Source organism: Pseudomonas sp. NFIX49, from assembly GCF_900115915.1.
In the GTDB taxonomy this organism is placed as follows: Bacteria; Pseudomonadota; Gammaproteobacteria; order Pseudomonadales; family Pseudomonadaceae; genus Aquipseudomonas; species Aquipseudomonas pharyngis.
The window spans coordinates 284,990-341,920 of record NZ_FOYE01000008.1 but is presented as its reverse complement, the minus strand read 5'-3'; the positions used below and the strand labels follow the sequence as shown (position 1 = coordinate 341,920).

Below are 56,931 nucleotides of genomic sequence, written 5' to 3'. Positions count from 1 at the left end.
TCGGTCAACTGACCTTCGGCGGCCCACATGCCGAACAGCGCATCACAGGCGGCGGGCTGGGATTTGCCGGTCAGCCAGAGTTTCTCGGCGTTGGCGTAGCCCTCGGCCTTCTTGTTGTGGCTGATCTGGTACTGCGCGTTGAGGCAGTCCAGTTCGGTGAAATTCAGTTTGGGGTCGTAATACTTGACGAACGTCGCCCAGTCGCCGCGATCGGCCAGCCAGCGCAGCCAGCGCAGTTTCATCCAGTTGGCCTGGGGCAGGTCACCGTGTTCGGCGAGGAATTTTTCGATCTCCGCGTTGCTGGCGGTTTTCAGCCGGGCGGTCAGCTCGTCGTAGGCGAGGTACGGCTCCAGCGGATAATCGGCGAGTGCCTGGCTGTAACGGAAATACGGGCCGCTGTCGCCTTTGGCCAGGGCGCGCTTGGCTTCATCGTAATACTGGCGTTGGGTGGACAGGTCCACCGCCTGGGCGGATTGAACGGCAGCGGCGGAAAGCAGCAAACATGACAAAACACTGAAGAGGCGACTGCGCATGAGACATCCGGGCAGAGAAATCATGACAAGTGCCGGCTCAAACCGGCACTGAATTGCCTGTAGCTTAGCCTTTTGCCAGCAAGGGGCGAAAGCTTTGCCGACCTTGCAGCACAAGTTCGCAACAATTGTTGTGCAGAGTGCGTCAGCGGCGAAATTGCCGGCCTGTTCGGGTCTTGATTCAGGTAGAATGCGCGCCCGGTTTTTGGAGAAGCTCATGACCCTGCTCAAATTCAGCGATGTGTCCCTTGCATTCGGCGCGATGCCGTTGTTGGACAAGGTGTCCTGGCAGATCGCCCGTGGTGAGCGGGTGTGCATCATCGGCCGCAACGGCACTGGCAAATCCAGCATGATGAAACTGGTCAAGGGCGACCAGAAGCCTGATGACGGCTCGGTGTGGCGTGCCCCCGGTCTGAAAATCGGTGAATTGCCGCAGGAATTGCCGGTGGCCGACGAGCGGACTGTGTTCGACGTGGTTGCCGAAGGCCTCGATGGTGTAGGTGCGTTGCTTGCCGAATACCATCACCTGAGCCAGAACATCGTCACCGACGCCGATCTGGACAAGCTGATGCACGTCCAGCACGACCTCGAAGCCCGCGATGGCTGGCGCTTGCAGACCCTGGTCGACAGCACCCTGAGCCGCCTGCAACTGCCGGCCGACAAGACCCTCGCCGAACTGTCCGGCGGCTGGCGTCGTCGTGTGCTGCTGGCGCAGGCGCTGGTGTCCGAGCCGGATCTGCTACTGCTCGACGAGCCGACCAACCACCTGGACATCGGTGCGATTGCCTGGCTTGAAGAAGCGCTGAAGGATTTTCAGGGCGCCGTGCTGTTCATCACGCACGACCGTTCCTTCCTGCAAAACCTTGCCACCCGCATCCTCGAACTGGATCGCGGTGGCCTGATCGACTGGAACGGCGACTACGCCAGTTTCCTCGTTCACAAAGAAGCCGCACTGGCCGCCGAAGAAACCGCCAACGCGCTGTTCGACAAGCGTCTGGCCCAGGAAGAAGTTTGGATTCGCCAGGGCATCAAGGCCCGCCGCACCCGTAACGAAGGCCGCGTACGTGCCCTGAAAGCATTGCGCGTGGAACGCAGCGAGCGTCGCGAGCGCACCGGCAAGGCCAACATCCAGCTGGAAACAGCGGAGAAGTCCGGCAAGCAGGTGATGGTGCTGGATAACGTGAGCTTCGCGCATCCGGGCGGTCCGTTCCTGATCCGCGATTTCTCCATGGTGCTGCAGCGCGGCGACCGGATCGGCCTGCTCGGCGCCAACGGTACTGGCAAGACCACCCTGCTGAAGCTGATGCTCAGCGGTCTGCAACCGACCAGCGGCAAAGTGGAAGAGGGCACCAGGATCGATGTGGCCTATTTCGATCAGTTGCGCCATCAGCTGGATCTGGAAAAGACCGTGATCGACAACGTCGCCGAAGGTCGCGACTTCATCGATATCGACGGCCAGAGCCGCCACGTGCTGAGCTATCTCGGCGACTTCCTGTTCAGCCCGCAGCGTGCCCGCACGCCGGTGAAGGCGTTGTCCGGCGGCGAGCGTGCGCGTCTGCTGCTGGCCAAACTGTTCAGCAAGCCGGCGAACTTGCTGGTACTCGACGAGCCGACCAACGACCTCGACGTGGAAACCCTTGAGCTGCTCGAGGAAGTGCTGCTGACCTTCAACGGCACTGTGCTGATGGTCAGCCACGACCGGGCATTCCTCGACAACGTGGTCACCAGCACCCTGGTCTTCGAAGGTGAAGGCAAGGTTCGCGAATACGTCGGCGGCTATCAGGACTGGATCCGCCAGGGCGGCTCGCCGCGTCTGCTGGGCGTGACGGAAAGCAAATCCGGCAAGGCTGACCTGAACTCGGCGGTGGTCACTGCTGAGCCGGCTCCGGTCGCCGCGCCTGTTGCTGCGGCCCCGGCTGCGAAGAAGAAACTGAGCTACAAGCTTCAACGCGAGCTGGAAGCCCTGCCGGGCGATATCGACGCCAAAGAGCAGCAGATTGCTGCTGTCGAGGCTGAAATGGCCGAGACCGGTTTCTATCAGCGTCCACCAGCCGAGATGGCCAAGGTGATTGCTTCTCTGGAGCAATTGCAGGCGGAGCTGGATGCCTTGGTTGAGCGTTGGGCCGAGCTGGACGCCTGATTGATTCCAGGCATGAAAAAGCCCGGTGTCCAGTTATGGGCGCCGGGCTTTTCAGCTTTTCATAAGTGACTGGTATCAGCGTTTGACCAGGTGCACCGCCAGCACATCGCACGGTGCGCCGTGCAGCACGTCATTGGCGGTCGAGCCCAGCAACAACGCCAGACCATGCCGGCCATGGCTGCCGACCACGATCAGGTCGCACTGCTGTTCCTTGGCAAAATGGTGGATTTCCTGACGTGGCTGGCCGTAGGTCAAGTGGCAGTTGGCGCCTTCGAGCTCGGTGTACTTGTGCTTCAGGCGTTCGAGACGTTCCTTGGCCTGATCGAACTGCTGTTGTTGCAGTTGTGACAGATCCATCGGCACGTCACCGCCGAAGGCCATGGCCATCGGTTCGACGATATGCACCAGCGACAGCTTCGCGCCATTGCTTACCGACAGCTCTCGGGCGCGGTGGATCACAGGGTCGCACTCTTCGGTCAGATCTACGGCGACCAGGATATGGTGGTAGGGCATGAGGTGCTCCTCGTGAGGGATCAATATTGGTAAGTATGGCTGGTTTCAAGCGCATTGGTTCCAAAGTGACGCAATGGGCTCATCAGGATTCGGGAGTAGAGATATGACGGTCTGGCTGGTGGTGTCAATCCTGCTGGTGGTGTTGAGTCCGCTGGCATGGTTGCGTCCGTCCCGTGCCCAGACTGGCCGGATAGCCCTGCGCGCGGAGGCCCGGCGCATCGGGCTGGCCATGCAGCTTGCGCCTCAGGAGTGGCCGCACTGGATGTCTCAGGAGCCGCCTAGCCCGTGTGCGCAATACCATCGGCCACGCCGTGGCAAACAGCCGGCGTGCTGGACGTACTGGCAGAAATCCCCGGGGATCTGGGTCAACCAGTGGCAGGAAGTCTGCGAAGATCCGCTGTTGCTGAATCATTTCGAAAAATTGCCGGGCAACGTTTTCAAGGTCGAGGCGGACAAGCAGATGATCGCCCTCTATTGGGGCGAGAAGGGTGAATCATCGGTTTTGCTGGACATTGATGCCACGCTGAAGGCGCTGGCATGACTCGCGGAATTTTCGCGCTGCAACGGCGCGAAATGTCCGGCAGACGAGCAATAAAAAGCCCGACATGATTCATCGGGCGGGGTTGGCCAGGCAGGCCGGAAAGTCTTTTTGGCGTTGAATCGGGTGATCCGGTCAACAAACGTGCGCCTGTTTTCCTTCGTAGTCCAGCCAGCGTAGCCTGTTAAACAAGGCGTGCCGTGAATTAGGGCGACTTTTCTAACTATTAATCTTATGAATGCCCTCACATGCAAGCGTGTGTGGCCGGGCTGCGTCCTACAGAAATGACCGCAAAGTCGCATTTCAACCCGTATTTTGGGCGATTGACAATTGTCGGAAATTCCGTGAAGGTGGCGTACCCAAATCAAACGGGCGTATGAATTGAGCGTTTGTATTGCAGACTGCTCCTACAGAATCCCGACTATCGCGTTGGCGGGTGTGCCGGGTGGATGGGTGTCAGCATCGACGAAAAAACGTCCTGCCGAGCCATTTGCCTGCGTCCGACGTGTACTGTTCAGCTTCCATATCGTGGAGATCAGTTGATGATTTACGAAGGTAAAGCCATCACGGTTAAAGCTCTTGAAAGTGGCATCGTCGAATTGAAATTCGACCTCAAGGGTGAGTCCGTCAACAAGTTCAACCGTCTTACCCTGAACGAACTGCGTCAGGCCGTAGACACCATCAAGGCAGATGCTTCGATCAAGGGCGTGATCGTCAGCAGTGGCAAGGACGTGTTCATCGTCGGCGCCGACATCACCGAATTTGTCGACAACTTCAAGCTGCCGGATGCCGAGCTGGTTGCTGGCAATCTCGAAGCCAACAAGATCTTCAGCGATTTCGAAGACCTCAACGTTCCGACCGTCGCCGCAATCAATGGCATTGCTCTGGGTGGCGGTCTGGAAATGTGCCTGGCAGCGGACTACCGCGTCATGTCGACCAAGGCCAAGATCGGTCTGCCGGAAGTCAAGCTGGGCATCTACCCGGGCTTCGGTGGTACCGTGCGTCTGCCGCGTCTGATCGGTGCCGACAACGCCATCGAGTGGATTGCCGCCGGCAAGGAAAACCGTCCTGAAGACGCGCTGAAAGTCGGCGCCGTCGATGCCGTGGTTGCCCCGGAAAAACTGCAGGATGCTGCCCTTGAACTGATCAAGCGCGCCATTTCCGGCGAGTTCGACTACAAGGCCAAGCGCCAGCCGAAGCTGGAAAAGCTCAAGCTGAACGCCATTGAACAAATGATGGCTTTCGAAACCGCCAAAGGTTTCGTGGCTGGCCAGGCCGGTCCGAACTACCCGGCCCCGGTCGAAGCGATCAAGACCATCCAGAAAGCCGCGAACTTCGGTCGCGACAAGGCGCTGGAAGTCGAAGCTGCAGGTTTCGTGAAACTGGCCAAGACCTCTGCCGCGCAGAGCTTGATCGGTCTGTTCCTGAACGATCAGGAACTGAAGAAAAAGGCCAAGGCCTACGACGAAATAGCCAAGGACGTGAAGCAGGCTGCCGTACTGGGCGCCGGCATCATGGGTGGCGGTATCGCCTATCAGTCGGCTTCCAAAGGTACGCCGATCCTGATGAAGGACATCAACGAGCACGGCATCGAGCAAGGTCTGGCGGAAGCCGCCAAGCTGCTGGTCGGTCGCGTTGATAAAGGCCGCATGACTGCCGCGAAGATGGCTGAAGTGCTCAACGGCATTCGTCCTACGCTGTCCTACGGCGATTTCGGTCACGTCGACCTGGTCGTTGAGGCCGTGGTCGAGAACCCGAAGGTCAAGCAAGCCGTTCTGGCGGAAGTCGAAGACAAGGTCAAAGAGGACACCATCCTCGCGTCCAACACCTCGACCATTTCCATCAGCCTGCTGGCCAAGGCCCTCAAGCGTCCGGAAAACTTCGTCGGCATGCACTTCTTCAACCCGGTGCACATGATGCCGCTGGTGGAAGTAATCCGTGGCGAGAAATCCAGCGAGCAGGCCATCGCCACCACCGTTGCCTACGCCAAGAAAATGGGCAAGAACCCGATCGTCGTCAATGACTGCCCGGGCTTCCTGGTCAACCGCGTCCTGTTCCCGTACTTCGGCGGTTTCGCCAAGCTGGTCAGCGCCGGCGTGGACTTCGTCCGTATCGACAAGATCATGGAAAAATTCGGCTGGCCGATGGGCCCGGCGTACCTGATGGACGTGGTCGGTATCGACACCGGTCACCACGGTCGTGACGTAATGGCTGAAGGCTTCCCTGACCGCATGAAGGACGATCGTCGTTCGGCCATCGACGTGCTTTACGAAGCCAAGCGTCTCGGTCAAAAGAACGGTAAGGGCTTCTATGCCTACGAAGCCGACAAGAAAGGCAAGCAGAAGAAAGTCGCCGATCCGTCGGTACTGGAAGTGCTCAAGCCGATCGTCTACGAGCAGCGCGAAGTCACTGACGAAGACATCATCAATTGGATGATGATCCCGCTGTGCCTGGAAACCGTGCGTTGCCTGGAAGACGGCATCGTCGAAACCGCCGCCGAAGCCGACATGGGTCTGGTCTACGGTATTGGTTTCCCTCCATTCCGTGGCGGTGCGCTGCGCTACATCGATTCGATCGGTGTTGCCGAGTTCGTTGCCCTGGCCGACCAGTACGCTGATTTGGGCGCGCTGTACCACCCGACCGCGAAGCTGCGCGAAATGGCCAAGAACGGCCAGAGCTTCTTCGGTTAAGCGCCCCCAACTAGAGTGAGAGTGAACTTATGAGCTTGAATCCTAGAGACGTCGTGATTGTCGACTTCGGTCGTACTCCGATGGGCCGCTCCAAGGGCGGCATGCACCGCAACACCCGCGCCGAAGACATGTCGGCGCACCTGATCAGCAAACTGCTGGAACGCAACACCAGGGTCGATCCTGCCGAAGTCGAGGACGTGATCTGGGGCTGTGTGAACCAGACCCTGGAACAAGGCTGGAACATCGCGCGTATGGCGTCGCTGATGACCCAGATCCCGCACACTTCGGCCGGCCAGACTGTCAGCCGTCTGTGCGGCTCGTCGATGAGCGCGCTGCACACCGCTGCGCAAGCGATCATGACCGGCAACGGTGACGTGTTCGTGGTTGGTGGCGTCGAGCATATGGGTCACGTAAGCATGATGCACGGTGTCGATCCGAACCCGCACATGTCCCTGTACGCGGCGAAAGCCTCGGGCATGATGGGCCTGACCGCTGAAATGCTGGGCAAAATGCACGGCATCACTCGCGAACAGCAGGACGCCTTTGGCGTGCGTTCCCACCAGTTGGCCCACAAGGCGACTGTGGAAGGCAAGTTCAAGGACGAAATCATCCCGATGCAGGGTTACGACGAGAACGGTTTCCTGAAAACCTTCGACTACGACGAAACCATTCGTCCGGAAACCACCCTGGAAAGTCTGGCGGCTTTGAAGCCGGCGTTCAATCCAAAGGGCGGCACCGTGACGGCCGGTACTTCGTCGCAGATCACCGATGGTGCTTCGTGCATGATCGTGATGTCGGCGCAGCGTGCACAGGACCTGGGCATCCAGCCTCTGGCCGTGATTCGCTCGATGGCGGTAGCGGGTGTGGACCCGGCCATCATGGGCTATGGTCCGGTACCGGCTACTCAGAAAGCACTGAAGCGTGCCGGCCTGGGTATCAACGATATCGACTTCTTCGAGCTCAACGAAGCGTTCGCCGCACAGGCCCTGCCAGTGCTGAAAGACCTGAAAGTGCTCGACAAGATGAATGAGAAGGTTAACCTGCACGGCGGCGCGATCGCCCTGGGTCACCCGTTCGGTTGCTCCGGTGCCCGTATTTCCGGCACTTTGCTGAACGTGATGAAGCAGAATGGCGGCACCTTCGGGGTGGCCACCATGTGCATTGGCCTCGGCCAAGGCATCTCCACCGTCTTCGAACGCGTTTAAGCGTCTCGTCGATGGAAGCCGGGGCCAAGTGCCCCGGTTTTTGTTTTTGCGGATTTATTTTGTTTTTATTTTGAAAAAATTTGAGTGAGGGCCGAAGCATGCCGATACAACCTGGGCTCTACCAACATTACAAAGGTCCCCAGTACCGCGTATTCAGTGTCGCGCGGCATTCCGAGACCGAAGAAGAAGTGGTCTTTTACCAAGCCCTGTATGGCGATTACGGCTTTTGGGTACGTCCCTTGAGCATGTTCCTGGAGTCCGTCGAGGTTGACGGCGAGCAGGTCCCACGCTTTGCTTTGGTGCAAGCCGAACCGAGCCTTTTTTCGAAGCCGTAAGGCGAGTGCGCGCAAAACCCTGCGCTTGACCTCACCTTGTAGCCACTATATATAGCGGTGCCGCGTCAGGCGCCAACCGCCTTTCACTTCTAGAATTCAGGAATTTTCTGATCCATGGGCAAATCGCTGGTCATTGTGGAATCCCCGGCTAAGGCCAAGACCATCAACAAGTATCTGGGCAACCAATACGTGGTGAAGTCGAGTATCGGCCATATCCGAGACCTGCCCACCAGCGGTTCGGCTAGCGCCAGCAAGGAGCCAGCCGCCAAGCGCGGGAAAGCTGCTGCGGGCGAAGCGCCAGCGCTGTCGCCGAAAGAGAAGGCGCGCAAGCAGCTGGTCTCGCGGATGGGAGTCGATCCTGAACACGGCTGGAAAGCCAAGTACGAGATCCTCCCGGGCAAGGAAAAGGTCATCGAAGAGCTGCGCCGGCTCGCCAAGGATGCTGACACCATCTATCTCGCAACCGACTTGGACCGCGAGGGGGAAGCCATTGCCTGGCACCTGCGCGAAGCCATCGGTGGTGACGACAGCCGCTACAAGCGCGTGGTGTTCAACGAAATCACCAAGAAGGCGATTCAGGAAGCCTTCTCGGAGCCGGGCGAGCTCGACATCGATCGAGTGAACGCGCAGCAGGCCCGTCGCTTCCTCGACCGCGTCGTCGGCTATATGGTCTCGCCGCTGTTGTGGGCGAAGATCGCCCGTGGCTTGTCCGCCGGTCGCGTGCAATCGGTTGCCGTGAAACTGGTGGTAGAGCGTGAGCGTGAGATTCGTGCGTTCAACCCGGAAGAGTACTGGGAAGTGCACGCCGATCTCGGCACCGCCAAAGGCTCGACCGTGCGTTTCGAAGTCGCTCGCGAAAAAGGCGAGGCCTTCAAGCCGCTGAACGAAGCGCAGGCGAAGGCCGCGCTGGAGAAACTCAAATCCTCCAGCTACAGCATCGTCAAACGTGAAGACAAGCCGACCAGTAGCAAGCCGTCGGCACCGTTCATCACCTCCACACTGCAACAGGCCGCGAGCAACCGCCTGGGCTTCGGTGTGAAGAAAACCATGATGATGGCCCAGCGTCTGTACGAAGCCGGCTACATCACTTATATGCGTACCGACTCGACCAACCTCTCGGCGGATGCCGTGGCGATGGCGCGCGATTACATCGAAACCGAATTCGGCAAGAAGTACCTGCCGGAGTCGCCAAACGTCTACAGCAGCAAGGAAGGCGCACAAGAGGCTCACGAAGCGATTCGTCCTTCCGACGCCAACACCACGCCAAGCAAGCTGGCCGGCATGGAGCGTGACGCTGAGCGCCTCTACGAGCTGATCTGGCGCCAGTTCCTGGCTTGCCAGATGCTGCCGGCGCAATACCTGTCGACCACCGTCAGCGTCGCTGCCGGTGACTTCGAGCTGCGCGCCAAGGGCCGCATCCTGAAGTTCGACGGTTACACCCGCGTGCTGCCGCAAATCACCAAGCCTGGCGATGACGACGTTCTGCCGGACATGGCGCAGGGCGACGCGATGAAGCTGATCAAGCTTGATCCGTCCCAGCACTTCACCAAGCCACCGGCCCGTTATTCGGAAGCCAGCCTGGTGAAGGAAATGGAAAAGCGCGGCATCGGCCGTCCTTCGACCTATGCGGCGATCATCTCGACCATTCAGGATCGCGGCTACGTGACCCTGCACAACCGTCGTTTCTATTCGGAAAAGATGGGCGACATCGTTACCGAACGTCTGTCGGAAAGCTTCTCGAACCTCATGGACTACGGCTTCACCGCCGGCATGGAAGAGAACCTCGATGACGTGGCCCAGGGCGAACGCGACTGGAAAAACGTGCTGGACGAGTTCTACGGCGACTTCAAGAAAAAACTCGAAGTGGCGGAGAATCCGGAAGCCGGCATGCGTGCCAACCAGCCGGTAATGACCGATATTCCTTGCACCACCTGCGGCCGTCCAATGCAGATTCGTACTGCCTCGACTGGCGTGTTCCTCGGCTGCTCGGGCTACAGCCTGCCGCCGAAAGAACGCTGCAAGGCCACCGTCAACCTGGTGCCGGGCGATGAAATCGCGGCGGACGACGAGGGCGAGTCGGAATCCCTGGTACTGCGCGGCAAGCATCGCTGCCCGATCTGCAGCACGGCGATGGACGCCTACCTGCTCGACGAGAAGCGCAAGCTGCACATCTGCGGTAACAATCCGGATTGCGCCGGCTACGAAATCGAAGAAGGCAGCTATCGCATCAAGGGCTACGAAGGTCCGAGCCTGGAATGCGACAAGTGCGGCAGCGAGATGCAGCTCAAGACCGGCCGTTTCGGCAAATTCTTCGGTTGCACCAACCCGACGTGCAAGAACACCCGCAAGCTGCTGAAGAGCGGCGATGCGGCGCCGCCGAAGATGGATCCGGTGAAGATGCCGGAGCTGAAATGCGAAAAGGTCAACGACACCTACATCCTGCGTGACGGTGCGTCCGGCCTGTTTCTGGCGGCCAGTCAGTTCCCGAAAAACCGCGAGACCCGTGCTCCGCTGGTGATCGAGATTCTGCCGCACAAGGACGAAATCGATCCGAAGTATCATTTCCTGTGCGAAGCGCCGCAGAAGGATCCGGATGGCTTGCCAGCCGTGATCCGCTACAGCCGCAAGACCAAGGAGCAATACGTTCAGACCGAAGTCGACGGCAAACCGACTGGCTGGAAAGCGTTCTTCGACGGTGGCAAGTGGACGGTCGAGGACAAGCGTCCGGCGAAAGCCAAGGCTTGAGCTGACTCCGACCTTGCGATGGGCTGATGTTATCGGCCCAACACGACAAAAGGCCGCATGACAACCTTCGGGTTTTCATGTGGCCTTTTTGTTTAAAGCTTGCGATCGCATCGGCTGATCCATGACACTGTCCGGCCTGTGTGAAGCAATTATTTCGTTGTGGAGAGTGCCGACATGGCCCACGAACTCTATACCCGTACCAATCAGAAGATCTATTTCGCGGGTTTGTCGCTGGAAGCGCTGGCCAGGGCCGAAGAGGGGCGGGCGATGAACTCGCTGGCGCTGATTCAGGCCGGGCGCGAATCCGCACTGTTTCATCTCTACGGTGCGTTGTTGGGGCTGTGTCATGAAATCGCCGGCTTCTATCGTCTGCCGCAAGCCAATGCGTCGCAAGCGGAAACCTTGCTGACCCGCGAAGTGCTGGAATCGATTGCCATTCCTGAGCTGGCGGAGATGATTGAGCTGGCGGGCAATCCGGAGACCTGGCTGGCTAAATTGCTGGCCGCGCACTCGGCGCTGTTTCAGCCGCCACGCGTTCCACATAAGCCGAAGGGCGATGTGACGCAGCCATTGATTCAGGCAGTGAATCTGGATGAAGAAGAGGTGGTTGAAGAGTTGAGCCGTGAAGAGCTCGAGAGCTGGCGGCAGAACCTCAAGGGGCTGGCTATCCGTTTCCGTGAAGGCTTGAACGAGTGCTGAGGAGCTGTGTACTGGCGGCGACGAGAGGCGTGCTGCTGGTCAAGATCCCGAGCGAAGCCTGAATGATGTCTATATAATCCCTGCCTTTCGTGGAGATCAGACCTATATGCCAACGTCCTTTCTAGAAATTGTCGAGCTACCAGACGGCCGAATCGAACTGCGCAGGGCCGAGGACGAGGGTTCTCTGGTGACTCTGGATTTCTCCGAGGATGCCAAGGCGTTTCTGCAGGGCCAGCACGTTGAAATTGCCAAAGCGATGTTGAGTGTCGGCGTGCAAATGGCGGGGCGTATGGTTGAGGGAGAATTCGATAAGGATGAGGGGCCGCGGGTTCTTCATTGATCCGCTGTCTCCCAGTTACTGCTCCAGATCGGCTTCTCTATCCCTGGAGAAGCCCTGCGCTTTACGTGGCGCGCATTGTTGCTGAATCATCCCAAACGAATGTTCAGGCTTTGAGCGTCCCCGGTGCGGGCGGCGCTGATCAACTGTTGCCGTGACCCTGCGCTCAGTGGATTCAGCCACGTGACGACCGTGTGGCTGCGCCCCAGGCGTAATGCTTCGCAGGCCAATTGCTGAGCGCTTTGGGCGCCGCGCGGTTGTAACAGCAGGATCCGTTCGCGATTCAATCCAGCGTCCCGCAACCAGGTCTGGGTCAGGCTGGCAGGCGGTGCAATCAGGGTCAGCCAGCGTGCGTCCTGATCCTCGCTCAATTCGCGAAGAATCGGTGCCAGCAGGTTCAGACAGTTCCCGGCCGCACCGCGCAGTGACAGCTCACTGAACGCTTCGGGTTCGTTATTCCACGGACGCTCGACGACATCCTTGAGGATGGGGGCGAGCGGTTGCGCCAGAAACGCTTCGAACAACGGCAGTTGTGTTTGCTGAGGTGCGTGTGGGAACTGCATAAAGCCTCCTTTAGCGGCGGATGACGCCGACACTCAAGCCTTCGATAACCAGCTCCTGGTCTTTCAGGTTGACTTCGATAGGGGCGAACTCGGGGTTTTCGGCAATCAGCCAGACTTTACTGCCGTCACGCTTGAAGCGTTTGACGGTGACTTCATCGCCGATCCGCGCAACCACGATCTGACCGTTGCGTGCCTCGCGGGTGGTGTGAACCGCCAGCAGGTCACCATCGAAAATGCCGATGTCCTTCATGCTCATGCCATGAACGCGCAACAGATAATCGGCGCGCGGATGAAAGAAGGCCGGGTTGATGTTGCAGGACTCTTCGATGTGTTGCTGAGCGAGAATCGGCGCGCCGGCAGCCACTCGACCGATGATCGGCAGCGTGGACTCGTCGACCTTGGCTTCGAAACCTGGAATTCGAATGCCGCGAGAGGCGCCCGGAGTCATTTCGATTGCGCCTTTGCGAGCGAGCGCCTTGAGGTGCTCTTCGGCCGCGTTGGGCGACTTGAAACCCAGTTCCTGAGCGATTTCCGCACGGGTCGGCGGGTAGCCGTTGTCTTCGAGGCAGCGTTTGATAAAGGCCAGAATCTCGGCTTGGCGTGGCGTCAGCTTAAGCATATTGATCGCTCTGTCTTTTTATACAGTGACTGGGATTATATACAGTGAAGCGGTCTTGGCAATGATCGTTTTTGCCATGCCGCCGGACGGTCAGTGACGACCCTGATTAATGTGGCGTCCTTGTTGTGGTTAAATATCTGACTGACCATTCCCAAAACGAACCGGCAGGCTTGACAAGGCACAGACTGAAACGTATGTTTCAAACAAGTGTTTGTCAGGCGGAGTAGCCATGGCCCAGTCGGAAACCGTTGAACGCATTCTTGATGCTGCAGAACAGCTGTTCGCGGAAAAAGGTTTTGCTGAAACCTCATTGCGTCTGATCACCAGCAAGGCAGGGGTCAACCTCGCTGCGGTGAACTATCACTTCGGCTCGAAGAAGGCGCTGATCCAGGCGGTTTTCTCGCGCTTTCTCGGTCCGTTCTGCATCAGCCTCGACAAAGAGCTGGAGCGCCGTCAGGCCAAACCAGAGAACAAGCCTTCGCTCGAAGAGTTGCTGGAAATCCTCGTCGAGCAAGCGCTGGTGGTACAGCCACGCAGCGGCAACGATCTGTCGATCTTCATGCGTTTGCTCGGTCTGGCCTTCAGTCAGAGCCAGGGCCACTTGCGCCGTTATCTGGAAGACATGTACGGCAAGGTATTCCGCCGCTACATGCTCTTGGTTAACGAAGCTGCCCCGCGTATTCCTCCGATCGAACTGTTCTGGCGCGTGCACTTCATGCTCGGCGCTGCGGCGTTCAGCATGTCCGGGATCAAGGCCTTGCGTGCGATTGCCGAGACCGATTTCGGCGTCAACACCTCCATCGAGCAGGTGATGCGTCTGATGGTGCCGTTCCTGGCAGCCGGCATGCGTGCCGAAACCGGCGTCACCGACACGGCAATGGCCACCGCGCAGTTGCGGCCACGGAGCAAATCCGCGCCGGCACCTGCCAAGGTTTAACCCTCCATGGGTGGGCGCGGCAGCTGACATCCGCTAAGCTAGCCGCCCATGTCGACTCTCGTCCTGAACCCGTTTCTCATTGAAATCACCGACCCGCCGGGCAATGTCCCTGGTGGTGATTTCGTGGGCGACGGGTTTTTCGTTTTCAAGGAATTTCTATGACTGCTGGCCTGCAAGGCTCGTTGATGGTGGACGTCGCCGGTACCTGGCTGACGGCCGAAGATCGCCAATTGTTGCGCCAGCCCGAAGTGGGCGGCCTGATCATCTTCGCCCGCAACATCGAGCATCCGCGCCAGGTGCGCGAGCTGAGCGCGGCGATCCGTGCCATTCGTCCGGACTTGCTGCTGGCGGTGGACCAGGAGGGCGGTCGCGTCCAGCGTCTGCGTCAGGGCTTCGTCCGTTTGCCAGCCATGCGCGCCATCGCTGATAACCCGAACGCCGAGTATCTGGCCGAGCAGTGCGGCTGGATTATGGCCACCGAAGTGCTGGCGGTCGGACTCGACCTGAGCTTCGCGCCGGTGCTGGATCTGGATTACCAGCGCAGCGCCGTGGTCGGCACCCGTTCTTTCGAAGGCAATCCGGAGCGCGCCGCACTGCTCGCAGGCGCTTTCATCAAAGGCATGAGCAGCGCGGGCATGGCCGCCACCGGCAAGCATTTCCCCGGCCATGGCTGGGCGGAAGCCGACTCCCACGTCGCGATCCCCAACGACGAGCGCAGCCTCGAAGAGATCCGCGCCAACGACCTGGTGCCGTTCGCCAGACTCAGCAAGCAACTGGCCGCGGTCATGCCGGCTCACGTGATTTATCCGCAAGTCGACACACAACCTGCCGGTTTCTCCCGGCGCTGGCTGCAGGACATTCTGCGTGGCGAGTTGCAGTTCGACGGCGTGATCTTCAGCGATGACCTGTCGATGGCCGGCGCCCACGTGGTCGGCGACGCCGCCAGCCGTATCGAAGCGGCACTGAGTGCCGGTTGCGACATGGGCCTGGTGTGCAACGACCGCGCAGCTGCCGAGCTGGCCCTGAGTGCCGCGCAGCGCATGAAGGTCAAGCCGTCGCCGCGCATCGCACGCATGCGCGGTCAGGCATTCGCCAATACCGAATACCGTCAGGATCCGCGCTGGCTGACCGCTGTCGGCGCGCTCAAAGACGCTCAACTGATCGATTAAGGATTTTTTCGCTATGACGGTTTACGCAATCATCGGCGGCACCGGTCTGACCCAGCTGGAGGGCCTGAGCATTCGCCAGTCGCTGGCGGTGGATACGCCTTACGGGGCGCCATCGGCCGAAGTCCAGATTGGCGAATACGCCGGCAAGGAAGTGCTGTTCCTCGCTCGTCACGGTCACCCGCATCGCTTCCCGCCGCACAAGGTCAACTATCGCGCCAACCTGTGGGCGTTGAAGCAGGCCGGGGCCGAAGCGATCATCGCGGTCAACGCCGTGGGCGGGATTCATCCTGCAATGGGCACCGGACATTTCTGCGTGCCGCATCAGATCGTGGACTACACCAGCGGTCGCGAGCACACCTATTTCGCCGATGATCTGGAACATGTCACACACATCGACTTCAGCTTTCCCTACAGCGAACCGCTGCGTCAGCAATTGATTGCTGCGTTGGCTGCGGAAGGGTGCGAGTACAGCGATCAAGGCGTTTATGCCTGCACCCAGGGCCCGCGTCTGGAAACCGTGGCCGAGATCGTGCGACTGGAGCGTGACGGCTGCGACATCGTCGGCATGACCGGCATGCCGGAAGCGGCGCTGGCTCGCGAGCTGGATCTGGATTACGCGTGTCTGTCGCTGGTGGTGAACCCGGCTGCGGGCAAGACCACTGAAGTGATCACCATGGCCGAGATCGAGCAGGCGTTGCACGATGGCATGGGCAAGGTGAAGTCGACGTTGGCGCGCGTACTCAAGGGCTGAGTCTGGCTCGAAACCGAGTCGAGCCTTTTCGCGGGCAAGCCCGCTCCCACAGAGGTCACGCTAAACCTGTGGGAGCGGGCTTGCCCGCGAATCGATCTGATAGCCGACGAAGATCTCAGCGCTTTTCAAACTTGTCCGGCAACGGCGCAAACAGCGCCTCGATATCATCACTCTGCAGCTTCCAGTCCCCGGCCTTGCGCCCATCCAGCACGCCGGCCGCCAGGTCGGATTTTTCCCGCTGCAAGTGCTGAATCTTCTCCTCGACCGTGCCCCGGGCAATCATCTTGTAGACGAATACCGGCTTCTCCTGGCCAATGCGATACGCGCGGTCGGTTGCCTGATTCTCGGTCGCCGGGTTCCACCACGGATCGTAGTGAATCACCGTGTCCGCTTCCGTCAGGTTCAGGCCCACACCGCCGGCCTTCAGGCTGATGAGAAAGATCTGACGCTTGCCGCTCTGGAATTCCTTCACCGGTGTGCGCCGATCACGGGTCTGTCCCGTCAACAGCGCATAGGCGACGTTGCGTTTTTTCAGTTCATCCTCGATCAGTGACAGCATCGAAGTGAACTGCGAGAACAGCAGAATCCGCCGGCCTTCCTCAAACAACTCCTCGAGCATTTCCATCAGGCTGTCGAGCTTGCCTGATGTGCTGCCGCGAGCGGGCAGGGTGGCGTCATTGACCAGGCGCAAATCGCAACAGACCTGACGCAGCTTGAGCAGCGCCTCGAGAATGATGATCTGACTGCGCGCCACGCCTTTACGGGTGATTTCGTCGCGAACCTTTTTATCCATGGCCAGGCGCATGGTTTCGTACACGTCGCGCTGCGCTTCGTTGAGCTCGACCCAATGAATGATTTCGGTTTTCGGCGGCAGCTCGGTCGCAACCTGCTCCTTGGTGCGGCGCAGCAGGAACGGTTTGATCCGACCGTTGAGGTGCTGAAGTCTGACATCGCTGGCGCGTTTTTCAATCGGCACGCGGTAATCGGCGTTGAAGCTTTTGACGTCGCCGAGCCAGCCGGGCAGCAAGAAGTGAAACAGTGACCACAGTTCACCCAGATGGTTTTCCAGCGGCGTCCCGCTCAGACATAGGCGCTGACGCGCATTGAGTTCACGGGCAGCCTGGGCGGCTTTGCTGTTCGGGTTCTTGATGTACTGCGCCTCATCCAGCACCAGCACGTGCAGCGGCTGCTGGGCCAGACGTTCGACATCCTTGGGCAGCAGCGCATAAGTGGTGAGGATCAGATCGTAATCGGCCAGATGCTCGAAGTGCTTTTTACGACTGGCGCCGTACAGCGCGACAACCTTGAGCTGTGGCGTGAAGTGCGCCGCTTCGTCGAGCCAGTTGGGAATCAGGCTGGTAGGCATTACCACCATGCTCGGGCGATCCAGGCGTCCGGCGTTCTTCTCGCTGAGAATGTGCGCCAATGTCTGTAGGGTTTTGCCCAAGCCCATGTCGTCCGCGAGAATCCCGCCGACCTCAAGTTGCCGCAGCGACTGCATCCAGCTCAAGCCTTCGAGCTGATAAGGACGCAGCGTCGCATTCAGCCCCTTCGGTGCTTTGGCGCTGTAATCGCGGATGTCGCGCAAGCGCTGGGCGAAGCTGCGAATCTGCTCGCCACCCTCCCAGAGCAGGGGAATGCCTTCCAGCGAATTCAGGCGCGTGGCGTCGGCCTTGCTCAGGCGCAGGGTGGTTTCGCCCGGCTCCTGCATATAAAACTCGCCAAGGGTCGCCAGCACCGGCTTCAGCCGGCCGAGGGGCAGGGCGACTTGCAATGGCCCGTGCTCGCTGTTGCGTTGCGGGATGTTCACCAGAATCAGTTCATCATCGCGACGGCGGGCGAGACGTTCCGGGTTGAGGATTTCCGTGTGCGAACGCATCAGGTTGAGCAGGATCGGCAGCAGGCTCAGGCGCTCACCGTTGACGATGATCCCCAGCTCCAGATCGAACCAGTCGCGTTCCGGCGTCTGCTCGACGGTGGCGTACCAGTCGTCCACGGCAGTCAGGTCGAAACCGAACTCATCATCGACCAGCAGCTCCCAGCCCTGAGTGCGCAGCTTCGGCAGATCGTTGAGGGTGAACGTCAGCCAGGCGCTGTCGTTGACCATCTCGTAGAGTTCTCCGGCGCTTTCCGGCAGGGCTTTGCTCTGCCGGGTGGCGATGCGGAAACCGAGAATTCGCAACTGCTCGCGGTAGCTTTGCTCGACGTCCGGATGGCGCTTGACCCGCAGGGTCTGCGCTTCCTGGCGAATCAGAATGTCGCTGTTCTTCTGGCCGCTGACGTATTCGTCGAGGTAACTGAAGGACAGCGCCGCGCGATGCTGGATATAACGCTGCATTTTGCCGTTACGCGGTTCGAATGCGCTGAACTCGACGCTGGCCAGCCACAGACGCGGCACCGGTTGCACGTTGTCCACCAGCACTTGCGGCGGCGCTTTCGGGCTGCGGTTTTCCAGTACGGCCTGGAGTTTTTCCAGCAGTTCGGCGTCTTTGGCGGCGGCGGGGTATTCGAGGGTTTCCTGCACTTGCAGCAACACCGCCGCGCAATGTTTGCAGTTGCTGTGTACCGGGCAGGTGCAGGTGGCGTCGACCATCAGCAGCGTGCCTTTGACCGACTCGCGCAGATGAATCGTCTGACGGTACACATTACCGCCAGAACCTTCGCAGCTGGCGGTAATGGTCGCGTCGCCGACCTGCACGAATCGCACCCGGTTTTCCAGGGCATAGCGGCGGCCACGCTCCAGGCTTTGTTCCTTGAACCGACTGACCCAGGAGGAGGCCAGCGGTTTACTCAGAGGCGGGGACATAAGGACTTCAGTCAGTCCGGAATGGCTTCAGGCGCTTCCCGAGGCGCGGGCGCCGTCAGTGAAGTGATCTTGATCAGCAGGGCCAGGTGGCCGTTATCGAGGTAGTTGAGTTGGCCATTTTTGGTATGGCTGTCCTGTTTCAGACGCTCGCTGGCGGTGACCATGCCGTTGGCGTCGATCTGGTTGACCCAGAAATCGGCGTTCACATCGGTGAAGCGCCCGAGCTTCATTTCAATCGTGCCTTCGATCGGGAACTGGCCGAACTGCTCCTGACCTTCGCTGACCGCCACTTTGGCAGGCGTTTCGCCCAGCGTCTGCTGCCAGGCTTTGTGCATCAGCACGCTGTACTCGCCGCTGGCGGTGAGTTTGGTCACAACGTCGTTCAGCGCCGGCGTGCGTTTACTGTCATCGCCCAGCCGCTGGGCGCCCGCCGCCCAGTCTTCCGGTGCCGCGCGGCTGACAATCGCCGGGACGGCGTTCTGGCGCACCAGAATCATTTCGACCTGATACAGGTCATCGGCAAACGCCGTCGGTGCTACCAGAGTCAGTAGCAAGGTCAATGAGCGAAACAGGCGCATGCGGCGTCCTTCAAGCAGTTTTCGGGATGAGGCGCTCGAACAGCGCCTCCACAGTATTAAAGCGCTCTTCCGGGCGCTCCATCGGCACCTGGAACTTGAACATCGTGGCGCCTTCGAATTTGTAGCGTTTTGGCTGACTCTGGATCAGTTTGATCAGGGTCATCGGGTCGACCGGCGTCTGCGCCGCGAACTCGATGCGTCCGCCTTGCGGGCCGCCATCGACTTTCTTGATGCCCAACTGTTCGGCCTGCAATTTCAGCGCCGTGATGCGTACCAGATTCTTGGTCGGCTCTGGCAGCAGACCAAAACGGTCGATCATCTCCACTTGCAGGTCTTTCAGGCCTTCTTCATCGGTGGCCGAAGCGATGCGCTTGTACAGGATCAGGCGGGCGTGCACGTCCGGCAGGTAATCTTCCGGAATCAGCGCCGGCACCCGTAGGTTGACTTCCGGGCCACCGCCGAGCGGTTGGTCGAGGTTCGGCTGTTCACCCTTGCGGATCGACTTCACCGCGCGCTCCAGCATTTCCATGTACAGCGTGAAGCCGACAGCCTGAATCTGCCCGCTCTGACCGTCGCCCAGCAGTTCGCCGGCTCCACGGATTTCCAGGTCGTTGGTGGCCAGCACGAAGCCCGCACCCAGATCCTGAGTATTGGCAATCGCCTCCAGGCGTTTTTCCGCATCGCCGGTGATTTGCTGGCGTGGCGGGGTCAGCAAGTAGGCGTAAGCCTGGTGGTGACTACGACCAACGCGACCGCGCAACTGGTGCAACTGCGCCAGGCCGAACTTGTCGGCACGCTCGATGATGATGGTGTTGGCGCTCGGCACGTCGATGCCGGTCTCGATGATGGTCGAGGCGATCAGCACGTTGAAGCGCTTGTGGTAGAAGTCGCTCATCACCTGTTCGAGTTCGCGTTCGCGCATCTGCCCGTGGCCGATGCCGATCCGCGCTTCCGGCACCAGTTCGGCCAGTTCGGCGGCGCACTTCTCGATGGTCTTCACGTCGTTGTGCAGGTAGTAAACCTGTCCACCGCGCAGCAGCTCACGCAGCAAGGCCTCTTTGACCGTGCTCTTGTTCTGCTCCATGACGAAGGTGCGCACCGACAGGCGTCGCGCCGGCGGCGTGGCGATGATCGACAGGTCGCGCATGCCCGACACCGCCATGTTCAGCGTGCGCGGAATCGGCGTGGCGGTCAGCGTAAGAATGTCGACCTCGCTGCGCAGAGCCTTGAGCTGTTCCTTCTGACGGACACCGAAACGGTGCTCTTCGTCGATGATCACCAGCCCGAGGTTTTTGATCTTGACGTCGTCCTGCAGCAACTTGTGGGTGCCGATGACGATGTCGATGTTGCCCTCGGCCAGTTCGGCCACCGCAGCGTTCACTTCCTTGGCCGACTTGAAACGGCTCATCACTTCCACGGTCACCGGCCAGTCGGCGAAGCGGTCGCGGAAGCTGTTGTAATGCTGCTGGGCGAGCAGGGTGGTCGGCACCAGGATCGCCACTTGCTTGCCGCCGTGCACGGCGATGAACGCGGCGCGCATGGCGACTTCGGTCTTGCCGAAACCCACATCGCCGCAGACCAGTCGATCCATCGGTTTCGGCGAAAGCATGTCCTCGCGCACGGCCTCGATGGTGGATTGCTGATCCGGGGTTTCTTCGAACGGGAAACCGGCGCTGAAGGTCGCGTAATCGGCCTTCGGGTCGGCGAACGCATAACCTTCGCGGGCGGCGCGGCGGGCGTAGATGTCGAGCAGTTCGGCAGCCACGTCGCGCACTTGCTCGGCGGCCTTGCGCTTGGCTTTCTGCCAGGTCTCGGAGCCGAGGCGGTGCAGCGGGGCCAGTGCGTCGTCGCTGCCGGTGTAACGGGCGATCAAATGCAGGTTGGCCACCGGCACGTAGAGCTTGGCGTTCTCGGCGTATTCGAGGGTCAGGAATTCGGCGGCCTGATTGTCGATTTCCAGAATCGTCAGGCCGAGATAACGACCGACGCCGTGGTCGATGTGCACCACCGGCGCGCCTTCGCGCAGCTCGGTGAGGTTCTTGATCACTGCATCGTTGTTGGCGTCGGCGCGTTTTTCGCGGCGGCGACGCTGCATCACGCGCTGGCCGAACAGCGGACTTTCCGCAACCAGTGCCAGCGCCGGGTCGTCCAGCATCAGGCCTTCGTCGAGCGGGGCAATGGTGATCGCCAGGCGATCCTTGCTCGCGACGAAGTCCGGCCAGCTGTCGACGGTTTTCGGTCGCAGCTTCAGGCGATCCAGCAACTCCAGCAGCACTTCGCGACGGCCCGCGGATTCGGCAGTGAACAGCACGCGTCCCGGGAACTCGTCGAGGAATGCCGAAAGTGCGGCTAACGGCTGGGTAGCCTTGGCTTCGATCGCCAGATTCGGCAATGCCTGCGCCGGGAAGCGCTCGCGGCCGACGCCAGTTTCCACGTCCTGCTGGCTGGCGACCACGCGCGGCCAGTTCTTCAGGCGGGCGAAGCAGTCTTCCACCGGCAGGAACAGTTCGGCCGGCGGCAATAAAGGACGGGATGGATCGACGCGGCGCTCTTCATAACGGTTGCGCACATCGTTCCAGAAGTTTTCCGCCGCCTGCTCGATGCCCGGCAGCGAGAACACTTGAGTGTCCTGCGGCAGGTAATCGAACAGGGTCGAGGTTTCTTCAAAGAAGAGCGGCAGGTAGTACTCGATACCGGCCGGCGTGATGCCGCTGCTCAGGTCCTGGAAGATCGGGCAGCGACGGAAGTCGACGTCGAAGCGCTCGCGAAAACGCGCCTTGAAGCGAGTGACCGCGTCTTTCTGCAGCGGGAATTCCTTGGCCGGCAGCAGCTTGACCGAATCGACTTTGTCGATGGAGCGCTGATTTTCCGGATCGAAGGTGCGCAGGGTTTCGATTTCGTCGTCGAACAGATCGATGCGATAAGGCAGTTTGCTGCCCATCGGGAACAGGTCGATCAGTGCCCCACGTACGGTGAACTCGCCGTGCTCGTAGACCGTGTCGACGTAGCGATAGCCACTGGCTTCGAGCCGTGAGCGCATCTGCTCGACATCGAGTTTCTGCCCGACATCCAGCACCAGGCTGCTGCCGAGCAGGAATTTGGTCGGCGCCAGACGGTGCAGGGCGGTGGTGATCGGCACCACCAGCACGCCATGTTCCAGCTCCGGCAGCCTATAAAGGCTGGCAATACGCTGGGAAATGATGTCCTGGTGCGGCGAAAACAGATCGTAGGGCAGGGTTTCCCAGTCGGGGAAATGCAGCACCGGCAAATCCGGGGCGAAGAAACTCAGCTCCTGCTCCAGCCGTTCGGCACTCTGGCTGTCGGCGGTCAAAAGCAGCGTGAAGCGCTTGGCAGCGCTGGCAGCCTCGGCAATCGCCAGGCTCAGGGCGGCACCGGGGAGGTTGCCCCAGTGCTGTTTACCTGCCGCAGCAGGGAGAAGCGGTAGACGCAGAACAGGCACGGAAGGTTGAGCTCCAGTCGTTGCGACAAAGTCGGTAATTGTAGCGGCGTCCGGTGCCGCCTGTCAGTTGCAGGATGCGTCTATCTGCACCGTTTGGGAAAAATGTAGTGGTAACCATAAAAACCAGCGCTTTTTTTACGGTTATGTAGTGCCAAAAGTCGGTGGTGTTACGGAGGGTTACAGACATCGTCTAACAGTCGTCGAAAAACTGACTGCGCTGGAAGCCCCGTATTTACTGGGCTGGCGGAGGGCGTTATTTTTTTTAACGGTTTTTTGTTACCGATTGCGCGACAGGCGCGCATTGCTACAAGAGGTTCTCGGCGGCATAATGTAGCCCCTTTTTTCTGCCCCTACATGTGGAAGGTTACCGTGACTCAGAAGCCCGACCAGTGTCTTGGTGAATGGATCGACCGTGAAGCACTCGCAGAAGCGATGATTCCGCTTATCGGTCAGCTCTACCGCAACAACAACGTGGTGAGCTCGATCTATGGCCGCAGCCTGATCAACCAGTCTGTCATCGCGATTCTCAAAGCTCACCGCTTTGCTCGCCACCGTTCTGCCGACGACAGCGAACTCTCCGTCCACGAAACATTCCCACTGCTCAAGGCCATGAGCGAGCTCAAGCTCGGCGCGGCCTCGGTAGATCTGGGCAAGCTGGCGTACAAATTCCGCAACGAAGGCAACGGCCGCACCGCCGAGCAGTTCGTGCGTGAAGAAATGGCTGACGTGGTTGGCCAGCAAAACGCTTCGGCCCGCAAAGGCACCGACGTTGTGCTCTACGGCTTCGGTCGTATCGGCCGTCTGCTGGCGCGCATCCTGATCGAGAAAACCGGTGGCGGCGACGGCCTGCGTCTGCGTGCCATCGTGGTGCGCAAGGGCGCCGAAAACGACCTGACCAAACGCGCCAGCCTGCTGCGTCGCGATTCGGTACATGGTTCGTTCAACGGCACCATCACCATCGACGAAGAAAACAACACCATCACCGCCAACGGCAACCTGATCCAGGTTATCTACGCGAAGAACCCTACCGAAGTGGATTACACCCAGTACGGCATCAAAGATGCGCTGCTGGTGGACAACACCGGCGTATGGCGTGATGCCGATGGTCTGGGTCAGCACCTGGCGTGCCCGGGTATCGACCGCGTTGTTCTGACCGCGCCTGGCAAGGGCAAGCTGAAGAACATCGTTCACGGTATCAACCACAACGAAATCACGGCTGACGACAAGATCGTGTCTGCCGCTTCCTGCACCACCAACGCCATCGTGCCGGTGCTGAAAGCCGTGAATGACAAGTTCGGCATCATCAACGGTCACGTTGAAACCGTTCACTCGTACACCAACGACCAGAACCTGATCGACAACTTCCACAAGGGCGATCGCCGTGGCCGTAGCGCCGCGCTGAACATGGTCATCACCGAGACCGGTGCTGCCACCGCTGCTGCCAAGGCCCTGCCTGAGCTGGCCGGCAAGCTGACCGGTAACGCGATCCGCGTTCCGACGCCGAACGTGTCCATGGCCATTCTCAACCTGAACCTTGAGAAAGCCGCCTCCCGTGAAGAGATGAACGAGTACCTGCGCTACATGGCGCTGCACTCCGATCTGCACAAGCAAATCGACTTCGTCAACTCGCAGGAAGTGGTTTCGACCGACTTCGTGGGCTCGCGTCACGCCGGTGTGGTCGATGCTGAAGCGACCATCGTTCAGGACAACCGCGTTGTTCTGTACGTCTGGTACGACAACGAGTTCGGCTACAGCTGCCAGGTGGTTCGCGTGATGGAAGACATGGCCGGTGTAAACCCGCCAGCGTTCCCGCGCTAAGCCTTAGCTGCAATTGAAAACGCCCCGGCTCTGGTCGGGGCGTTTTTGTTTGCGCGCGATTTGCCTTAGCGGGGGATGGCGGCTTGGGCCGTGCGCAGTTCGTGCCTGTTGCCACGGAACAGCACCAGCGTGGCGATCAGGCCCAATACGGCTGCGCCACTGAGCCAGATCCCCGGCGCCGCCTTGTTGTCCAGCACATGAATCAGATAAGTGCAGGCCGCCGGGGTAAAGCCACCAAAGGTGGCGGTCGCCAGGCTGTAGGCCAGCGAGAAGCCAGTCGTACGAACTTCTACCGGCATGATTTCGGTGAGTGCCACCACCATTGCCCCGTTGTACGAGCCGTACAGGAACGACAGCCACAATTCGACGATCAACAAATGGCTGAAGCTCGGGTTCGCCACCAGCCAGGACAGTGCCGGGTAAGCGGTCAGGATCGCCAGAATCGTCGCCGCCAGCAGTAGGGGTTTACGTCCAACCTTGTCAGACACCGCGCCCATCACCGGCAACCAGAAGAAGTTCGACAGGCCGATACACACGGTCACCAGCAACGCATCGAAGTCCGACAGGTGCAATTCCGCCTTGCCGAAGGTCGGTGTGTAGGCCGTGATCAGGTAGAACGACACCGTTGTCATGACCACCAGCGCCATGCCAGCGATGACGATGCCAAAGTTCTGACCGATCGAACGGATGATTTCCTGCAGGGTAGGGCGATGTTTGCGCGCCTGGAACTCCGGGGTTTCCTCCAGCGAGCGGCGGATGACAAAAATCACCGGGACGATCATGCAGCCGATCAGGAACGGCACGCGCCAGCCCCAGTCGCCCATCTGTTCCGGGCTCAGCCAATGGTTGAGACCGACACCGAGCAGGCCGGCGAATACCACCGCCGCTTGCTGGCTGGCGGACTGCCAACTGACGAAAAAGCCCTTGCGGCCCGGTGTGGCGATTTCCGCCAGGTACACCGACACACCGCCTAATTCGACGCCAGCCGAGAAGCCTTGCAGCAAACGGCCGAACAGCACGATCAGCGGCGCGGCAACCCCAAGGGTGGCGTAGCCCGGCACGCAGGCAATCAGCACGGTGCCGGCCGCCATCATAGCCAGCGTGATGATCAGGCCCTGGCGCCGGCCATGTCGGTCGATGTAGGCGCCGAGAAAAATCGCCCCTAGCGGGCGCATCAGGAAGCCGGCGCCAAACGTGGCCAAGGAAAGCATCAGGGACGCGAAGGCGCTGTCGGTGGGAAAGAAGGTCTTGGCAATGGCCGTGGCATAGAAGCCGTAGACCATAAAGTCGAACATCTCGAGAAAGTTGCCGCTGACAACGCGAAAAATCGCCTTGCCTTTGCCGGTCGTGGAAGACATGGGTAGGTACTCGCTCTAAATCTTGTAAGAAAGCGTTGCGCTCGTAGCCCATAATGGCCGGCGCGGTTTTGCGGGGAGATGAAGAATTGTTAACTGGACGCTGGGCGATTCTCGTGCTGCTGACCGGGTTTTTGTCCGGCTGCGGCAACGGTGATTCCCTGGAGACTTTCGGTGGCCCGACGATGGGCAGCACCTATTCGATCAAGTACGTGCGCCACGCCAATCTGCCTGCCCCGCAGGAGGTGCGTGTCGAAGTGGAAAAAATCCTCGCGGGCGTCGACCGGCAGATGTCGACTTACCGCGCAGACTCCGACATCTCGCGCTTCAATGCATTGCCGGCTGATCGCTGTCAGGTCATGCCCGCGCCGATCCTTGAATTGGTCCGCGTGGGCGAGCAGCTGTCGCGACAAAGCGAAGGCTCCTACGACCTCACCGTCGAACCGCTGATGAATCTGTGGGGGTTCGGCCCGCAGGGGCGTGAAGAAAAAGTCCCGGATACGGCAGCGCTGGCCGAGGTGCGACAGCGGGTCGGTCATCAGCACCTGCGCATCGACGGTGACCAGTTGTGCAAGGACGCGGCGGTCGAGGTGGATTTCAACAGCATCGCAGCCGGTTACGCGGTCGACACCATTGCTGCGCGGCTCCAGGCTCTGGGCATACATGATTACCTTGCCGAAGCCACTGGCGAACTCAAGGCGTCCGGCAGGAAGCCCGACGGTTCGCCATGGCGTATCGCACTGGAAGAGCCGCGCGACGATCAGCAGGTTGCAGAGCGCGTCATCAATGTCGATGGCTTCGGTCTCTCCACTTCGGGCGACTACCGCAACTATTTTCAACAGGATGGCCGGCGTTATTCCCACACCTTCGATGCCCGGACCGGTGCGCCGGTCCTACATGACTTGGCGTCGGTCACGGTAATTCATCCTTCAGCGCTGATGGCCGATGGACTATCGACGCTGTTGCTGATTCTCGGGCCTGAAAGGGCTTGGGACTATGCCGAAAAACACGACATTGGTGCATTCTTTGTGATTCGTGCCGATACAGGTTTCGTCACACGCACCAGTCACGCGTTCGAACGGCTCAATGGCGCAAAAGTTGACTGAGAACAGTACGAAAGCTGGCGTTGTAGTGCAGGCAAAAGTAGCCTACGACGCGACCAAGGGTTAATGTGCGCGGCGTTGACGCTTCTATAGACTGTGTCCGGGTTTTCTACTGGCCCCCAATTGTTCCTTCGCGCCGTCGTTCGGCGTGATTTAGCCGCCGGTGCTGCTGGCACCGCGGCCTGTTCTGAGGAGTACGCATGGCTGTCTACAACTACGACGTGGTGGTGCTGGGTTCCGGCCCGGCGGGAGAAGGCGCGGCAATGAACGCCGCCAAAGCAGGGCGCAAGGTGGCGATGGTCGACAGCCGTCGTCAGGTCGGCGGCAACTGCACCCACCTGGGCACCATCCCGTCCAAGGCCCTGCGTCACTCGGTGCGGCAGATCATGCAATTCAACACCAATCCGATGTTCCGTGCGATCGGCGAGCCGCGCTGGTTCTCCTTCCCGGATGTGTTGAAAAGCGCCGAGAAAGTCATTTCCAAACAAGTCGCTTCGCGTACCGGCTACTACGCCCGTAACCGCGTCGACGTGTTTTTCGGCACCGGCAGCTTCGCCGACGAGCAAACCATCGAAGTGGTCTGCGCCAACGGCGTGGTCGAGAAACTGGTGGCCAAGCACATCATCATCGCCACCGGTTCGCGTCCTTATCGCCCGGCGGACATCGATTTCCACCACCCGCGTATCTACGATAGCGACACCATCCTCAGCCTCGGCCACACCCCGCGCAAACTGATCGTTTACGGCGCCGGCGTGATCGGTTGCGAATACGCTTCGATCTTCAGCGGTCTGGGCGTGCTGGTCGAACTGGTGGACAACCGCGGTCAGTTGCTGAGCTTCCTCGACTCGGAAATCTCCCAGGCGTTGAGCTACCACTTCAGCAACAACAACATCACCGTGCGTCACAACGAAGAATATGACCGCGTCGAAGGCGTGGACAACGGCGTGGTCCTGCACCTGAAGTCCGGCAAGAAGATCAAGGCCGACGCCTTGCTCTGGTGCAACGGTCGTACCGGCAACACCGACCAGTTGGGTCTGGAAAACATCGGGGTCAAGGTCAACAGCCGTGGCCAGATCGAAGTCGACGAGAACTACCGCACCTGCGTGCAGAACATCTATGGCGCCGGTGACGTGATCGGCTGGCCGAGCCTGGCCAGTGCCGCCCACGACCAGGGCCGCTCGGCCGCTGGCAGCATCGTCGACAATGGCAGCTGGCGTTTCGTGAATGACGTGCCGACCGGTATCTACACCATTCCGGAGATCAGCTCGATCGGAAAGAACGAGCAGGAACTGACCCAGGCCAAGGTGCCGTACGAAGTGGGCAAGGCGTTCTTCAAGAGCATGGCGCGTGCACAGATCGCCGGCGAGCCGCAAGGCATGCTGAAGATCCTGTTCCACCGTGAAACCCTCGAAGTGCTGGGCGTTCACTGCTTCGGTTATCAGGCGTCGGAGATCGTGCACATCGGTCAGGCGATCATGAACCAGCCGGGCGAACTGAATACCCTGAAGTACTTCGTCAACACGACGTTCAACTACCCGACCATGGCCGAAGCCTATCGGGTAGCGGCGTACGACGGCCTCAACCGGCTTTTTTGACGGGCTCCGGCCGGTGGCCTGAGCCGGCCGGGGAGACCGATTTCAGCAATTCCCGAGGGTGGCAGTGGCCAAACCGGGAAAGTCTGTAATCAGGCTGTCAACGCCGAAGTCAGCGAGTCTGCGCATCAGCGCAGGCTCGTTGACGGTCCACACCGACACATGCAGCCCTTGACGCTGCGCCTTCTGCAGGCGTTCCGGCGTACACAGCGTCCAGTTCAACGCCAGAATCTCGCAACCGTAACTTTGTGCGACCTTCAGCGGGTCGAGCCAGGCGTATTCGGCCACCAGGCCGCGCGATACGTCGGGCACCAGATCCAGTGCAGCCTTCAAGACTTCCCGCGAACTCGAGGTGATTGTCACCTTGTCGAGCAGCCCGTGTCTGACTGCCATTTCACGGATCGCCAGCACGGTGGTCGCGGCGCGGGTGCGAGAAGCGCTTTTGACTTCCAGCTGCCAGTGCTCGAAATCACACTTTTCGAACAGTTCTTCCAGCGTTGGAATCGGGCATGGCTTGATCCAGCCCGGACCGCCCTTGCGCGCGTCGTAGGTCACCAGCTCGGCGGCGGTGTGCTCGACCACCTTGCCGCGCCGGTCGGTGGTGCGCTTGAGGGTCGGGTCGTGGATGACCATCAGCTCGCCGTCCTTGGACAGGTGCAGGTCCAGCTCGCAACGGCGAACGCCGTGCTTGAGACATTCCTGAAAACTGCTCAGGGTGTTTTCCGGTGCTTCGCCCTTGGCGCCGCGGTGGCCGTAGATAAGGGTCACGGTTCTTCCTTAATTTAGATGCCTGATTCGTTCTGTTCGCGGGCCAGACGTCGTTCCTGGGCCTGCTTCTGCAAAATATAGCGGGCGAGCAACTGGCGCTGGGCGTCGGTCAGGTGTTCGAACTCGGTACCGACGTCGTAGCCGTCGCCCTTGCGGTCGCAATGGGTCACGCGGGCGCGCAGCAACAGGCCGAGGGCCTGGGGCATCAGCACCAGTTTCACCGAGAGGTGGGCGCCGGTAGCGATCGGGGTCGGGTGCTGAAAGTCGATGCCGCCCTCGGAGATGATCACCGGTTGCGGCTCGCCGATATGGCCGAGCACGGTCAGGGCGACCACCTGACTGAGCAGGTCGATGCGTTTGTTCTGGGATTTCAGGAACGCCGCGATGGCGCGGTCGCGTTCGCTGATCTGGCGCAGCAGGTGCTGCGACTCGAATTCGCTCAGGTGCAGTTCGCTGAGCAGGTTGAACAGTGGAGAAGCATCCTGCAACACTTCCTGGCCTGCGGCTTCGGGAGCGGACAGGGGCCGAATTTCCAGTGCGATCGTGTCCTCGATACGGTAGTATTCGCGGCGATCTTCTTCATCTAATGTCGACATGGCGAACCCATGGTAGCGGCGGTGGTCTGAGTGTAAAGCTGGTTATCGACCCCCGCCACAAGGACGTTCCTTTTCCCTCCGAACAAGCCCCGACATGTTCAGACCTCTCTTCGTATTTATCGGCACGCGTTATACCCGTGCAAAGCGTCGCAATCATTTTGTGTCATTCATTTCCCTGACTTCGATGATCGGGCTCGCCCTTGGCGTGGTCGTGATGATCGTGGTGTTGTCGGTGATGAACGGCTTCGATCATGAGATGCGCACCCGCGTGCTGGGCATGGTGCCCCACGCGACCATCGAGTCCGGTGAAGCCATCAATGACTGGCCGAGCCTGGCCGCTAAGGTCAAGCAGAACCCGCAGGTGGCGGCCGTTGCGCCGTTCACCCAGATGCAGGGGTTGCTGACCAACAACGGCCAGGTGTCCAAGGTGTTGCTCAATGCCATCGACCCGGCGCTGGAGCGCAACGTCTCGATCATCGACAACTTCATGAAGCAGGGCAAACTCGACGATCTGACGCCGGGCAGCTTCGGCATCGTGATCGGCGACAAGGCCGCGACCAAGCTCGGCGTGGGCCTCGGTGACAAGATCACCTTCGTCGCACCGGAGGTCAGCGTGACCCCGGCCGGGATGTTCCCGCGCATGAAGCGCTTCACCGTGGTCGGCATCTTCCATGTCGGCGCCGGTGAACTGGACGGCTATCTGGGCGTGACCAACCTGCAGGATCTGGCGAAGATGCACCGCTGGAAGCCTGATCAGGTGCAGGGCCTGCGACTGAAGTTCGACGATCTGTTCCAGGCCCCGCGTGAGGCGTGGAACATCGCCCAGCGCCTCGGCGAAGACCGTTACTACGCCCGCGACTGGACCCGTACCCACGGCAACCTGTATCAGGCGATCCGCATGGAAAAAGCCATGATCGGTCTGCTGTTGCTGCTGATCGTCGCGGTGGCCGCGTTCAACATCATTTCCACGCTGGTGATGGTGGTGAATGACAAGAAGGGCGATATCGCCATTCTGCGCACACTGGGCGCCACGCCGGGCACGATCATGCGCACGTTCATGGTGCAGGGCACGGTGATCGGCGTGGTCGGCACGGCCATCGGCGCCGTGGTCGGGATCTTCGCCGCGCTAAACGTCAGCGCTGCGATTTCGGCCCTCGAAGGCGTGATCGGACACAAATTCCTCAACGCCGACGTGTATTTCATCGATTACCTGCCGTCGCAGGTGCAGAGCCAGGACGTGGTCATGGTCTGCGCCGCTGCGTTGGTCCTGAGTTTCCTCGCCACCCTGTATCCAGCCTGGCGTGCCGCGCGCACCCAGCCGGCGGAGGCGCTACGTTATGAGTGAGTCGGGCATGAGTGAAAAAGCAATCTTGAGCTGCCGCAACCTGGGTAAATCCTACGAGGAAGGCCCGGAGTCGGTGGAAGTGCTGGCCAACCTGCAACTGGAATTGCATCCGGGTGAGCGGGTGGCGATCGTCGGCAAGTCCGGTTCGGGCAAAAGTACCTTGCTCAACCTGCTGGGCGGTCTCGATACGCCGACCAAGGGCGGTGTCTGGCTCGACGGTGAAGAACTCTCGGCGCTGAGCGAGAAGAAGCGTGGCCTGCTGCGTAACCGCGCCCTCGGGTTCGTGTACCAGTTCCACCACCTGCTGCCGGAATTCACCGCGCTGGAAAACGTCTGCATGCCGCTGCTGATCGGCAAGACCGCGATCCCGGAAGCACGTCAGCGTGCCACGGCGTTGCTGGAACGGGTCGGCCTGGGTCATCGCCTGGAACACAAACCGGCGGAGCTGTCCGGTGGCGAACGCCAGCGCGTGGCCATCGCCCGTGCGCTGGTGAACAATCCAGGCTTGGTGATGCTCGACGAGCCAACCGGCAACCTCGACTCCCATACCGCCGAAGGCATTCAGGATCTGATGCTGGAACTCAGCACTTCGATGCGCACGGCGTTTCTGGTGGTGACTCACGACATGAACCTGGCTCGCCAGATGGACCGCGTCCTGCAACTGCAGGAAGGTTGCCTGACCCCCATCTGACGGCTTGAAACCCGGTGCCTGAAAAGGCATCGGGTCTTTTATTTTTATACGGTGCCCCAGCGAATGTTCAGACCGTTATCGATCTTTATCGGCACGCGCTATACCCGCGCCAAGCGCCGCAATCGCTTTGTTTCGTTCATTTCGATGACCTCGATGATCGGCCTCGCCCTCGGCGTGCTGGCGATGATCGTGGTGCTGTCGGTGATGAACGGCTTCCAGCGCGAAATGAGCTCGCGCATCCTCGGCATGGTGCCCCACGCGACCATCGTCGGCGTCAAGCCGATCGACGACTGGCAGCCAGTGGCCGCCGCCGCGATGAAGAACCCGCAAGTGACCGCCGCCGTGCCGTTCACCGAGATGGAAGGCATGCTGTCCTACAAAGGCATGATGCAGCCGATCCAGATCAGCGGCGTCGATCCGGCCCAGGAAGGCAAGGTGTCGATCGTTGCCCAGCACATTGTTCAGGGCCGTCTCGATGCCTTGAAACCGGGTGAATTCGGCGTAGTGCTGGGCGAAATCACCGCTCGGCGTTTTCGCCTCAACGTCGGCGACAAGATCACTCTGATCGTGCCGGAAGTCAGCACCGCACCGGGCGGCATCACTCCGCGCATGCAGCGCTTGAACGTGGTCGGCGTGTTCAAGGTCGGTGCCGAACTCGACGGTTCCATGGGCCTGATCCACGTCTCCGACGCCGCGACCATGCAGCACTGGGAGCCGAATCAGGTGCAGAGCGTGCGTCTGGCGGTGAAGGATCTGTACGCCGCGCCGAAGGTTTCCTCGGACATTGCCAGCGGCCTCGGCGCCGATTTCAAGGCTGACGACTGGACCCACACCCAGGGCAGCCTGTTCAGCGCGATGAAGATGGAAAAAACCATGATCGGCCTGTTGCTGCTGATGATCGTCGCGGTGGCGGCGTTCAACATCATCGCGACCCTGATCATGGTGGTGAATGACAAGGGCGCGGACATCGCGATCCTGCGCACCATCGGCGCCACGCCACGACAGATCATGGCGATCTTCATGGTGCAGGGCACGGTGATCGGCATCGTCGGCACCATCATTGGTGGCGTGCTGGGCGTTATTGCCGCGCTGAACGTCAGTGAGATGGTGGGCTGGGTCGAGCGGGTGACCGGGCAGCACATCTTCAGTTCGGACGTGTATTTCGTCAGCAACCTGCCATCGGAATTGCAGGGCGGCGACGTGCTGCTGATCTGTTCGGCGGGCTTCATCCTCAGCTTCCTGGCCACCGTTTACCCGGCGTGGCGAGCGGCGAAGATCGAACCGGCGCACGCGTTGCGCTATTCCTAAGCATCCTGATGCTCGTTCCCACGCTCCGCGTGGGAATGCATCAACGGACGCTCCGCGTTCGGCTCTTTAGGGCGCAGAGCGCCCCGGGCTGCGTTCCCACGCTCCGCGTGGGAACGATCAGCTTCGAGGCAACTCAATCACAAACCGCGTCCAGCCCCGAGCCGATTCGCAATGAATCTGCCCGCCATGGGCCCGGATGATCGACTGAGTAATCGCCAGCCCCAATCCCGCATGCTCGCTGCTGCCTTCCTGGCGCGCCGGATCCGCCCGGTAGAAGCGGTCAAACAAACGCGGCAACAACTCCGCAGAAATCCCCTCGCCACTGTTCTCCACGGTCACCCTCATGGATTTCGCCTGCTCGGTGACCCGAATGCGCACCTCGCCGTTTGCAGGGGTAAAGCGCAACGCGTTATCCAGCAGATTCGATAGCGCCCGGCGCAACATCGCGCGATCCCCCTCAAGCTGCCCCGCACCGTCGCGGCTCAGGCCGACCTGAGCGTCTTCGGCCAGCGGCGCAAAAAACTCCAGCAACGCATCGGCTTCTTCCGCCAGCTCCAGCGGTTCACGCTTGGGCACCAGCAAACCGTGGTCAGCCTTGGCCAGATAAAGCATGTCGTTGACCAGTTGCGCCATCCATTGCAGCTCTTCGAGGTTGCTGTGCAGCGCTTCACGATAGTCTTCGAGAGGGCGAGGGCGGGTCAGGGTGACTTGGGTGTGGGTCAGCAGGTTCGACAGTGGCGTACGCAGTTCATGGGCGATGTCGGCAGAGAACGCTGACAGCCGCTGAAAAGAATCGTCGAGGCGTCCGAGCATGGCGTTGAAGCTGTGGGCCAATTCCGCGAGTTCTGCAGGCATCCGCGCTTCCGGCAATCGGGCATTCAGCGATTGCGCCGAAATCCCACGGGCCACGGCACTCATGCGCCGTAACGGGCGAAGACCGCTGCGGGCGGCCCAGGCGCCGAGCAGCGCGGTGGCCAGCGCCGAGAGGCCGACGGTCAGCCAGATCAGATGCTGCATGCGTTGCAGGAAGTGCTGGTGGTGGGTGATGTCCAGCAGCAAGGTCAACTGCGGTGAATCGGGTTTTCCCGGTTCAAGCGCGGCGTTGAGCAGGCGATAGTCCGTGCCGTTGTCGTTGATGGTGGCCAGACCGGGTTGCTGCGGCAGGTTTGCCGGGGCGTGCAACGAGCGCCCAAACCAGCGCTGGCCCTCAGGGCCGCTGACGCGCAACGTGATATCGCCCTGTTGGCTCAACTCATCGGTGATGTGCGCGGCGTCGCTGCCACTCAGCAGCGTCTGACGTACGCTGAGCAGTTTTCCTTCGAGCAGTTGCTGGTCGAGCTCGATGAAGTGGCCTTCGCTGGCCCGATTGAAAACGACCCCGGCGACCAGCGAAACCACGGCGGTGCAGCCGGCGAACAGCAGCGCCAGCCGACCGCTCAAGGACAGTCGGCGCATCAGTCGGCACGCTCTTCAAGGACGTAACCCATGCCGCGCACCGTGTGAATCAGCTTGTGGGGGAAGTCGTCATCGATCTTCAGGCGCAGTCGACGAATCGCCACTTCGATCACATTGGTGTCGCTGTCAAAGTTCATGTCCCAGACCTGTGAGGCGATCAGCGATTTGGGCAGCACTTCGCCCTGGCGGCGCAGGAGCATCTCCAGCAGAGCGAACTCTTTGGCCGTAAGGTCGATGCGTTGACCGCTGCGCTCGACCCGGCGGCGAATCAGATCCAGGCTCAGGTCGGCCAGGCGCAGACTGGTTTCCTGGGGCGTGGAACTGCCGCGACGCAACAGGCTGCGCACCCGCGCCAGCAATTCGGAGAAGGCGAACGGTTTGACCAGATAATCGTCGGCGCCCAGTTCGAGGCCGTGCACCCGGTCTTCAACGGTGTCCTTGGCGGTCAAAAACAGGATCGGCGTTTCCAGACCGGCGCTGCGCACCGCTTGCAGGATTTGCCAGCCATTGCGTCCGGGCAGCATCACGTCGAGGATCAGCAGCGCATAATCGCCACTCAACGCCAATTGCTGGCCGGTGGTGCCGTCGGCCACCAGTTCGGTGTTGAAACCGGCCTCGGTCAGGCCCTGGCGCAGGTACTGGCCGGTTTTGGGTTGGTCTTCGACGATCAGCAGTTTCATGGGCGGCTCGGGTAGCGGGAACGAGGACGTTATACCGTGGGCAAACGCGGTGAGCGCCAACCTGACAAAGTTGTAATCTGCCTGTCAGGTCGCTGCCAGCGCAGGCGGGCTAGAGTTTCCCACAGGCTGAACCTTGATTTGTTGGAGTACGACTATGTTTTTGCGCAATCGTCTGGCCCTTGCCGCGTGTCTGCTGGCGCTGAGTTCGCCGCTGTGGGCAGCGCCGGCGCACACCTATGACTTCGGCCAGCCGGCCCCGGCGGCCAAGGCCACCCGCAGCATTGAAGTGGTGATGGGCGACATGAGCTTCGATCCGAAGGCGATCGAGATCAAGGCTGGTGAGACCGTTCGTTTTGTGCTGGTGAATAAAGGCCAGTTGCTGCATGAATTCAACCTTGGCGACGCAACGATGCATGCAAAACATCAGCAGGAAATGTTGCAGATGCAGCAAAGCGGCATGCTTACGCCGACCGGCATCAAGGAAATGTCCCACGACATGGCGGGCATGGATCACGGCTCGATGGGGCATGGCATGAAGCATGACGACCCCAACAGTGTGCTGGTGGAGCCCGGTAAAACCGCCGAGTTGACCTGGACCTTCAGCAAAGCGGTGAACCTGGAATTTGCCTGCAATATTCCCGGGCATTACCAGGCCGGAATGGTCGGCAAACTGACTGTCAGTCAGTAAGCACTCAATGGCGGGAGCAAAGGCTGGTAGAATCCGCTGATTCTTCAGTCAGGTTTCCGCCATGCATCCCGCAGCCGAACATTCGCCGCTGGGCAAATCCAGCGAATACATCGCCACGTACACACCGTCCCTGTTGTTCCCGATCCCGCGCACCGCGAAATGGGCCGAGCTGGGCCTGACCGCCGAAACCCTGCCGTATAAAGGCGTGGATTTCTGGAACTGCTTCGAACTGTCGTGGCTGCTGCCGTCGGGTAAACCGGTGGTCGCGATCGGTGAATTCAGCATTCCGGCGGATTCGCCGAACATCATCGAATCCAAGTCGTTCAAGCTGTACCTGAACTCGCTGAACCAGACGCCGTTCGCCGACATGGCGAGCCTCGAAGCGACGCTGGTCAAGGACTTGTCCGCTGCTGCCGGCAAGCCGGTGGGCGTGCGGGTCCGCAGCCTGAATGACGTCGAAGCCGAAGGCGTTGTCGCGCTGCCGGGCGTGTGCATCGACGATCTGGATATCAGCGTCAGCAATTATGAACATCCGCGTCCTGAGCTGCTGCGCTGCGACGATTCGCGGGTGGTGGAGGAGAGCGTGCACAGTCATCTGCTCAAATCCAACTGCCCGGTGACCAGCCAGCCGGACTGGGGCAGCGTGGTGGTGGAGTACCGTGGCGCGGCGCTGGATCACGCCAGCCTGCTGGAATACATCGTCAGCTTCCGTCAGCACTCGGACTTCCACGAGCAATGTGTGGAGCGGATCTTCCTTGACCTGCAGCGCCTGCTGAAACCGGAAAAACTCACGGTGTTTGCGCGTTATGTGCGCCGGGGCGGGCTGGACATCAATCCGTACCGCAGCACTGAAAGCGTGCAACTGCCGAACCATCGTCTGGTTCGTCAGTAACCCGCCTCGCGGACATGAAAAAGCCCTGCCAGTGATGGCAGGGCTTTTTTGCATTCGCGGGTTTCAGATGCCCATGCTGACCAGGGAATTCATGATGTTGCGCAGTGTGCCGGCGATGGTGGGGTGATCAACTTCAAAACGCTCAACGGCCAGGTTCACGCCATCGGCAATGTTGGAGTCCTTGGTTTTGGTTTCCAGTTCAAGTTCCAGTTCGATCTGTTCCATCAGTGCATGTAGATCAGCGCGCTCGGCTTCGGTCAGCGGAGGATTTTGATCCAGTTGCTCGCGCAGGGCATTGAGCTGTTTCTGCAGTTCTTGAGCGGGCATGGTTGTTTCCTTTTATCGAGAGGCACTGGCATAGACCGCAGCTGTGCGCCAAAGGTCTATGGCTCTCCTTAAGACTAATCCACTCTTGGCCAACCTGCATGATCCCGGTCAGGGCTTTTCGCCTTTGAGGCGACGCAGGTTGATGTCCGCGAGGCAAGTGTCGAGCTCGCCCAGATGATCGATCACCGAGTGCACGCCGAGGCTGAACAGTTGCACGGTCGCCTTGCCGCGCAGTTGTTCGCGTTCCTTCTGGCTCAGGGCCTGCCATTCGCTCGGCGCCAGTCCGCACAGTGAGCCGCAGGACGCCAGGCCAATGGTCCACAACCCGGCATTGAGGCCCGATTGCAGCAGGCGCGGTTCGCCGCTGACCAGTACGCAACCGTCGAGGCGATCGACGTTCAATCCCATCAACGCTTGCCAGCAGGCGTTGGGCGCCGGCCAAGGATTGATTGTTGCCGAATATTGCGATGGTTTGATCCAGTCTGGCAGCGCCGATGCCAGTACCTGAGTGCTCGCGATGGACAACTCATCCAGCCAGGCGCAGGGAATTTGCTGGCGCTGCAGGCTGCGCAGGCTGTCGAGGGCGCCGGGTGTCACGTCGGCGTGTTCCGGGCCGATGCTGGTCTGATGGCGGGCGCGGGCGCCGAAGTCCACCAGACAACCGCTGAGTCCGAACAGCACGGCGGTCAGCGTCGGTGCCGCGAGGGGCAAGGCTTCGGCTTGAGGCATGGAAAACGTCCCTGAAATAGCGATCAGGCTAAGCGTCAGCGGTGACAGTTACGTGACAGGTGAATGACGAAGCGTCCTACAGAGGGTTTCACCGGGGAACTGCCTAAAGCGCCGTTTACGTCTTATACTGACGCACTAATCGCCGCGGCCCAGGTGCTGCGTCCGTACTATCCAAGGAGTTTTCTATGCGCTGGAGCCATCCTCTTGCTCAGCTTTGTGTATGTGCCAGCGTAATGCTGGTGCCGTTCGCCGCTCAGGCCGCAACGGAAGAAGATCCTTGGGAAAGCGTCAACCGTCCGATTTTCCAGTTCAACGATTTCGTTGATACCTATGCGCTGAAGCCGCTGGCGCAGGGTTACGAATTTGTTACTCCGCAATTCCTGGAAGACGGCATCCACAACATGTTCCGCAACGTCGGTGATGTCACCAACCTGGCGAACAACATTCTTCAGGCCAAACCGGCCGCCGCTGGCGTCGACACCGCGCGCCTGATCTTCAACACCACGTTCGGCCTGCTCGGATTCTTCGACGTCGGCACCAAAATGGGCCTGAACCGCAGCGACGAAGACTTCGGCCAGACCCTCGGCTACTGGGGCGTCGGCAGCGGTCCTTACGTGATGCTGCCGCTGATGGGCCCGAGCACCCTGCGTGACGCGCCGTCCAAGTACGTCGACAGCTTCACCGGCCCGTATCGCTACATCAACGACGTGCCGGTGCGTAACTCGATTTTCGGCCTGAACATCGTCGACACCCGCGCCAGCCTGTTGTCCAGCGAGAAGCTGATCAGCGGCGACAAGTACACCTTCATCCGCAACGCCTACCTGCAGAACCGCGAGTTCAAGGTCAAGGACGGGCAGGTTGAAGACGATTTCTGATCTCGATTGATCAGTACAAAAGGGCGATCGTGAGGTCGCCTTTTTTGTGGGCGCGTCCAATGATTGGGTTACGGTTGAAGCCGTTCTTATAACTGCGAGTGATTTGACAAACAAAGTCTCCAAGCGACCATCGGCGCATGCTTGAAACGCTCGAAGGATGGGAGTACCGTCTGCGCCTTAGAAGGGCACCTCTGGTGCAACCGTGTGCGGGGCAAACGCTCCGAAGCGGTGCAGCAGAGAGGCTAGAAAGCGAATCCAGTAGTCTGCGCCGGGCCGTTGCCCCGCCTGCTACGCCAACCTAATTCTGGCGCCGTTTGCCCACATGCCAAAAACCAGTGCCACGCTGCTGATAATCGATGATGACGAAGTAGTGCGCGCGAGCCTCGCGGCCTATTTGGAAGACAGTGGTTTCAGCGTCTTGCAGGCCAGTAACGGCCAGCAGGGTCTTCAGGTATTCGAGCAAGACACGCCCGACTTGGTCATCTGCGATCTGCGCATGCCGCAGATGGGCGGTCTCGAACTCATCCGTCAGGTCACTGAGCGGTCGCCGCAGACACCGGTGATCGTGGTCTCGGGCGCCGGCGTGATGAATGACGCGGTCGAGGCCCTGCGCCTGGGCGCGGCGGATTATCTGATCAAGCCTCTCGAAGATCTGGCCGTGCTCGAGCACTCCGTGCGCCGGGCCCTGGATCGTGCGCGTCTGCTGCTGGAAAACCAGCGCTACCGCGAGAAACTGGAAAAGGCCAACCGCGAACTCGAAGCCAGCCTGAACCTGCTCCAGGAAGACCAGAACGCCGGTCGCCAGGTGCAGATGAACATGCTGCCGGAAAGTCCGTGGGCCATCGACGAATTCAGGTTCGCGCACCAGATCATCCCGTCGCTGTACCTGTCGGGTGATTTTGTCGACTACTTCCGGGTCGACGAGCGCCGGGTGGCGTTCTATCTGGCGGACGTTTCGGGTCATGGCGCCTCTTCGGCGTTCGTCACCGTGCTGCTGAAGTTCATGACCACGCGCCTGCTGTTCGAATCCAAGCGCAACGGCACGCTGCCGGAATTCAAGCCTTCGGAAGTCCTCGGTCATATCAACCGGGGGCTGATCAGTTGTAAGCTGGGTAAACACGTCACAATGGTCGGTGGAGTCATCGACGAGGAGACCGGTTTGTTGACCTATAGCATCGGCGGCCATCTGCCGTTGCCTGTGTTGTACACGCCTGACAGTGTTCGCTACCTCGAGGGGCGCGGTCTGCCGGTGGGGCTTTTCAACGAAGCCACCTACGAAGACCACGTGCTCGAGCTGCCACCGACGTTCAGCCTGACGCTGATGTCTGATGGCATTCTGGATCTTTTGCCAGAGCCCACACTCAAAGAGAAAGAAGCCGCTTTACCGCAAAAGGTGAAGTCGGCGGGCGGCAGCCTGGATGGTCTGCGGCAGGTTTTTGGATTGGCCACGCTAGGGGAGATGCCGGATGATATCGCCCTGTTGGTGTTGAGCAGGAATCTTTGATGAGTACCGGTAGAATCCAGTTCGCCGAGCAGGACGGCACCTTCGTCCTGAAGTTCGTCGGTGAAGTTCGCCTGACCCTGTGTTCGGCGTTGGATGCGACTATTGAAAAAATCTTCACCGCGCTGAATTTCAACGCGATCGTGATCGATTTGACCGAAACCCGCAGCATCGACAGCACCACGTTGGGCCTGCTGGCCAAACTGTCGATCCTGTCGCGGCAGAAGGTCGGCCTGCTGCCGACCGTGGTCACCACCCACGAGGACATCACCCGTCTGCTGCAGTCGATGGGTTTCGAGCAGGTGTTCAATATCGTCAACCATCCCGTGCCGTGCCCGGAATGCCTTGATGACCTGCCGGATCAGGACCAGTCGGAAGAGGTGGTGCGGATCAAGGTGCTCGAAGCGCACAAGATCCTCATGGGCCTGAACGACTCCAACCGCGAAGCCTTCCATGACCTGGTGAATGCCCTCGAACGGCACTGATCAGCCAGGCCGCGAGGCACAAAAAAGGGCGAACCTGTGAGGGTTCGCCCTTTTTGCGTTTGCGCTTGGCCGATTACAGCTTGGCTTGCAGCAGCGCCTCGAGTTTTTCCTGGTCGCGGGCAAACTGACGGATGCCTTCGGCCAGTTTTTCGGTGGCCATCGCGTCTTCGTTGGACAGCCAGCGGAATTGCGCTTCGTTGAGGCTCAGACGCGCCTCGCCAGCGTGGCCCGGAGCGAGTTTGCGTTCCAGCTTGCCGGTGTCGGCCGCCAGTTTCTCGATCAGGTCCGGACTGATGGTCAGGCGGTCGCAGCCGGCCAGTTGCTCGATCTGACTCAGATTGCGGAAGCTCGCGCCCATGACCACGGTCTTGTAGTCATTGGCCTTGTAGTAGTTGTAGATGCGCGTCACGGACTGCACGCCCGGATCGTCGGCACCGGTGTAGTCGTTGCCGTTGGCCTTCTTGTACCAGTCGTAGATGCGGCCCACGAACGGCGAGATCAGGAACACACCGGCATCGGCGCAGGCAGCGGCCTGAGCGAAGGAGAACAGCAGGGTCAGGTTGGTCTGGATGCCTTCCTTCTCGAGGATCTCGGCGGCGCGGATGCCTTCCCAGGTCGAGGCGATCTTGATCAGTACGCGGTCACGGCCAACGCCGGCCTTGTCGTACAGCTCGATCAGGCGGTGGGCGCGTTTGAGCACCGCGTCCTTGTCGAACGACAGGCGCGCATCCACTTCAGTGGAAATGCGGCCCGGAATGACCTTGAGGATTTCCTGACCGACCGCGACGCCGAAACGGTCGCTGGCCAGGCCGACATCGCCCTTGCAGTCGCCGACGCTGGCGTTCAGCAGTTCAGCGTAAGCCGGGATAGCCGCTGCCTTGAGCAGCAGGGAAGGGTTGGTGGTGGCGTCGACCGGTTTGACCCGGGCAATCGCTTCGAAGTCGCCGGTGTCGGCCACGACGGTGGTGAACTGTTTGAGTTGTTCCAGCTTGGAAGTCATGAGCGTGCTCTGTCCTATGGGTCTGGTGACATTACCCGAGCACCGACAGCCACTCAAGGGCATGTCGGCGTATCGAGCGCCCCGGCGGCAACAACCTGAAAACGGCTGTTTGAAAGGCGGGGCGCGTATCGATCAATACGATGCCAAAAAGGACCACAGGTTCAAAGCAACTGACCCGCTGTACCCTCAATCGGCGTTCAAATGCGTCGAGGCCGCCGTCTGCGCCGGTTTCGGCTGGCCGTCGGAGGTCAGCAGGCCGAAATTCTTCTCCCGGTCGTTACTGCCCGACTCGCTGTTCTTCCATTCGTAAATCGACGTCAGCGGAATGTTGAGTTTTTTAACATCGGCGATGAACGCAGCGATTTTACTGGCTTGCCCTTCCGGCCCGCCGTTGGAGGCGAGCGCCGAGACGCCCCATTCACTGATAACGCCCGGCAGACGGAAGTTTTGCTGGATGAAGGTCTGCGCGTTACTGATCTGCGTCGCGGTCATGCCGTAAGGGTGATAGGAAATGGCATCCAGGCACTCAGGATAAGTGCCGAGGATGCTGTTGAGGGCCACGGTCGAGGCGGAGCCGGCTGTCGGCGGACGGGCAAAACCGAAGCCCACCAAAGGCGTCGATTGCGGCTTGCCCTGCAGCGTCTTGCACATGGCCGTCATGAACGGCACGAAGGTGTTTTTGAAGTCCCCAGTGGGCCAATAAGTGTCGAGATCCGGCTCATTCCAGATTTCGATCCCTACCAGTTGCGCGCTCCAGGCTTGCTCAAGCCCGCTCACCGCGTTGGCAAAGGCTTCACCGGCGGTGGTCAGGTCACCGGTCAACGGTTTGGTGGCGCGAACGGTCATCAAGACCGGCAACCCGGCGGACCGCGCCGTCGCAAACGCATCGCTGATCTGTTTCTGGTAGGTCTTGCCGCCGAGGCTGTCGCTCCAGACGCCAAAGCGCACAAAGCTGAATCCGGCTGCTTTGATCTGCTCGGCGTCCGCCGGGGTGAAGTTCTGGATCTTGACCTGAACGCCAATGGTTCGGGTGGGCAATGACGGGAACAGCGTACTGGCGTGAACCTGTGCAGTAGCACTGAGCATCAACAGGGTGGCACCAAGATGTTTGAGATGTGCTGATTTCATGTCGGCTCTCCTGATGAGAATGACATCTAGCGAAGGGTTATCTCGTTACACAGGTTTCGAGGGCAATATGGATGCTAAGTGCACGAATGTTATTTTTTGTCGGAAAACTTTCGCCTGAAAATCACAGTTATTTTTAGTCCGGTAATTCTGGTTGGGGGACTTTTAGAGGCCGTGGTACTTAATGCATCGGTATTAAGGGTGAATCTATTTCCGAGTGAAGGAAGGTCTTGCGGGTTCATTCGAATTTGCAAGGCATGTTGGCCGATTGACATTACACGGGAAAGTAAACCTTGTTCAAAAAGATTCTTGTCGTTTGCGTAGGCAATATCTGCCGAAGTCCGACAGCGGAACTTCTGTTGCGCAATGCACTGACACCCTCGGCGATCAGCGTGACCTCCGCAGGCCTGTCTGCACGGGTCGGCGAAGGCATGGAGTCGACCGCGCGCCAGGTGCTGGAAGACCGCGGGCACAGTGCCGAAGGGTTCAAGGCGCGGCAACTGACAGCAGACATCGTCAATGAATCAGACCTGATTCTGGTGATGGAAAAACAACATGTTAATCAAGTACTGAAGATTGCCTCTCACGCCAGGGGCAAAGTGTTTCTGCTGGGCAAGTGGCAGAGCGAACGAGAAATACAGGACCCGTATCGTCAGGGGCAGGCCGCTTTTATTCATGCCCATGCATTGATTGAAGATGCTGTTAGCTCATGGGCGCAACGCCTGGCGCGTTGATGAATATTCTTCAGTTCAGTGAATGGTAAGAAAGACTTATGCAGTTACCGTCAGTAATCGGCACCCGCGACAACGATCAAGACAGTATTGATCTTCTCGGCATCTTCGGCAGCCTGATCGATCAGAAATGGTTGATCGGTGCGTTCACCGGCGCGTTCATGATGACCGGTGTGGCCTATGCGATTTTGGCCACGCCGGTGTACCTGGCCAACGCGCTGGTGCAGGTCGAACCGAAAAAGAACGACATGCTCGGTTTTTCCGACCTCAACAGCATGCTCGGCGGGCAATCGCCATCGGTGACCGAAATCGGCATCATCAAATCCCGCGCGGTAATCGGCAAAACGGTCGACGACCTGCGCCTGGATATCGACGTCACCCCCAACACCTTCCCGCTGATCGGTGGCTTTCTTTCCCGGCGCTATCGCGGTGAGACCGAACTCAGCGTCGCGCCGCCGCGTTTCGGTCTGAGCAGCTACGCCTGGGGCGGTGAACGCCTGGAGTTTGCCAAGCTCAATCTGCCCAAGGAACTGCTGGGCAAGAAACTCACCCTGATTGCCGGCGAACAACATCGCTTTCAGCTGTTGGATGATAACGACAACCTGCTGGTCGAAGGCGTGGCGGGCGAAGCCTTCGCGCAGGACGGTGTAGAAGGGCAGGTCGCGCAACTGTTGGCCAATCCCGGAACCCGTTTCGAAGTGGTGCGCAACCCACGAATCGTGACCATCCAGGGTTATCAGGACGCGCTGGACATCTCCGAGCAAGGCAAGGAGTCCGGCATCATCCGTCTGGCCCTGGCCAGCAGCGACGCCGCCGAAGCGGTGAAGATCCTCAACAAGATCGCCGCGCTGTACGTCGATCAGAACGTGCGCCGCACCTCCGCCGAAGCGGCGCAAAGCCTGGCCTTCCTGCAAAGCCAGTTGCCGCAGGTCAAGCGTGACCTGGCCAAGGCCAGCGATGCGCTCAACGCCTACCAGACCCACGGCAAGACCGTGAACATCTCCATGGAAACCCAATCGGTGCTCGGCCAGTCCGTGGCGCTCGAAACGCGGATTTCCGAGCTGAAACTGCAACAGGCGGAGATGGATCGCAAGTTCACCAAACAGCACCCGGCCTACCGCGCGCTGATGACCCAGATTGGCGAATTGACCCAACAACAGCGCTCGCTGGAAGGCAAGGTTCAGGACCTGCCGGCCACACAACAGGAACTGCTCAACCTGACCCGCGATGTCGAAGTTGCCTCGCAGATCTACACCCAGTTGCTGAACAAATCCCAGGAGCTGGACATCGTTCGCGCGGGCGCTGTGGGTAACGTGCGTCTGGTGGATACGGCGGATGTCGACCTGACCAGCCCGGTCAAACCGAAAAAAGCCCTGATCGTGTTGATCGCCACCTTCCTCGGCGCCTTCGTCGGCGTGGCGCTGGTGCTGTTGCGCAAATCCCTGAGCAAGGGCCTGGAAGGGCCGGAAGGCATCGAGCAGCTCGGCTTGCCGGTCTACGCGTCGATTCCCTACAGCGCTCTGCAACAGGAAGAGGACAGCAAAAAAGTCCGGGCCAAAGTCGCGGCGGACACGCCGGCGTATCTGCTGGCCCTGCGCAACCCGACGGACCTGTCCATCGAATCGATCCGCAGCCTGCGCACCTGCCTGCACTTCGCGGCGCTGGATTCGACCAACAACCGCATCATGATTTCCGGCCCGAGCCCGCAGGTCGGCAAGACCTTCGTCTCTTCCAACCTCGCAGCGGTCATGGCGCAAAGCGGGCAGCGCGTGGTGCTGATCGACGCCGACATGCGCAAGGGGCATCTGCACAAAACGCTGAACACGCCGATCACCAACGGTTTGTCGGATCTGCTGGTCAAGCGCTGCACCCTCGAACAGGCGATCAACAAGGTCGAAGTCGACAACCTGCACTTCATCAGCCGTGGGCAGGTCCCGCCCAACCCTTCCGAGCTGTTGATGCACGCCAATTTCCGCGACCTGCTGGCGCAACTCAGCGAGCGCTATGACGTGGTGATCATCGACACGCCACCGCTGCTGGCCGTGACCGATGCGGCGATTGTCGGTCGCGAGGCCGGCATCAGTCTGATCGTCGCGCGGTTCGGGGTGAACCCGGCCAAGGAAATCGAAATGACGATTCGGCGTTTCGCCCAGAACGGTATCGAGTTGAAAGGCGCGGTGTTCAACGGCGTCGAGAAGCGCGCGGCCAGCTATTACGGCAACGGCAGCTATTACAACTACGAATACGCGTCCGACCAGTCCTGAAATTCAGCGACGGTCCTTACAGGCATGAAAGTGGGTGAGTTGTGAAAAAAATACTGCACGTGGCGGAAACGATCAAAGGTGGGGTGGCGACGGTCATCCGCACAATTTCGGCGGCTCCCGAAGACGGGCGCTATGAGCTGGTGTATCTGGTCCCGCTCGACCAGAAGAAAGAACTGCACGGCATCGATCCACAGCAGATCCGCACCTTTGCCCGAAGCGGGCGGAATGTGCCGTCGCTGCTGCGTTTTGCCTGGCAACTGGCGCGGGTCCTGCTCAAGGAAAAACCCGACGTGGTGCATTTGCACAGCACCTTTTCCGGGGTGATCGGCCGTTGCGTGTGCGTGCTGCTACGGCCATGGCGCAAGCCGAAAATCGTCTACTGCCCCCATGCGTTTTCGTTCCTGATGGAAAGCTCGCCGATCAAGCAGAAAGTCTATGCGGGGATCGAACGGGTGCTGCAGAAGGTCACGGACACGATCATCTGCGTCAGCCAGTTCGAACTGGACAAGGCCGCGAAGTTTGGCATCGAGCGCAAGCGCATGACGCTGATCTACAACGGCATCGATCACAAGCATGAAGAACGCAAGGCCAACGATCCGGCACCGATTCATCTGCTGTTCGTCGGTCGCCTCGACTACCAGAAAGGCTTCGACGTATTGCTCAAGGCTTACAGCGAAGCAAAGCGCAGCGACCTGAAACTGACGGTAGTGGGCAGTGCGGTGAACGAGGACGTGGTCGAATGTCCGCCGCTGGACGGGGTGGAATACCTGCCCTGGGTGACCCCAACCGAAGTGCACGCGCTGTATCAGAAAGCCGATGCGCTGATCGTCCCAAGCCGCTGGGAAGGCTTTGCCATGGTGCCGCTGGAAGGCATGGCGCTGGGCCTGCCGGTGATCGCCAGCGACTGCACGTCGTTGCCCGAACTGGTCACCCATGGTGTGTCCGGTTACGTGTTCCCCGCCGGTGACCACCAGGCGCTGGCCGATCGCCTGAAGAAAATCCAGAAGCCTGCGTTGTCGGCCCTCGGCATCGAAGGTCGGCGCATCGTCCGCGAGCGTTTCAGCGCCGCGTTGATGATCCGCCAGACCTACGACGTGTATTCCGCTCCCTCTTATTAAGTAGAACTCCGCTCATGAACGTAACGATTTTGCATGGCTACAGTGCCTCCAACTCCGGCGATGGTCTGCTGGTCGATCTGGCCATTGCGCTGGTGCAGCGCAACTTTGGCGAAGACACCGCGATCAGTGTGGTGGCTTCCGATCCGGACTCTTTCAAGTACCTGCCGCACCCGCGCTTCGATGCGCCGGTGATGGCGGCCAAGGGCCTGGGTCGGGTCAAGCAGGCAGTGTTCCTCAATCAGTCCTACGCCGGTCTTGCGGATCTGTTGAAGAAAACCGATCTGATCGTCGGTGTTGGCGGCGGCTACATGCGCTCGAAAAGTGCCTTCGAGCACATCAAGCTGAAACTCGGCCACGCCAAGCAGCTGGAAACCGCGATCCTCAGCAAAGTGCCGTCGGTGTACCTGCCGCAAAGCATCGGGCCGTTCCACGGCGACAGCGACAAGATCGTCGGCCACTACGCCAGCGCCGATGCGGTGTTCGTGCGCGATAACCGTTCTTCGGCGCTGTTCGATGCCTGTGAAAATGTCTACCGCGCGCCGGACCTCGCGGTGCAGGCCCTGGCCGGCAAGATCCTCCAGCAACCCAAGTTCACCCGCTGCGCTTCGACGCCGGCCACGGTGTGCGTGGTGCTGCGTAAACCGCCGGCATGGAGCAAGGAAAAGAAGCTGGCCTACGTGGCCAACCTGAAGGTGCTGCTGCAGCGTTTGAAGAACAAAAGCAAAGTGGTCTGCGCCGTACAGAGTGCGGTGCGCGGTAATGATGACGGCGCGTTCTATCGCGAACTGGGCATCACCGAAGACTTGCTGCCGTTGAAGGCAACGCTGGCCAAATACCAACCGGACCTGGTGATTTCCGTGCGCCTGCACGGCGCAATCGAATCGCTGCTCTCGGGTGTGCCGGCGTATCACATCAGCTACGAACGCAAAGGCTTCGGCGCCTATCAGGACATGGGCGTCGAGGACTGGGTCATCAACGGCGGCGACATCAATGTCGACACTATCATCGACACGGTTTACGCGCCGGACGCGCTGTCGAATTTCGGCAAACGCCTGACCGACACCTGCCGCGAGATCGAGGCGAAAACCGTGGCCATGGACGACATCATCAAGGGCGTCATTCGATGATATTCCGGCTGTTGCTGCGCGGCGGAGCACTGGGCGCGAAGTTCTTGCTGGTGCTCGCCATCACCCATTACCTCGGTTACGAGGCGCTGGGTTTTTACGGCGTGGTGGTCGCGGCGTCGTTGATCGCGTCGAAGTTCTACAGCGTCGGTTTCAGTTCCGAAATCAATCGGCTGATCAGCGTGGGCGGCAGTTCGCGCCGGGTCGTGGACAAAGTGCTGCTGCTGTACCTGGCCGTGGGCCTGGCGTTGTCGGTGCTGACGGTGGTGATTTATTCGCTGTTCCAGTCGGTGGAAGCGACGGCTGCGCTGATCGCCTGCGTGACGCTGGTGCTGCTCACCGAACACCTGTCGTTCGAGATCAACTCGTTCGTGTTTTCTGCACAGAAAGCCACGGCGGGTGCGCTGCTGTTCTTCATCAAGACCGGGCTCTGGGCGCTGCTGGCCGTGGGCGGGATGGCGCTCGGTTGGGTGTCCGCAATCGCCAGTGTGTTGTGGCTGTGGGTCATCGCCAACGTGCTGGTGATTGTCGCCGGTTACCTGATCGTGGTGAATGTTCATCGCGGGCGGGAAGAGGGGACGCTGGCCACCGCCGCCGTGTGGAAAGCCGGGTTGCCGTTTTACCTCGGCACTGGCCTGATCGCGCTGAGTCAGTACGCCGAACGCTTTCTGATCATCGACCTCGAACCCTACGCCAGCCTCGGTAAATACGTGTACGCGTGGTCGGCGGCCAACACCTTGCAGGCTTTGTCTTACGCGGTGGTGGCGGTGGTCGGCATTCCGCTGCTCGCCAAGCGTTATCAGGCCGATCAGCAACCGTTCACGGTCCGGCAGTTGTTCGTGAACAAGTGGGTCGCGCGTTCGCTGGTGGTGTCGGCGGCGGTGGCGGTGGGCATTTATCTGTTCTTCAACGTGGTGCTCGATTACGTCGCCACCAGCGTTCCGCGTCCGGACAACGGCATCCTCGGCGTGCTGATTTTCTCCTTCGCCCTGCGCGCCATTGGTGACATCGTCTGGGGCGGATTGATCGCGTCGAAAAACAGTCGGGTGTCCCTCGCCAGTGCGGCCATTTGCCTGTTGGTTTCAGTGCCGGTCAGTTACCTGCTGATCAAGCATTATTCGATCTACGGCGCGGCCTGGGGCAACGTCTTCGCGATCACCGTGCAGCTCGGCGTGATTGCGCTGCTGACCCGTGCCACGCGGGCGAAAAAGGCTGTCGTGTCATGGGCCTGAAACTGCCGTGCATCGAGTTTCGTGGTCGCCGTCTCGATTCGTCGCTGTCGTTCCTGATCCTGTTCACCGGGCTGTTTCTGTCCGTGGCCATGCCGCTCTTGGTGCCGCGCGATCCGGGCCCGGATGCGATGACCCTGTGGTCGTCCTATGCCCGGGCCGACAACTGTAATTTCTGGAACCCGTTCTCGCCGGATCGCTCGTCCTACGAGTGTTCGGCATTCCTGCTGCGGCCCACCGGGATCAACCTGACCAACGCCTGGGCCTACGGGATGTTCTGCAACTTTTTCCTCACGGCGATTCCCGTGGTGGTGTTCCGGCGCATGCCGCTGACCATCTTCGGAACCCTGTGCCTGTGGGGCATCGTACGTTCGTTTTTTCTGGAAAACCTGACCAAGGAAATCATCGTGTCGGTGGCGGTGCTGAGCATTCTGTTCAGCTCGCTGACGCGCAAATATCGCGGCGGATTTTTCCTTTCGGCGGTGATCTACGGCGTGCTGATCCGGCCCTACTGGATTTTGTTTTCGCTGTCCTGGGTCGGCGTCTGCGTGATGAAGAAATACGTCTCGCGCACCACCTTCTTCCTGATGCTGTTCCTGTTCTATCTCGCAGTAGCAATGGCGATCCAGCTGGCGCTGGGCTTTCCGGTGTCGTCGATTCGCGCCAGCAACAACGAACTGCGCACGGCGGGCGAGGAGGGGTCCAAATCGCTGATCGTCTCGTGGCTCAGCGGCAGCGACTTCGTCTCGCAGGCCCTGGACTCGATGATCATTTTCTTCCGCTTGTCGTTTCCCGTTGAGCTGATCCTGCTGTCGGGGCCGGGCCAGGTGATCTTCGTGGCGTTGATGATCATGACCGCGCTGCTGCTGTTCAAAGTCATCACCTCGACCGATTACAAGGGCGCACCGATCCAGACCAAACCCAAGGAACTGATCGCGATTCCGCTGGCGTTCCTTCTGGTTCAAGGCTTGTTCGAGCCGGACTTCGGTTCGTTCGCCCGGCACTTTTCGATGGTGGTGCCGGTGCTGTTCGTGGGCCTGGGGTTGATGCTGCGGGCGAACAAACCGGCGAAGGTTGAATCAAGAATTCTGAATTGAGGCGGGTGCTTTATGTCGAGCAAGAAAAAGTCCCTGGAGATCGAAACCCTGCGTGGCCTGGCGTGCCTGTTGCTGGTGCTCTATCACGTGATCGGGCCGTTGGGCGGTGGTTTGAAAATCGACATCGGTTCGCCGTTCCGGGTGATCGCCGATTCGATGGTGTACGTGCGGATGCCGCTGTTCACCTTCATCTCCGGCTACATCTATTCCCTCTACAAGATTCGCGGCAATGACTTTTCCGCGTTCTTCAGCGGCAAGGTGCGGCGCCTGATCGTGCCGCTGTTTTGCGTGGGGGTGCCGTTCTCGGTATTGCAGGCGGTGGGGCCGGGCGTGAACAAGGACGTCAGCGTGATGGATGCGCTGTTGTCGTTCTACGTGCCGATCAACCACTTCTGGTTTCTGCAGGCGGTGTTCATCATTTTCATGTTCGTCGGCCTGCTGGAGTGGCGCGGTTTGTTGCGTACACCGACGCGCCTGTACCTGTTGTTCGCCTTCGCGGCGGCGGTTTTCCTGTTGCCGCCGTTTCCCGTGGACGCGTTCGGCATCAACGGGGCGATTTATCTGCTGCCGTTCTTCGTGGCGGGCATGATCGGCCAGGAAAAAGTCAGCGAGCTGAAGCAGACGTTCAAGGTGATCGGCCCGCTGGTATTTGTGCTGATCTCGCTGACGCTGCTGTACGTGGCGGCGGTGGATCGCGAACTGATCGTCGACCGCCGCAGCCTGATCGGCCTGACGGTGGGCTGCGTATCCTGCATCGCGTTACTGTCGAGTGACATGCGCTCGAAGACGTTGACCTGGCTTGGCGGTTACTCCTACGCAATTTTCCTCTTTCACGTATTGTTCGCCGCTACGTCGCGTTCGATCCTCGGCCGCCTGGGTGTGAAGGACGAAAGCGTGCTGGTGTTCTGCGGTTTGACGTGTGGCTTGCTCGGGCCTGTGGTGTTGTCGATGATTTTCAGCCGCTTCAACTTCACCTCCGTGCTGTTCCTCGGCGAACGTGCCGCGACCAAAAAGAAGCCGGCGGCGACCATTGCCCCGGTGGCGCAGATTCGATGAAGGAAGCGATTCATGCTGGCTGTTGATGATGTGCCGCCGATGGCGGCGTCGGTGGTGCAGGTCGGCGACGCTCGCGAGCGGTTTGGCCAGTGGCGCGAAGGCAAGGCCGGCAAGGTGTTATCGATCTCGGTGATCGGCGACAGCTACAGCGCGGGGCAGGACTTCTACCTGAACAAACTGGTGCAGCGCGTGGCCGGAGAGGTCGGGTTTGCCGGGCCGGGGTATGTCGGGTTCAACCACGGTGCAGCGCTCGGCGGCACGCATTTCAAGTACACCCGCAGCAGCGAAAAATACTTCGGCGGCGACTGGCAGGTCTCCGGCCTCGGCCAGGCCAGCCCCGACAGCCGCACGGTGACCGGCCACCCCGGCGCCTGGCTGCAAGTCGAGGCCAGCCCGACGCCTGCCATCAACACCGCAGTCACTCAGGCGAAACTGCTCTACCTCGGCAACGGCGAGTCCAGTGAGTTGCGTTATCGCTGGTCACCCTCCGCCGACTGGCAGCCGTTGAAACTCGCGGGCGAGGGCGTACAGGAAGTCCCGCTGTCCGGCACATCGGCAGCGACCGATTGGGCCTTAAGGCTGGAAGTGGTGAAAGGCGCGCCGACCCTGTTCGGCCTGTGGCTGAGCAACGATCAGAACGGGGTTCGGGTGTCGAAACTGGCGGCGTCCGGCGCGGCATCCGCTGATTTCTACCACGACGATGCCCGCTGGCAGGCGCAGTGGAAAGCTGTGGTATCGAAGATTCCCGCAGACATTTACCTGATCATGCTCGGTGGCAACGATCAGGGTTTTGGCGTGAAGCCCGAGCAGTATCTGCATAACGTTCAGGGGCTGGTCGGCATGCTCCGCGAGATTCAGCCGGCGGCTAGCATCAACCTGATCCTGCGTCAGGACACCACCCGCTCCAGCGCCTATCCGATGTCGGCTTATGCGCAGGTCATCGAGCCCTGGGCCCGTGAGCAGCGTCTGGGTTATGCAAATCTGCAATGTGCGTTCGGCACCGACGTCAAACGCTACGCAGCGGCCATGATCGGGCCGGACAAGATTCATCCGGTGCCGGCCACGGGCGGGCGGGTGATTGCCGATTACTTCTATCGTTGGGTCGTGGGCGGACAGCAAAAAGTCTCGCCACAGGATAGCTGTGGCGAGACTTCGAAGTAGCCGTCAGTTGTCGAACAGATCCAGATGGCTCAGCAGCTCTGCGGTTTTCTGCGGCATCAACTGCGTCACGCAACGGGTTTCCACATTGACAATGATCGCCGGGTCGTTGCAGCAGATCCGCACCCGAAAACGCCAGTCGCTGAAGATCATCTTCAGGCCGTCGCGGTCATCGACCTCCAGCGCCTGCTCGCCGTAGATCCGTTTCAGGTGGGCGAGCAGAGGATAGGGATCGCGCATCGGTCGGCGTATGTCCCCGGACGAGGGAAACACGCCGAGACGGTCGACCAGCAGCAGGGTGCCCAGCCACGGGCCATTGGCGCTGGGCAATGGCTGATGGCGGGATAACCAGCTCATCACCCCGAGGTTGTCCACCTCACGTTCAATCTCTGCGGAATGTTGTGCAATGTTCATGGTTGCCTCGTTGGATGTGCGTGCCGCAATGAATCAGTGGGGGCCGCTCAGCGGCCCTTCAGGTAAACGTTGTCGTAGCAGAAGTTGGTCGCCTGCAGGTAACCCTCGGCGTCGCCGCAGTCGAAGCGCAGCCCCTTGAATTTGTAGGCCAGCACGCAACCGTTCTGCGCCTGTTTCATCAGGGCGTCGGTGATCTGGATTTCGCCGCCCTTGCCCGGCTCGGTGTCGGCGATCAGGTCGAAGATGTCCGGCGTGAGGATGTAGCGGCCGATGATCGCCAGGTTCGACGGTGCGTCTTGCGGGGCCGGTTTTTCCACCATGTGGTTGACCCGGTAGATGCCCTCGGAAATCGCTTCGCCGGCGATCACGCCGTACTTGTGGGTCTGGTCGCGCGGCACTTCCTGGATGGCGACGATCGAGCAGCGGAATTTCTTGTACAGCTCGATCATCTGCGTCAGTACGCCGTCGCCTTCGAGGTTCAGGCACAGGTCGTCCGCGAGAACCACAGCGAAGGGTTCGTCACCGATCAACGGGCGGCCGCTGAGAATCGCGTGGCCCAGGCCTTTCATTTCCACCTGACGGGTGTAGGAGAAGGTGCAGGTGTCGATCAGCTCGCGAGTACCGGCCAGGAACTTCTCTTTCTCGGTGCCGCGAATCTGGTGTTCGAGTTCGTAGCTGATGTCGAAGTGGTCTTCCAGTGCGCGCTTGCCCCGGCCGGTGACGATGGCCATGTGTTGCAGGCCGGCGTCCCGTGCTTCTTCAACGGCGTATTCGATCAACGGCTTGTTGACGATCGGCAGCATTTCCTTGGGCATGGCTTTGGTGGCCGGCAAGAAACGCGTGCCATAACCGGCAGCGGGGAACAAACATTTACGGATCATAAAAGTTTCCTGGTCATTCATGGCGCACTGCCATCGTTTATTGCAATAACGAAGGTTGCAAGTTATTGAAGCTGTACTTTAATACCTGACTCGGGAGATGAGTGGCAAATAGCAATGAGTGTAAAACACGACAATGTTATGAGATGTCGGTTTGACAGTTATTGGTTATTTTTAGTCGGCATCCGTTGATAGTGATGAATGCGCGGGAGTGCTAATAAGTACCAGGCAATACAGTTTGGCTTGTAAAAATATTTATAGCCAGTGATTGAACTGTTTTTGTTTCTGGTTGTTGTCGCGCGGTTTGTGTGAATCAAGACACACATTAAACAAACAGCGCTTGACACGCGAGTTGGCACTTTTCCCACTTATGGACCGCGCTATGAAGATTCTGGTAACGGGTGGCGCCGGCTATATCGGCTCGCACACCACACTTGCACTACTTGAAGCAGGTTATGAAGTTGTAGTTCTGGATAATCTTTGCAACAGCAGCGACGCCGCCTTGCACGCGGTAGAAGCCATTTGCGGCAAAAGTGCGCTGATGATTCGCGGGGATGTCTGTGACCGGGCCCTGCTGGACCGGATTTTCCAGCAGCACGCCATCGATGCCGTACTGCATTTCGCCGGGCTCAAGGCTGTCGGCGAGAGCGTGCGCAAGCCGCTCGAATACTACGAAACCAACGTCAGCGGCAGCATCACGCTGTGCCAGGCAATGGCAGCGGCGGGGGTGTTCCGACTGGTGTTCAGCTCGTCCGCCACGGTCTACGGCGAGCCGGCGCAGATGCCGATCCGCGAGGATTTCCCGACCGGCACTCCGACCAATCCCTACGGCCAGTCCAAGCTGATCGTCGAGAATGTGCTGCGCGACCTGTGCCAGTCCGAACCGCGCTGGAGCATCGCGCTGCTGCGCTACTTCAACCCGATCGGCGCGCATCACAGCGGGCAGATGGGCGAAGATCCCAACGGCATTCCCAACAATCTGGTGCCTTACATCAGCCAGGTGGCGGTCGGCAGCCTCAAGGAGTTGTCGATCTTCGGCGACGATTACCCGACAGTCGACGGCACCGGCGTGCGTGATTACATCCACGTCGTCGACCTGGCGGACGGGCACCTGAAAGCCCTGCAAACCATCGCCGACCGTACCGGCATTCATACCTGGAACCTCGGCACCGGCGACGGCTACAGCGTGTTGCAGGTGCTGCGGGCTTTCGAACAGGCCTGTGGGCAGCCGGTGCCTTACCGGGTAATGCCACGGCGTTCCGGGGATATTGCCGAGAGCTGGGCCGACGCCTCCAAGGCCGCCAAGGAACTCGGCTGGAAAGCCACACGCAACTTGCAGGACATGGTCACCGACACCTGGCGCTGGCAATCGAATCATCCCCGGGGTTATCAGGGATGATGGCGTTTTAGTGCAATGTTAGTTTCAGTCAGGTTGTTAGATATCGTCGGGAAATTAGACTGGCAATGCCTTTTGCAAGTCCGTAGATATAAACCTGCCGTTCGACTTTTATCAGTTGCGTAAGACTGTGAAAGAACAACGGATCTTGTTCGCGCTTTTTGCGACTTGAACTCTACCACCTCTAACCAACACCCGATGTTCAGGTGCGATGTTAGAAAGGAGTTGATATGAAGAAAGTGATGGCGATCGCCCTGTTGACGATGTTGAGCAACTGGGCCTCCGCAGCTGAAGCGCCGCTTACAGCAGTGACCAATGTATCTGGCAGTGTTGCGGCTTCTACAGCGCCTGCTGCCAGTACTGCCATGGTCGCCAGTGCTGTAGCGGCGTCCAACAGTGGTGGAAGTGCCAACGGCGGTACAACGGGTACCACCGGTACCACGGGTACAACCGGCACGCACAACTAACTGAAGTATCTGTTGGTGCAGTACAGGGTCGCCCGACGAAAGTCGGGTGACTTTGTTTTTGGATTCGCCCTTGAATAGCGTAGTGCCATTATGACCCGTCGTTTTTCTCTTTTATTGTTGGCAAGTATCGCTTTGCAAGGTTGCATGTTCTCCCCCGGCCAGTACCTGAGCACCAGTAGCATCACGCGCCAGGGCGCCAGCGAAAGCAGCCGGGTCGAGCTCATTCCGATCACCCCCAAGCTCATCGCCATGAACCGCGCCACGTACAAACGTGAGTCGGTGCCGGCGGAGTTGTTGGCGACCCCGGCCGAATACCGCATCGGCAGCAACGATGTGCTGTACATCACGGTCTGGGATCACCCCGAGCTGACCGCCCCTTCGGGTGCGCAACAGCAGATCGATGCCAACGGTCGTCTGGTGCGTTCCGACGGCACGTTGTATTACCCGTACATCAAAGAAGTCCAGGCCGCCGGCAAAACCATCCAGCAACTGCGTTCGGACATCGAGCAACGCCTCTCGGCGTTCATTGCCGAGCCGCAAGTGGATGTCGCGGTGCTGCGTTTCGCCAGCCAGAAAGTCGTGGTATCGGGCGCCGTCACCAAGGCCGGCCCCCAGGCGATTTCGACCAACCCGCTGAGCGTGGTCGAGGCCCTCGGTTCGGCCGGTGTCGATACCAACAATGCCGACTTGTCCGGGCTGATGCTGACGCGCAACGGGCGGGTCTATCCGCTCAATCTCGATGCGCTGAATCAGCAGGATTCCGAATTGCAGAACGTCTACCTCAAGGGAGGCGATCAGCTGTATCTGCCGTACAACGACAACAAGCGCATCTACGTGATGGGCGAGGTCAACCAGCCCCGTGCGCTGAGCTTCAAGACCGCCACCATGAACCTGTCCGACGTGCTCGGCTCGGTCGGCGGCTTGAGCCAGACCACCTCCAACGGCAACGCCGTGTATGTGATTCGCGGGGTGGAAAACCTCGACGTGGAGCCGGCGAAAATCTATCAGCTGGAAGCCGAATCGCCGACCGCCATGGCGCTCGCCTCGCACT

At 60.0% G+C, this 56,931-nt stretch carries 51 protein-coding genes (2 of these 51 only partly in view); 33 read left to right on the top strand and 18 right to left on the bottom strand.

The genetic code is table 11. From position 1 onward, the window contains the following. Positions 1-533: the beginning of a transglycosylase SLT domain-containing protein gene (locus BMZ46_RS23645; protein WP_074689255.1), read on the bottom strand. It extends 1,396 nt beyond the left edge of the window; 533 of the gene's 1,929 nt are visible here — the first part of the coding sequence; the start codon lies at positions 531-533; its stop codon lies beyond the left edge, outside the window. 214 nt (positions 534-747) lie between these two features. On the opposite strand from BMZ46_RS23645, the gene BMZ46_RS23640 reads away from it, so the two are divergent. After that, positions 748-2,670, top strand: a complete 1,923-nt coding sequence (locus BMZ46_RS23640; protein WP_074689253.1) for an ATP-binding cassette domain-containing protein — start codon at positions 748-750, stop codon at positions 2,668-2,670. A 75-nt stretch (positions 2,671-2,745) separates the two neighbouring features. Here BMZ46_RS23640 and BMZ46_RS23635 read toward each other — a convergent pair whose 3' ends face one another. After that, a complete protein-coding gene (locus BMZ46_RS23635) occupies positions 2,746-3,183 on the bottom strand; it encodes a universal stress protein (protein ID WP_011335197.1) in 438 nt (145 codons plus the stop codon). A gap of 103 nt (positions 3,184-3,286) precedes the next feature. Here BMZ46_RS23635 and BMZ46_RS23630 point away from each other — a divergent pair, with 103 nt between their 5' ends. From BMZ46_RS23630 to BMZ46_RS23595, 7 genes are all read left to right on the top strand, one after another. Next, a complete protein-coding gene (locus tag BMZ46_RS23630) occupies positions 3,287-3,724 on the top strand; it encodes a hypothetical protein (protein ID WP_039772800.1) in 438 nt (145 codons plus the stop codon). Positions 3,725-4,263: 539 nt separating this feature from the next. Next, positions 4,264-6,411: a fatty acid oxidation complex subunit alpha FadB gene (gene fadB, locus BMZ46_RS23620; protein ID WP_074689251.1), complete on the top strand. Its 2,148-nt coding sequence runs from the start codon at positions 4,264-4,266 to the stop codon at positions 6,409-6,411. 29 nt (positions 6,412-6,440) lie between these two features. Next, complete coding sequence (gene fadA / locus BMZ46_RS23615; protein WP_074689249.1) at positions 6,441-7,616, top strand: acetyl-CoA C-acyltransferase FadA; 1,176 nt, start codon at positions 6,441-6,443, stop codon at positions 7,614-7,616. A 98-nt stretch (positions 7,617-7,714) separates the two neighbouring features. Next, positions 7,715-7,951 carry a DUF1653 domain-containing protein gene (locus tag BMZ46_RS23610; RefSeq protein ID WP_007953059.1) on the top strand — a complete coding sequence of 79 codons (237 nt, stop codon included), beginning with the start codon at positions 7,715-7,717 and terminating at the stop codon, positions 7,949-7,951. Between the two features lie 114 nt (positions 7,952-8,065). Next, the gene (gene topA / locus BMZ46_RS23605) at positions 8,066-10,696 is read left to right on the top strand and encodes a type I DNA topoisomerase (RefSeq protein ID WP_074689247.1); all 2,631 of its coding nucleotides are present in this window, start codon (positions 8,066-8,068) and stop codon (positions 10,694-10,696) included. 174 nt (positions 10,697-10,870) lie between these two features. Beyond that, positions 10,871-11,395 (top strand): DUF6586 family protein, encoded by a 525-nt coding sequence (locus BMZ46_RS23600; protein ID WP_039772797.1) that lies wholly within the window; start codon positions 10,871-10,873, stop codon positions 11,393-11,395. Positions 11,396-11,501: 106 nt separating this feature from the next. Beyond that, the gene (locus tag BMZ46_RS23595; RefSeq protein WP_007953047.1) at positions 11,502-11,735 is read left to right on the top strand and encodes a hypothetical protein; all 234 of its coding nucleotides are present in this window, start codon (positions 11,502-11,504) and stop codon (positions 11,733-11,735) included. 86 nt (positions 11,736-11,821) lie between these two features. Here BMZ46_RS23595 and sulA read toward each other — a convergent pair whose 3' ends face one another. Further along, the gene (gene sulA / locus BMZ46_RS23590; protein ID WP_039772796.1) at positions 11,822-12,295 is read right to left on the bottom strand and encodes an SOS-induced cell division inhibitor SulA; all 474 of its coding nucleotides are present in this window, start codon (positions 12,293-12,295) and stop codon (positions 11,822-11,824) included. A gap of 10 nt (positions 12,296-12,305) precedes the next feature. Continuing rightward, positions 12,306-12,914, bottom strand: coding sequence for a transcriptional repressor LexA (gene lexA, locus BMZ46_RS23585; RefSeq protein ID WP_007953044.1), 609 nt, complete (start codon positions 12,912-12,914; stop codon positions 12,306-12,308). Positions 12,915-13,143: 229 nt separating this feature from the next. Here lexA and BMZ46_RS23580 point away from each other — a divergent pair, with 229 nt between their 5' ends. The 3 genes from BMZ46_RS23580 to BMZ46_RS23570 all read left to right on the top strand — a co-directional run bounded on the left by BMZ46_RS23580 (position 13,144) and on the right by BMZ46_RS23570 (position 15,771). Continuing rightward, positions 13,144-13,851 (top strand): TetR/AcrR family transcriptional regulator, encoded by a 708-nt coding sequence (locus BMZ46_RS23580; protein WP_007953037.1) that lies wholly within the window; start codon positions 13,144-13,146, stop codon positions 13,849-13,851. Positions 13,852-14,021: 170 nt separating this feature from the next. Beyond that, the gene (nagZ, locus tag BMZ46_RS23575; RefSeq protein ID WP_170844907.1) at positions 14,022-15,020 is read left to right on the top strand and encodes a beta-N-acetylhexosaminidase; all 999 of its coding nucleotides are present in this window, start codon (positions 14,022-14,024) and stop codon (positions 15,018-15,020) included. 13 nt (positions 15,021-15,033) lie between these two features. Beyond that, positions 15,034-15,771, top strand: coding sequence for an S-methyl-5'-thioinosine phosphorylase (locus BMZ46_RS23570; RefSeq protein WP_007953033.1), 738 nt, complete (start codon positions 15,034-15,036; stop codon positions 15,769-15,771). Between the two features lie 115 nt (positions 15,772-15,886). Here the strand turns inward: BMZ46_RS23570 and BMZ46_RS23565 are convergent, their stop codons facing one another. From BMZ46_RS23565 to mfd, 3 genes are read right to left on the bottom strand one after another with little or no spacing between them, the layout of a single operon-like run. Next, positions 15,887-18,577 (bottom strand): DEAD/DEAH box helicase, encoded by a 2,691-nt coding sequence (locus BMZ46_RS23565; protein ID WP_074689245.1) that lies wholly within the window; start codon positions 18,575-18,577, stop codon positions 15,887-15,889. Positions 18,578-18,588: 11 nt separating this feature from the next. Beyond that, entirely contained in the window at positions 18,589-19,155 is a 567-nt protein-coding gene (locus tag BMZ46_RS23560) for a CsiV family protein (protein WP_074689243.1), read from the bottom strand. A gap of 10 nt (positions 19,156-19,165) precedes the next feature. Next, the gene (gene mfd / locus BMZ46_RS23555; protein ID WP_074689241.1) at positions 19,166-22,615 is read right to left on the bottom strand and encodes a transcription-repair coupling factor; all 3,450 of its coding nucleotides are present in this window, start codon (positions 22,613-22,615) and stop codon (positions 19,166-19,168) included. Between the two features lie 354 nt (positions 22,616-22,969). Between mfd and BMZ46_RS23550 the strand changes: the two genes are divergently transcribed. Continuing rightward, positions 22,970-24,433, top strand: a complete 1,464-nt coding sequence (locus BMZ46_RS23550; protein WP_039772791.1) for a glyceraldehyde-3-phosphate dehydrogenase — start codon at positions 22,970-22,972, stop codon at positions 24,431-24,433. Positions 24,434-24,498: 65 nt separating this feature from the next. On the opposite strand, the gene BMZ46_RS23545 is transcribed toward BMZ46_RS23550, so the two are convergent. Then, positions 24,499-25,791: an MFS transporter gene (locus BMZ46_RS23545; protein ID WP_039772790.1), complete on the bottom strand. Its 1,293-nt coding sequence runs from the start codon at positions 25,789-25,791 to the stop codon at positions 24,499-24,501. Between the two features lie 53 nt (positions 25,792-25,844). On the opposite strand from BMZ46_RS23545, the gene BMZ46_RS23540 reads away from it, so the two are divergent. Both BMZ46_RS23540 and sthA read left to right on the top strand, forming a co-directional pair. Further along, the gene (locus tag BMZ46_RS23540; RefSeq protein WP_074689239.1) at positions 25,845-26,894 is read left to right on the top strand and encodes an FAD:protein FMN transferase; all 1,050 of its coding nucleotides are present in this window, start codon (positions 25,845-25,847) and stop codon (positions 26,892-26,894) included. Between the two features lie 197 nt (positions 26,895-27,091). Beyond that, complete coding sequence (gene sthA, locus BMZ46_RS23535) at positions 27,092-28,486, top strand: Si-specific NAD(P)(+) transhydrogenase (protein ID WP_039772789.1); 1,395 nt, start codon at positions 27,092-27,094, stop codon at positions 28,484-28,486. A 42-nt stretch (positions 28,487-28,528) separates the two neighbouring features. Here the strand turns inward: sthA and BMZ46_RS23530 are convergent, their stop codons facing one another. Both BMZ46_RS23530 and BMZ46_RS23525 read right to left on the bottom strand, forming a co-directional pair. Further along, on the bottom strand, positions 28,529-29,251 hold the full coding sequence (locus BMZ46_RS23530) for a glycerophosphodiester phosphodiesterase (RefSeq protein WP_039772788.1): 723 nt from the start codon (positions 29,249-29,251) through the stop codon (positions 28,529-28,531). A 14-nt stretch (positions 29,252-29,265) separates the two neighbouring features. Then, positions 29,266-29,847 (bottom strand): PilZ domain-containing protein, encoded by a 582-nt coding sequence (locus BMZ46_RS23525; protein WP_039772787.1) that lies wholly within the window; start codon positions 29,845-29,847, stop codon positions 29,266-29,268. A gap of 94 nt (positions 29,848-29,941) precedes the next feature. On the opposite strand from BMZ46_RS23525, the gene BMZ46_RS23520 reads away from it, so the two are divergent. From BMZ46_RS23520 to BMZ46_RS23510, 3 genes are all read left to right on the top strand, one after another. Then, positions 29,942-31,192, top strand: coding sequence for a lipoprotein-releasing ABC transporter permease subunit (locus tag BMZ46_RS23520; RefSeq protein WP_039772786.1), 1,251 nt, complete (start codon positions 29,942-29,944; stop codon positions 31,190-31,192). 7 nt (positions 31,193-31,199) lie between these two features. After that, positions 31,200-31,883 carry a lipoprotein-releasing ABC transporter ATP-binding protein LolD gene (gene lolD / locus BMZ46_RS23515; protein WP_162831788.1) on the top strand — a complete coding sequence of 228 codons (684 nt, stop codon included), beginning with the start codon at positions 31,200-31,202 and terminating at the stop codon, positions 31,881-31,883. A 63-nt stretch (positions 31,884-31,946) separates the two neighbouring features. After that, entirely contained in the window at positions 31,947-33,191 is a 1,245-nt protein-coding gene (locus tag BMZ46_RS23510) for a lipoprotein-releasing ABC transporter permease subunit (RefSeq protein ID WP_074689237.1), read from the top strand. A 117-nt stretch (positions 33,192-33,308) separates the two neighbouring features. Here BMZ46_RS23510 and BMZ46_RS23505 read toward each other — a convergent pair whose 3' ends face one another. Then, positions 33,309-34,646, bottom strand: coding sequence for a heavy metal sensor histidine kinase (locus BMZ46_RS23505; RefSeq protein WP_039772784.1), 1,338 nt, complete (start codon positions 34,644-34,646; stop codon positions 33,309-33,311). Then, on the bottom strand, positions 34,646-35,326 hold the full coding sequence (locus tag BMZ46_RS23500) for a heavy metal response regulator transcription factor (RefSeq protein ID WP_007951608.1): 681 nt from the start codon (positions 35,324-35,326) through the stop codon (positions 34,646-34,648). Before BMZ46_RS23500 ends, BMZ46_RS23505 begins: the two co-directional genes overlap by 1 nt. 154 nt (positions 35,327-35,480) lie before the next feature. Between BMZ46_RS23500 and BMZ46_RS23495 the strand changes: the two genes are divergently transcribed. Further along, entirely contained in the window at positions 35,481-36,014 is a 534-nt protein-coding gene (locus BMZ46_RS23495) for a copper-resistant cuproprotein CopI (protein WP_074689235.1), read from the top strand. A gap of 61 nt (positions 36,015-36,075) precedes the next feature. Continuing rightward, positions 36,076-36,906, top strand: a complete 831-nt coding sequence (gene queF, locus BMZ46_RS23490) for an NADPH-dependent 7-cyano-7-deazaguanine reductase QueF (protein ID WP_039772781.1) — start codon at positions 36,076-36,078, stop codon at positions 36,904-36,906. Between the two features lie 63 nt (positions 36,907-36,969). Here the strand turns inward: queF and BMZ46_RS23485 are convergent, their stop codons facing one another. Beyond that, positions 36,970-37,233 carry a DUF4404 family protein gene (locus tag BMZ46_RS23485; RefSeq protein ID WP_039772780.1) on the bottom strand — a complete coding sequence of 88 codons (264 nt, stop codon included), beginning with the start codon at positions 37,231-37,233 and terminating at the stop codon, positions 36,970-36,972. Between the two features lie 108 nt (positions 37,234-37,341). Beyond that, positions 37,342-37,962, bottom strand: coding sequence for an HAD superfamily inactivated hydrolase PcrP (locus BMZ46_RS23480; RefSeq protein ID WP_074689233.1), 621 nt, complete (start codon positions 37,960-37,962; stop codon positions 37,342-37,344). 185 nt (positions 37,963-38,147) lie between these two features. Here BMZ46_RS23480 and BMZ46_RS23475 point away from each other — a divergent pair, with 185 nt between their 5' ends. The 3 genes from BMZ46_RS23475 to rssC all read left to right on the top strand — a co-directional run bounded on the left by BMZ46_RS23475 (position 38,148) and on the right by rssC (position 40,823). After that, positions 38,148-38,837, top strand: a complete 690-nt coding sequence (locus tag BMZ46_RS23475) for an MlaA family lipoprotein (protein WP_011335174.1) — start codon at positions 38,148-38,150, stop codon at positions 38,835-38,837. A 322-nt stretch (positions 38,838-39,159) separates the two neighbouring features. Next, positions 39,160-40,341 (top strand): two-component system response regulator RssB, encoded by a 1,182-nt coding sequence (rssB, locus tag BMZ46_RS23470; RefSeq protein ID WP_041475374.1) that lies wholly within the window; start codon positions 39,160-39,162, stop codon positions 40,339-40,341. Beyond that, positions 40,341-40,823 carry an anti-sigma factor antagonist RssC gene (rssC, locus tag BMZ46_RS23465; RefSeq protein WP_003226553.1) on the top strand — a complete coding sequence of 161 codons (483 nt, stop codon included), beginning with the start codon at positions 40,341-40,343 and terminating at the stop codon, positions 40,821-40,823. The genes rssB and rssC overlap by 1 nt, the downstream gene beginning before the upstream one ends. 73 nt (positions 40,824-40,896) lie before the next feature. Here the strand turns inward: rssC and tal are convergent, their stop codons facing one another. Further along, complete coding sequence (tal, locus tag BMZ46_RS23460; RefSeq protein WP_039772777.1) at positions 40,897-41,823, bottom strand: transaldolase; 927 nt, start codon at positions 41,821-41,823, stop codon at positions 40,897-40,899. A gap of 186 nt (positions 41,824-42,009) precedes the next feature. Next, on the bottom strand, positions 42,010-42,951 hold the full coding sequence (locus BMZ46_RS23455; protein WP_074689231.1) for a glycosyl hydrolase family 5: 942 nt from the start codon (positions 42,949-42,951) through the stop codon (positions 42,010-42,012). 290 nt (positions 42,952-43,241) lie between these two features. Here BMZ46_RS23455 and BMZ46_RS23450 point away from each other — a divergent pair, with 290 nt between their 5' ends. From BMZ46_RS23450 to BMZ46_RS23415, 8 genes are read left to right on the top strand one after another with little or no spacing between them, the layout of a single operon-like run. Beyond that, positions 43,242-43,682 carry a low molecular weight protein-tyrosine-phosphatase gene (locus BMZ46_RS23450; RefSeq protein ID WP_039772775.1) on the top strand — a complete coding sequence of 147 codons (441 nt, stop codon included), beginning with the start codon at positions 43,242-43,244 and terminating at the stop codon, positions 43,680-43,682. A gap of 38 nt (positions 43,683-43,720) precedes the next feature. Next, entirely contained in the window at positions 43,721-45,943 is a 2,223-nt protein-coding gene (locus BMZ46_RS23445) for a polysaccharide biosynthesis tyrosine autokinase (protein ID WP_074689229.1), read from the top strand. Positions 45,944-45,984: 41 nt separating this feature from the next. Then, positions 45,985-47,061: a glycosyltransferase gene (locus tag BMZ46_RS23440; protein ID WP_064598090.1), complete on the top strand. Its 1,077-nt coding sequence runs from the start codon at positions 45,985-45,987 to the stop codon at positions 47,059-47,061. Between the two features lie 14 nt (positions 47,062-47,075). Further along, the gene (locus tag BMZ46_RS23435; RefSeq protein ID WP_039772772.1) at positions 47,076-48,188 is read left to right on the top strand and encodes a polysaccharide pyruvyl transferase family protein; all 1,113 of its coding nucleotides are present in this window, start codon (positions 47,076-47,078) and stop codon (positions 48,186-48,188) included. Next, positions 48,185-49,417 (top strand): MATE family efflux transporter, encoded by a 1,233-nt coding sequence (locus BMZ46_RS23430; RefSeq protein WP_064598088.1) that lies wholly within the window; start codon positions 48,185-48,187, stop codon positions 49,415-49,417. Before BMZ46_RS23435 ends, BMZ46_RS23430 begins: the two co-directional genes overlap by 4 nt. Continuing rightward, positions 49,408-50,511: a hypothetical protein gene (locus BMZ46_RS23425; protein WP_039772770.1), complete on the top strand. Its 1,104-nt coding sequence runs from the start codon at positions 49,408-49,410 to the stop codon at positions 50,509-50,511. Before BMZ46_RS23430 ends, BMZ46_RS23425 begins: the two co-directional genes overlap by 10 nt. Before the next feature lie 12 nt (positions 50,512-50,523). Beyond that, positions 50,524-51,567, top strand: coding sequence for an acyltransferase family protein (locus tag BMZ46_RS23420; RefSeq protein ID WP_074689227.1), 1,044 nt, complete (start codon positions 50,524-50,526; stop codon positions 51,565-51,567). Between the two features lie 12 nt (positions 51,568-51,579). Further along, positions 51,580-52,728, top strand: a complete 1,149-nt coding sequence (locus BMZ46_RS23415) for an SGNH/GDSL hydrolase family protein (protein ID WP_074689225.1) — start codon at positions 51,580-51,582, stop codon at positions 52,726-52,728. A 3-nt stretch (positions 52,729-52,731) separates the two neighbouring features. On the opposite strand, the gene BMZ46_RS23410 is transcribed toward BMZ46_RS23415, so the two are convergent. Both BMZ46_RS23410 and galU read right to left on the bottom strand, forming a co-directional pair. Next, positions 52,732-53,139: a phosphohexomutase domain-containing protein gene (locus BMZ46_RS23410; RefSeq protein WP_039772767.1), complete on the bottom strand. Its 408-nt coding sequence runs from the start codon at positions 53,137-53,139 to the stop codon at positions 52,732-52,734. A 47-nt stretch (positions 53,140-53,186) separates the two neighbouring features. Further along, positions 53,187-54,020 (bottom strand): UTP--glucose-1-phosphate uridylyltransferase GalU, encoded by an 834-nt coding sequence (gene galU / locus BMZ46_RS23405; protein ID WP_007951629.1) that lies wholly within the window; start codon positions 54,018-54,020, stop codon positions 53,187-53,189. 379 nt (positions 54,021-54,399) lie between these two features. On the opposite strand from galU, the gene galE reads away from it, so the two are divergent. From galE to BMZ46_RS23390, 3 genes are all read left to right on the top strand, one after another. Beyond that, positions 54,400-55,416, top strand: a complete 1,017-nt coding sequence (gene galE / locus BMZ46_RS23400; protein WP_039772766.1) for a UDP-glucose 4-epimerase GalE — start codon at positions 54,400-54,402, stop codon at positions 55,414-55,416. Positions 55,417-55,643: 227 nt separating this feature from the next. Further along, positions 55,644-55,880 carry a hypothetical protein gene (locus tag BMZ46_RS23395; RefSeq protein WP_003226528.1) on the top strand — a complete coding sequence of 79 codons (237 nt, stop codon included), beginning with the start codon at positions 55,644-55,646 and terminating at the stop codon, positions 55,878-55,880. A gap of 90 nt (positions 55,881-55,970) precedes the next feature. After that, positions 55,971-56,931: the 5' portion of a polysaccharide biosynthesis/export family protein gene (locus tag BMZ46_RS23390; RefSeq protein WP_172829496.1), read on the top strand. It continues 155 nt past the right edge of the window; 961 of the gene's 1,116 nt are visible here — the first part of the coding sequence; it begins with the start codon at positions 55,971-55,973; the stop codon falls past the right edge of the window.

Excerpts from the sequence above, each read along its gene's own strand:
- BMZ46_RS23640 (WP_074689253.1), top strand. The coding sequence starts at position 748 with ATGACCCTGCTCAAATTCAGCGATGTGTCCCTTGCATTCGGCGCGATG.
- BMZ46_RS23635 (WP_011335197.1), bottom strand. The coding sequence starts at position 3,183 with ATGCCCTACCACCATATCCTGGTCGCCGTAGATCTGACCGAAGAGTGC.
- BMZ46_RS23630 (WP_039772800.1), top strand. The coding sequence starts at position 3,287 with ATGACGGTCTGGCTGGTGGTGTCAATCCTGCTGGTGGTGTTGAGTCCG.
- fadB (WP_074689251.1), top strand. The coding sequence starts at position 4,264 with ATGATTTACGAAGGTAAAGCCATCACGGTTAAAGCTCTTGAAAGTGGC.
- fadA (WP_074689249.1), top strand. The coding sequence starts at position 6,441 with ATGAGCTTGAATCCTAGAGACGTCGTGATTGTCGACTTCGGTCGTACT.
- BMZ46_RS23610 (WP_007953059.1), top strand. The coding sequence starts at position 7,715 with ATGCCGATACAACCTGGGCTCTACCAACATTACAAAGGTCCCCAGTAC.
- topA (WP_074689247.1), top strand. The coding sequence starts at position 8,066 with ATGGGCAAATCGCTGGTCATTGTGGAATCCCCGGCTAAGGCCAAGACC.
- BMZ46_RS23600 (WP_039772797.1), top strand. The coding sequence starts at position 10,871 with ATGGCCCACGAACTCTATACCCGTACCAATCAGAAGATCTATTTCGCG.
- BMZ46_RS23595 (WP_007953047.1), top strand. The coding sequence starts at position 11,502 with ATGCCAACGTCCTTTCTAGAAATTGTCGAGCTACCAGACGGCCGAATC.
- sulA (WP_039772796.1), bottom strand. The coding sequence starts at position 12,295 with ATGCAGTTCCCACACGCACCTCAGCAAACACAACTGCCGTTGTTCGAA.
- lexA (WP_007953044.1), bottom strand. The coding sequence starts at position 12,914 with ATGCTTAAGCTGACGCCACGCCAAGCCGAGATTCTGGCCTTTATCAAA.
- BMZ46_RS23580 (WP_007953037.1), top strand. The coding sequence starts at position 13,144 with ATGGCCCAGTCGGAAACCGTTGAACGCATTCTTGATGCTGCAGAACAG.
- BMZ46_RS23570 (WP_007953033.1), top strand. The coding sequence starts at position 15,034 with ATGACGGTTTACGCAATCATCGGCGGCACCGGTCTGACCCAGCTGGAG.
- BMZ46_RS23565 (WP_074689245.1), bottom strand. The coding sequence starts at position 18,577 with ATGTCCCCGCCTCTGAGTAAACCGCTGGCCTCCTCCTGGGTCAGTCGG.
- BMZ46_RS23560 (WP_074689243.1), bottom strand. The coding sequence starts at position 19,155 with ATGCGCCTGTTTCGCTCATTGACCTTGCTACTGACTCTGGTAGCACCG.
- BMZ46_RS23550 (WP_039772791.1), top strand. The coding sequence starts at position 22,970 with ATGTGGAAGGTTACCGTGACTCAGAAGCCCGACCAGTGTCTTGGTGAA.
- BMZ46_RS23545 (WP_039772790.1), bottom strand. The coding sequence starts at position 25,791 with ATGTCTTCCACGACCGGCAAAGGCAAGGCGATTTTTCGCGTTGTCAGC.
- BMZ46_RS23540 (WP_074689239.1), top strand. The coding sequence starts at position 25,845 with ATGGCCGGCGCGGTTTTGCGGGGAGATGAAGAATTGTTAACTGGACGC.
- sthA (WP_039772789.1), top strand. The coding sequence starts at position 27,092 with ATGGCTGTCTACAACTACGACGTGGTGGTGCTGGGTTCCGGCCCGGCG.
- BMZ46_RS23525 (WP_039772787.1), bottom strand. The coding sequence starts at position 29,847 with ATGTCGACATTAGATGAAGAAGATCGCCGCGAATACTACCGTATCGAG.
- BMZ46_RS23520 (WP_039772786.1), top strand. The coding sequence starts at position 29,942 with ATGTTCAGACCTCTCTTCGTATTTATCGGCACGCGTTATACCCGTGCA.
- lolD (WP_162831788.1), top strand. The coding sequence starts at position 31,200 with ATGAGTGAAAAAGCAATCTTGAGCTGCCGCAACCTGGGTAAATCCTAC.
- BMZ46_RS23510 (WP_074689237.1), top strand. The coding sequence starts at position 31,947 with ATGTTCAGACCGTTATCGATCTTTATCGGCACGCGCTATACCCGCGCC.
- BMZ46_RS23505 (WP_039772784.1), bottom strand. The coding sequence starts at position 34,646 with ATGCGCCGACTGTCCTTGAGCGGTCGGCTGGCGCTGCTGTTCGCCGGC.
- BMZ46_RS23500 (WP_007951608.1), bottom strand. The coding sequence starts at position 35,326 with ATGAAACTGCTGATCGTCGAAGACCAACCCAAAACCGGCCAGTACCTG.
- BMZ46_RS23495 (WP_074689235.1), top strand. The coding sequence starts at position 35,481 with ATGTTTTTGCGCAATCGTCTGGCCCTTGCCGCGTGTCTGCTGGCGCTG.
- queF (WP_039772781.1), top strand. The coding sequence starts at position 36,076 with ATGCATCCCGCAGCCGAACATTCGCCGCTGGGCAAATCCAGCGAATAC.
- BMZ46_RS23485 (WP_039772780.1), bottom strand. The coding sequence starts at position 37,233 with ATGCCCGCTCAAGAACTGCAGAAACAGCTCAATGCCCTGCGCGAGCAA.
- BMZ46_RS23480 (WP_074689233.1), bottom strand. The coding sequence starts at position 37,962 with ATGCCTCAAGCCGAAGCCTTGCCCCTCGCGGCACCGACGCTGACCGCC.
- BMZ46_RS23475 (WP_011335174.1), top strand. The coding sequence starts at position 38,148 with ATGCGCTGGAGCCATCCTCTTGCTCAGCTTTGTGTATGTGCCAGCGTA.
- rssB (WP_041475374.1), top strand. The coding sequence starts at position 39,160 with ATGCCAAAAACCAGTGCCACGCTGCTGATAATCGATGATGACGAAGTA.
- rssC (WP_003226553.1), top strand. The coding sequence starts at position 40,341 with ATGAGTACCGGTAGAATCCAGTTCGCCGAGCAGGACGGCACCTTCGTC.
- tal (WP_039772777.1), bottom strand. The coding sequence starts at position 41,823 with ATGACTTCCAAGCTGGAACAACTCAAACAGTTCACCACCGTCGTGGCC.
- BMZ46_RS23455 (WP_074689231.1), bottom strand. The coding sequence starts at position 42,951 with ATGAAATCAGCACATCTCAAACATCTTGGTGCCACCCTGTTGATGCTC.
- BMZ46_RS23445 (WP_074689229.1), top strand. The coding sequence starts at position 43,721 with ATGCAGTTACCGTCAGTAATCGGCACCCGCGACAACGATCAAGACAGT.
- BMZ46_RS23435 (WP_039772772.1), top strand. The coding sequence starts at position 47,076 with ATGAACGTAACGATTTTGCATGGCTACAGTGCCTCCAACTCCGGCGAT.
- BMZ46_RS23430 (WP_064598088.1), top strand. The coding sequence starts at position 48,185 with ATGATATTCCGGCTGTTGCTGCGCGGCGGAGCACTGGGCGCGAAGTTC.
- BMZ46_RS23425 (WP_039772770.1), top strand. The coding sequence starts at position 49,408 with ATGGGCCTGAAACTGCCGTGCATCGAGTTTCGTGGTCGCCGTCTCGAT.
- BMZ46_RS23420 (WP_074689227.1), top strand. The coding sequence starts at position 50,524 with ATGTCGAGCAAGAAAAAGTCCCTGGAGATCGAAACCCTGCGTGGCCTG.
- BMZ46_RS23415 (WP_074689225.1), top strand. The coding sequence starts at position 51,580 with ATGCTGGCTGTTGATGATGTGCCGCCGATGGCGGCGTCGGTGGTGCAG.
- BMZ46_RS23410 (WP_039772767.1), bottom strand. The coding sequence starts at position 53,139 with ATGAACATTGCACAACATTCCGCAGAGATTGAACGTGAGGTGGACAAC.
- galU (WP_007951629.1), bottom strand. The coding sequence starts at position 54,020 with ATGATCCGTAAATGTTTGTTCCCCGCTGCCGGTTATGGCACGCGTTTC.
- galE (WP_039772766.1), top strand. The coding sequence starts at position 54,400 with ATGAAGATTCTGGTAACGGGTGGCGCCGGCTATATCGGCTCGCACACC.
- BMZ46_RS23395 (WP_003226528.1), top strand. The coding sequence starts at position 55,644 with ATGAAGAAAGTGATGGCGATCGCCCTGTTGACGATGTTGAGCAACTGG.